43 protein-coding genes (1 of these 43 running past the window's edge) are annotated in these 57671 nt (G+C 49.3%); 30 read left to right on the top strand and 13 right to left on the bottom strand.

Annotated elements, in window-relative coordinates; translation table 11 throughout:
* The 9 genes from K7B07_RS26605 to K7B07_RS26565 all read left to right on the top strand — a co-directional run.
* A protein-coding gene (locus tag K7B07_RS26605; RefSeq protein ID WP_223713597.1) for a type I polyketide synthase crosses the window boundary here: on the top strand, positions 1–1886 show its 3' portion. It extends 5101 nt beyond the left edge of the window; only the last 1886 of its 6987 coding nucleotides appear in the window; its start codon lies beyond the left edge, outside the window; the stop codon is at positions 1884–1886.
* Positions 1887–1957: 71 nt separating this feature from the next.
* Positions 1958–6208: a type I polyketide synthase gene (locus tag K7B07_RS26600; protein ID WP_223713593.1), complete on the top strand. Its 4251-nt coding sequence runs from the start codon at positions 1958–1960 to the stop codon at positions 6206–6208.
* A complete protein-coding gene (locus K7B07_RS26595) occupies positions 6196–6498 on the top strand; it encodes an acyl carrier protein (protein ID WP_223713592.1) in 303 nt (100 codons plus the stop codon). Before K7B07_RS26600 ends, K7B07_RS26595 begins: the two co-directional genes overlap by 13 nt.
* A complete protein-coding gene (locus K7B07_RS26590) occupies positions 6489–7286 on the top strand; it encodes an alpha/beta fold hydrolase (protein ID WP_223713591.1) in 798 nt (265 codons plus the stop codon). The genes K7B07_RS26595 and K7B07_RS26590 overlap by 10 nt, the downstream gene beginning before the upstream one ends.
* Positions 7287–7298: 12 nt before the next feature.
* Positions 7299–8534, top strand: a complete 1236-nt coding sequence (locus K7B07_RS26585) for a glycosyltransferase (protein ID WP_223713590.1) — start codon at positions 7299–7301, stop codon at positions 8532–8534.
* Positions 8535–8542: 8 nt separating this feature from the next.
* A complete protein-coding gene (locus tag K7B07_RS26580; protein WP_223713589.1) occupies positions 8543–9742 on the top strand; it encodes a glycosyltransferase in 1200 nt (399 codons plus the stop codon).
* Positions 9743–9745: 3 nt separating this feature from the next.
* Positions 9746–11038: a condensation domain-containing protein gene (locus K7B07_RS26575; protein ID WP_223713588.1), complete on the top strand. Its 1293-nt coding sequence runs from the start codon at positions 9746–9748 to the stop codon at positions 11036–11038.
* A 1-nt stretch (position 11039) separates the two neighbouring features.
* On the top strand, positions 11040–12311 hold the full coding sequence (locus tag K7B07_RS26570; RefSeq protein ID WP_223713587.1) for a hypothetical protein: 1272 nt from the start codon (positions 11040–11042) through the stop codon (positions 12309–12311).
* A 13-nt stretch (positions 12312–12324) separates the two neighbouring features.
* Positions 12325–12882, top strand: a complete 558-nt coding sequence (locus K7B07_RS26565) for a hypothetical protein (RefSeq protein ID WP_223713586.1) — start codon at positions 12325–12327, stop codon at positions 12880–12882.
* On the opposite strand, the gene K7B07_RS26560 is transcribed toward K7B07_RS26565, so the two are convergent.
* Positions 12874–13512, bottom strand: a complete 639-nt coding sequence (locus tag K7B07_RS26560; protein WP_223713585.1) for a class I SAM-dependent methyltransferase — start codon at positions 13510–13512, stop codon at positions 12874–12876. The genes K7B07_RS26565 and K7B07_RS26560 overlap by 9 nt on opposite strands.
* A 196-nt stretch (positions 13513–13708) precedes the next feature.
* Positions 13709–14416: a Crp/Fnr family transcriptional regulator gene (locus K7B07_RS26555; protein ID WP_223713584.1), complete on the bottom strand. Its 708-nt coding sequence runs from the start codon at positions 14414–14416 to the stop codon at positions 13709–13711.
* Between the two features lie 104 nt (positions 14417–14520).
* Here K7B07_RS26555 and K7B07_RS26550 point away from each other — a divergent pair, with 104 nt between their 5' ends.
* The 15 genes from K7B07_RS26550 (at position 14521) to K7B07_RS26470 (ending at position 35700) form a co-directional block, all read left to right on the top strand.
* Positions 14521–14916 carry a glycine cleavage system protein H gene (locus K7B07_RS26550; RefSeq protein ID WP_223713583.1) on the top strand — a complete coding sequence of 132 codons (396 nt, stop codon included), beginning with the start codon at positions 14521–14523 and terminating at the stop codon, positions 14914–14916.
* Positions 14913–15560: a methyltransferase domain-containing protein gene (locus K7B07_RS26545; protein ID WP_223713582.1), complete on the top strand. Its 648-nt coding sequence runs from the start codon at positions 14913–14915 to the stop codon at positions 15558–15560. Before K7B07_RS26550 ends, K7B07_RS26545 begins: the two co-directional genes overlap by 4 nt.
* Before the next feature lie 13 nt (positions 15561–15573).
* Positions 15574–16137, top strand: coding sequence for a PhnA domain-containing protein (locus tag K7B07_RS26540; protein ID WP_223713579.1), 564 nt, complete (start codon positions 15574–15576; stop codon positions 16135–16137).
* Entirely contained in the window at positions 16137–17801 is a 1665-nt protein-coding gene (locus tag K7B07_RS26535) for a SulP family inorganic anion transporter (protein WP_223713578.1), read from the top strand. The genes K7B07_RS26540 and K7B07_RS26535 overlap by 1 nt, the downstream gene beginning before the upstream one ends.
* 225 nt (positions 17802–18026) lie before the next feature.
* Positions 18027–18434 (top strand): hypothetical protein, encoded by a 408-nt coding sequence (locus K7B07_RS26530; protein ID WP_223713577.1) that lies wholly within the window; start codon positions 18027–18029, stop codon positions 18432–18434.
* Positions 18431–20359, top strand: coding sequence for a TonB-dependent receptor (locus K7B07_RS26515; protein WP_338041415.1), 1929 nt, complete (start codon positions 18431–18433; stop codon positions 20357–20359). Before K7B07_RS26530 ends, K7B07_RS26515 begins: the two co-directional genes overlap by 4 nt.
* Positions 20360–21523 (top strand): PepSY-associated TM helix domain-containing protein, encoded by a 1164-nt coding sequence (locus K7B07_RS26510; protein ID WP_223713576.1) that lies wholly within the window; start codon positions 20360–20362, stop codon positions 21521–21523.
* Between the two features lie 223 nt (positions 21524–21746).
* Complete coding sequence (locus tag K7B07_RS26505; protein WP_223713575.1) at positions 21747–22331, top strand: RNA polymerase sigma factor; 585 nt, start codon at positions 21747–21749, stop codon at positions 22329–22331.
* Positions 22332–22421: 90 nt separating this feature from the next.
* Positions 22422–23465, top strand: a complete 1044-nt coding sequence (locus K7B07_RS26500) for a FecR family protein (protein ID WP_223713572.1) — start codon at positions 22422–22424, stop codon at positions 23463–23465.
* Positions 23466–23607: 142 nt separating this feature from the next.
* A complete protein-coding gene (locus tag K7B07_RS26495; protein ID WP_223713570.1) occupies positions 23608–26925 on the top strand; it encodes a SusC/RagA family TonB-linked outer membrane protein in 3318 nt (1105 codons plus the stop codon).
* Positions 26926–27031: 106 nt separating this feature from the next.
* On the top strand, positions 27032–28477 hold the full coding sequence (locus K7B07_RS26490) for a RagB/SusD family nutrient uptake outer membrane protein (RefSeq protein ID WP_223713568.1): 1446 nt from the start codon (positions 27032–27034) through the stop codon (positions 28475–28477).
* Positions 28478–28590: 113 nt separating this feature from the next.
* Positions 28591–30204 (top strand): FAD-dependent oxidoreductase, encoded by a 1614-nt coding sequence (locus K7B07_RS26485; RefSeq protein ID WP_223713566.1) that lies wholly within the window; start codon positions 28591–28593, stop codon positions 30202–30204.
* 65 nt (positions 30205–30269) lie between these two features.
* Positions 30270–31940 carry an FAD-dependent oxidoreductase gene (locus tag K7B07_RS26480; RefSeq protein ID WP_223713565.1) on the top strand — a complete coding sequence of 557 codons (1671 nt, stop codon included), beginning with the start codon at positions 30270–30272 and terminating at the stop codon, positions 31938–31940.
* 20 nt (positions 31941–31960) lie between these two features.
* The gene (locus tag K7B07_RS26475; RefSeq protein ID WP_223713564.1) at positions 31961–33685 is read left to right on the top strand and encodes an FAD-dependent oxidoreductase; all 1725 of its coding nucleotides are present in this window, start codon (positions 31961–31963) and stop codon (positions 33683–33685) included.
* A 173-nt stretch (positions 33686–33858) separates the two neighbouring features.
* Positions 33859–35700 (top strand): carbon starvation CstA family protein, encoded by a 1842-nt coding sequence (locus K7B07_RS26470; protein WP_223713563.1) that lies wholly within the window; start codon positions 33859–33861, stop codon positions 35698–35700.
* Positions 35701–35748: 48 nt separating this feature from the next.
* Here the strand turns inward: K7B07_RS26470 and K7B07_RS26465 are convergent, their stop codons facing one another.
* From K7B07_RS26465 to K7B07_RS26440, 6 genes are all read right to left on the bottom strand, one after another.
* Positions 35749–38148, bottom strand: coding sequence for an outer membrane beta-barrel protein (locus tag K7B07_RS26465; RefSeq protein ID WP_223713562.1), 2400 nt, complete (start codon positions 38146–38148; stop codon positions 35749–35751).
* 138 nt (positions 38149–38286) lie between these two features.
* Positions 38287–39003: a DUF4625 domain-containing protein gene (locus K7B07_RS26460; RefSeq protein ID WP_223713561.1), complete on the bottom strand. Its 717-nt coding sequence runs from the start codon at positions 39001–39003 to the stop codon at positions 38287–38289.
* 100 nt (positions 39004–39103) lie between these two features.
* On the bottom strand, positions 39104–39799 hold the full coding sequence (locus K7B07_RS26455; protein WP_223713560.1) for a hypothetical protein: 696 nt from the start codon (positions 39797–39799) through the stop codon (positions 39104–39106).
* 58 nt (positions 39800–39857) lie between these two features.
* Positions 39858–40343, bottom strand: coding sequence for a DUF4625 domain-containing protein (locus K7B07_RS26450; RefSeq protein ID WP_223713559.1), 486 nt, complete (start codon positions 40341–40343; stop codon positions 39858–39860).
* A complete protein-coding gene (locus K7B07_RS26445; RefSeq protein ID WP_223713558.1) occupies positions 40340–42751 on the bottom strand; it encodes a TonB-dependent receptor in 2412 nt (803 codons plus the stop codon). Before K7B07_RS26445 ends, K7B07_RS26450 begins: the two co-directional genes overlap by 4 nt.
* Positions 42752–42859: 108 nt before the next feature.
* Positions 42860–43189, bottom strand: a complete 330-nt coding sequence (locus K7B07_RS26440) for a hypothetical protein (RefSeq protein ID WP_223713557.1) — start codon at positions 43187–43189, stop codon at positions 42860–42862.
* A 533-nt stretch (positions 43190–43722) separates the two neighbouring features.
* Between K7B07_RS26440 and K7B07_RS26435 the strand changes: the two genes are divergently transcribed.
* A complete protein-coding gene (locus tag K7B07_RS26435; protein WP_223713556.1) occupies positions 43723–45780 on the top strand; it encodes a hypothetical protein in 2058 nt (685 codons plus the stop codon).
* A gap of 251 nt (positions 45781–46031) precedes the next feature.
* On the opposite strand, the gene K7B07_RS26430 is transcribed toward K7B07_RS26435, so the two are convergent.
* The 4 genes from K7B07_RS26430 to K7B07_RS26415 form a co-directional block, all read right to left on the bottom strand.
* Positions 46032–46802 carry a helix-turn-helix transcriptional regulator gene (locus K7B07_RS26430; protein WP_223713555.1) on the bottom strand — a complete coding sequence of 257 codons (771 nt, stop codon included), beginning with the start codon at positions 46800–46802 and terminating at the stop codon, positions 46032–46034.
* A gap of 118 nt (positions 46803–46920) precedes the next feature.
* Entirely contained in the window at positions 46921–47460 is a 540-nt protein-coding gene (locus K7B07_RS26425) for a hypothetical protein (RefSeq protein WP_223713554.1), read from the bottom strand.
* Positions 47461–48027: 567 nt separating this feature from the next.
* The gene (locus tag K7B07_RS27840; RefSeq protein WP_338041413.1) at positions 48028–48381 is read right to left on the bottom strand and encodes a flavin reductase family protein; all 354 of its coding nucleotides are present in this window, start codon (positions 48379–48381) and stop codon (positions 48028–48030) included.
* A gap of 143 nt (positions 48382–48524) precedes the next feature.
* Complete coding sequence (locus tag K7B07_RS26415) at positions 48525–48971, bottom strand: SWIB/MDM2 domain-containing protein (RefSeq protein ID WP_223713553.1); 447 nt, start codon at positions 48969–48971, stop codon at positions 48525–48527.
* A gap of 441 nt (positions 48972–49412) precedes the next feature.
* Between K7B07_RS26415 and K7B07_RS26410 the strand changes: the two genes are divergently transcribed.
* Positions 49413–50270, top strand: coding sequence for a hypothetical protein (locus K7B07_RS26410; RefSeq protein WP_223713552.1), 858 nt, complete (start codon positions 49413–49415; stop codon positions 50268–50270).
* 79 nt (positions 50271–50349) lie between these two features.
* On the top strand, positions 50350–51474 hold the full coding sequence (locus tag K7B07_RS26405; protein ID WP_223713551.1) for a glycoside hydrolase family 130 protein: 1125 nt from the start codon (positions 50350–50352) through the stop codon (positions 51472–51474).
* Positions 51475–51829: 355 nt separating this feature from the next.
* On the opposite strand, the gene K7B07_RS26400 is transcribed toward K7B07_RS26405, so the two are convergent.
* The gene (locus tag K7B07_RS26400; RefSeq protein WP_223713550.1) at positions 51830–54553 is read right to left on the bottom strand and encodes a carboxypeptidase-like regulatory domain-containing protein; all 2724 of its coding nucleotides are present in this window, start codon (positions 54551–54553) and stop codon (positions 51830–51832) included.
* A 164-nt stretch (positions 54554–54717) separates the two neighbouring features.
* On the opposite strand from K7B07_RS26400, the gene K7B07_RS26395 reads away from it, so the two are divergent.
* Genes K7B07_RS26395 through K7B07_RS26385 form a run of 3 tightly spaced genes read left to right on the top strand, consistent with a single transcriptional unit; the run spans position 54718 to position 57531 of the window.
* Positions 54718–55260, top strand: coding sequence for a hypothetical protein (locus K7B07_RS26395; protein ID WP_223713549.1), 543 nt, complete (start codon positions 54718–54720; stop codon positions 55258–55260).
* 20 nt (positions 55261–55280) lie between these two features.
* Positions 55281–56150 (top strand): COG1470 family protein, encoded by an 870-nt coding sequence (locus tag K7B07_RS26390; protein ID WP_223713548.1) that lies wholly within the window; start codon positions 55281–55283, stop codon positions 56148–56150.
* Positions 56143–57531 (top strand): hypothetical protein, encoded by a 1389-nt coding sequence (locus K7B07_RS26385; protein ID WP_223713547.1) that lies wholly within the window; start codon positions 56143–56145, stop codon positions 57529–57531. The genes K7B07_RS26390 and K7B07_RS26385 overlap by 8 nt, the downstream gene beginning before the upstream one ends.
* The last annotated feature ends 140 nt before the right edge of the window (positions 57532–57671 follow it).

Genomic DNA, 57671 nt, shown 5'->3' with positions numbered 1-57671 from the left:
TTAATACCGGTGGTGATGCCGGAGAAGAGATGATGGAACAGCTGGCGGCCATCAAAACCCTGAGCGGTCTGATCAGCTGGATCAATGCCAATACCGGTCAGCCGGAACCGGAATCATCTGTGCCGGCAGCGCGGGCGTTGAACCGGCCGGTGCCGGATCTGCGTGCTGTATTGTTGCAGACCGTAAGTGATAAAACCGGTTACCCGGTAGAGATGCTCGGGCTCGATCTTGATCTTGAGGCAGACCTGAGCATTGATTCGATCAAACGGATGGAGATCATCGGCGCCCTGCAAGGTGCATTGGGCGGGGATAAAGCGGCGGGTGATGATCTGATGGAACAGTTGGCGGCCATCAAAACCCTGAATGGCCTGCTGGGCTGGCTGAGTAAACCCGGTACTACTGCAACCCCGGTTGAGGAAGCGCAGCAGATCATCAATGAAGGGCTTACCTCCGGCCGGAAAGATTCAGACAACCTGATCTCCCGGCTGCGTTTTGAAATTGCCGCTGCGCAAACAGCTGCCGGAGATCCTGAACTGATCCGTGGAAAGCTCTTTGCTGTTACCGAGGACAACGGGCATATGGCGGCAGCTGTAAAGCAACGGCTGGAAGAACAGGGTGCGGTAGCCCGTGTGATCACAATGGAGGATCCGCTGGATCTGTACGACGGTCTTATCATCATCAATGCCCATGAATCGGAACGATGTTACAGCATTATGGATGCCTTTGCCCTTATTAAAAAACTAAACCCGGAAAAAGTATCGTGGATCTTTACGCTCAGCGATCTTACCGGGCATATGAAACAAAGCGGCGATATAACCCTGCTGCGCCGTTACCAGGGATTTTCTGGTCTGATGAAGAGCCTCGACCGCGAACTGGAACAGACCTGTTGCCGTATGATCAGCCTGCAATCGGTACTGGATCCTGCGGCCTTTTCAACCATTGTGCTGAACGAACTGCTGTACGCGGACCGGCCGCCGGAGGTCCTTTACCAGGGAACAGAGCGGTTCCGTTACAACCTCGTGTCGTCTCATCTGACTGCAAAGGAAGGGCAAACCACCCTGCATCTCGGCAAGGAAGCTGTAGTGTTGGTGTTTGGAGGCGCACAGGGAATAACCGCTGAACTTACGGCCGGATTTGCCCGGGAATATCCCTGTCATTATATCCTGGTAGGACGTTCTCCGCACCCGGTTGGCAACAATCCCTACGCGGCATTGAAAACAAAAGATGCGATCCGGAAACAGTTGATTGAAGAAGGTCTGTTAAAGGCTCCTTCCGAAATAGAGAAAAGCGTACAGGAACTGTTTAAAAATAACCAGATCCTGCATGCAATAAAGACACTTGAAAATAACGGTGCAACGGCAAGCTATTATTCGCTGGACCTCCGGGATGAAGAAGGATTGCGCGCTTTTATCCAGAGCGTATACCGGGAGCAGGGCCGCATCGACGGTGTGATTCATGGTGCCGGTCTCCTGGAGGATAAACTGTTCCTTCATAAAACGGCAGAATCGTTTGAAAGGGTCTTTACCACCAAGGTTACCCCCCTGCGGGTACTGGTTGAAGAACTGAAGGAAGAGGTACAGTTTGTGATCTTCTTCAGCAGTATCGCATCGGTGTACGGCAATCGCGGGCAAACCGATTATGCGGCGGCCAACAGTGTGATGGACCGCTATACCTGGGCGCTGAAGGAAAGGATCAAAGGCCGGGTCACCTCCATCAATTGGGGCCCGTGGAAGGGTGCCGGTATGGTTTCACCTTCGCTGGAAAAAGAATACATAAAAAGAGGCATCGCAATGATACCCCTGGAGGACGGCCTGGAAAGTTTTGTGAACGAACTGAAATATGGTACGGAAAGCCAGGTGCTGATCATGGCCGGGGATGTCTGGTAAGCCCGGTCTGCAGGAAAGATAATGATCAGGATCCCCCGGCAGCTGCTGTACAAAAATGTCTGAAAGTTCAAATGAAAGAAACCGATATCGCCATAACAGGAATGTCCTGCATCTTTCCCGGTGCAGCCGATCTTCCTGCCTTCTGGCAGAACATACTGGATAAAAAAGATGCGGTGCAAACCGTTCCGGCCGACCGGCTGGACGCATTGTATTTTGATGCTGCTGCTGAAGGTGCCGACCGGTTCTATTGCAGCAGGGGTGGTTTTATCCCGGAGGTTACTTTTGATCCGGTGCGTTTCGGGGTCCTGCCCCTGGCAGTAGAAGGCATGGAGCCCGACCAGCTGCTGACGCTCGATCTGGTTTGTAAAGCCCTTGAAGATGCCGGCATGCTTGGTGATAAGGAAGTGCTTGAACGGACCGGTATCATCATCGGAAAAGGTAATTATGCAGGGCCTGGCGCTACAAGGGCGATCGAGATCGTAAGAACAGGTGAACAGATCGCAGAAATAATGCGGCAGGTATCGCCCCATTTGTCTGAAACAGAAATAGAAAAAATAAAGAAGGGTTACCAGGAACGTAAAGGCCGCTTTAGCGCTGATACGGCAATGGGACTGATCCCTAACCTGGTGGCATCGCTGGTGGCCAACCGCCTCAACCTGGGCGGTGCCGCTTATACTGTGGATGCGGCCTGTGCCAGTTCGTTGCTGGCAGTAGACCAGGCCATCCGGGAGCTCCACAGCGGCCGCTGCGACCGGATGATCGCCGGCGGAGTGCATGTGGCGCAGAACGCAGCCTTCTGGAGCATCTTCAGTCAGCTCGGCGCTTTATCAAGGAAACAACAGATCCGTCCTTTTGACCAGGATGCCGATGGGTTGCTGATCGGTGAAGGCTGTGGCTTTGTGGTATTAAAGAAACGAAGCGAAGCAGTAAAGGACGGCGACCGGATCTATGCAGTTATAAAAGCAGTAGGGGTCAGCAGCGACGGCAGTGGTACCAGTGTAATGAGCCCGGCTGTAAAAGGCCAGGTAAAGGCGATACAGCAGGCATGGGATATGGCTGGCATCGGTCCGGATGAAGTGGGATATATTGAAGCCCATGGAACCGGTACACCGCTTGGTGATAAGACGGAGCTGGAAACGCTCAGAAAAGTTTTTGGTACCGGTGATACACGGCCCAGGGCCGGTATCGGTTCCGTGAAGTCGAACATCGGGCATGCCATGCCGGCTGCAGGTATTGCAGGATTGATCAAGACGGCAATGGCCCTGTATCACGACATATTGCCCCCTACGTTATATTGTACGCAACCGTTGCCGCAAATGGCACAGACCCGCTTTCGTGCAGTAGCGGAGCCGGTGGGCTGGAGCAGCAGCGGACTGAAACGATTTGCCGGTGTGAATGCTTTTGGATTTGGCGGTATCAATGCACATGTGGTGCTGGAAGGTTTGGAGCAACAACAAAAGGCTGCGCCGGAACCGGTGTCCGGCGACCGGCTGTTACTGCTGGCGCGGAATAGTAAGGCAGCGCTGATCAGCGCGCTTACGGAAGGAGCCACCCGGCCGGGTGAGGGAAATTACAGGATCGCTCTTTTTGATCCCACACCGGAGCGGATCGCCAAAGCGATCAAGATCGTGAGTAAGGATAAACCCTGGAGGAACCGGCAGGATATCTGGTTTACCAATGAACCGTTATTGCTGCGGGGTGCGAAGCTGGCCTTTGTATTTCCGGGACTGGATGGACTGGCGGGCGGCGAGGTGGAAAGCGTGGCGGAATATTTTGGATTAGACCAGCGCCCGGTTGCGCGGGAAAAAGGCCTGCTGGATCAGGCACTCGACGTGCTGGACAGGAGCCGTGTGCTGGATACGGCAATGAAACGCCTTGGGATTATACCGGATATGAATGCCGGGCACAGCCTTGGTGAATGGCTGGCCGCACGCTCTGCAGAACTGGCAGAAGAAGCTTCGGTGGCACAGCTGCTCAATATGCTTGATCCGCGGACCTTTGAGCTGAAAGACTCCCGCTTTATTGCGATCGGCTGCGGACTGGACACCATTGGCCCGGTGATGGAACGCATCCCTGATCTTTACCTTTCCAATGATAACTGTCCCAGCCAGGTGATCCTTTGCGGAACCCATACAGCCATCGCACAGCTTACCGAACTGTTAAAAGAACGGCAGCTTTTCTACCAGGTATTGCCCTTTCAATCCGGTTTTCATTCGCCCTTTGTGGCAGACAAGCTGGATGTATTGCTACAGGGCATGGAAGCTATGTGTTTTCAGAAAACAAAAATCCCGCTTTGGTCTGCGACAACATTGCAAACCTATCCGGAAAATTTTGAAGCCATTCGCAAACTAAGCGTGGAGCACCTGGTCCGGCCGGTCCGGTTCCGCGAGCTGATGCTGAAATTATATGAAGAAGGCGCAAGAGTTTTTGTACAGATCGGTTCAGGCGGCCTGACCGGTTTTATCGACGATACGTTCAAAGGCCGGTCATACAGCGTCATCGCTTCCAACCTGCCGGTGCGCACGGGCATGGCCCAGTTGAAAAGAGTACTGGCGGCGCTGTTCACCGAAGGTAAGGAAGTGGACCTCGCCTTCCTGGGCATCAGCAATGAACCGGAACCGGGTACCACCAGAAGAATAAAACTCCAACTGGGCGCGCCGCTGGTCAAAGGCTGGCCGCACCCGGATATGATCGCACCGGGTATGACCCGCACAATACCGGTTAACGAACAGCCGGTGGCAGCCGCGGCGCATCCGGTGATACGTGCGATGAAAGAGAATGTGGATGAGATGATCCGGATGCAGGAGGAATTGCTGACACTGTTCCGGACAACAGAACAGCCCTATAGTGGCGATGGCACCCCGGCGGTACAGGCATTACAACCTTTTACCCGGGAACTGGATATCACATTAGAGAACACGCCTTATCTTATCGATCACGCATTGCTGCGCCAGCCCAAGGGCTGGGCCTGTGTGGAGGATATGGACCCCGTCATTCCCATGACCCTGATCTTTGAATTGTTCGGAGAGACAGCACTGGCGCAGGCTCCGGGCCGGAGGGTGCAGCAGATCTTAAATACAAGAGTGCTCCAGTGGATGAATGTGGCACAGCCGTTCCGCGAAACAATAAGGGGCCGCTGGAAAACTCCGGACCTCGCCCTGCTGGATCTGGAAAAATACGCAACAGCAGAAGTGGTGCTGGCAGCTGTATTGCCGGCACCGCCCAAAACAGATAAGAACATCGGTGAGGATCTTGGTATTTCCATCATACCGCAAAAGATCTATGAGGAGCATATGTTCCACGGCCCGGCTTACCAGGGTATCGTATCGGTTACCACGGTGGGGGAGAAGGGGATCAGCGGCCGGATCCGGGGTGTGGGTGGTAAAGGCTCCCTGCTAGACAATGCCGGACAGCTGTTTGGCCTGTGGCTGCAGCTTACGCTTGCCAAAGACCGCATTGCATTCCCGGTGAAGATACAGGAGATCGCTTTCTACGGTGATATGGAAGACCAGCAGGGGATCTTTGAATGTACCTGTGTACTTACTGCAATGAACGATGAATTTGCTACAGCCGATATCATCATGGAACGGGAGGGCAGTACCTGGGCGGTCATTACCGGCTGGCAGAACCGCCGGCTGGAAATTGATGAAGCCTTGTGGAAGGTATCCATGTCGCCGTTGCATAACCGGTTGTCTGAAGAAGTAGCACCGGGCATATTCCTGTTTAATAACGCATATACCCGGATGGTTAGCTGGGACTTTATCCTGAAACGTTACTTCAACCAGGATGAAAAAAAATATTATCAGCAGTTGCCTCCGGCGAGAAAAAAAGAATGGATGATCAGCCGTGTGGCGGTAAAGGACGCTGTACGGGCGCTGTTGCAGCGGGAACGGGGTTATTCCTGTTTCCCCATCACCTTCACTACCGGCAGCAATGCAGTACAGCAACCCTTTGTTACCGGCAGTAAGGTTGACGGCATCAGCATCTCACTCGCACATAAGGGTACCGATGCGGTAGCCGTGGCCGCTTCCGGCAAGCCGGTAGGGATCGATATGGAAACGGTGGCATCCCGCACAGCTGGTTTTATGGAATTGTCGTTTACAGCGACTGAACGGGATCTGATAAAAGACAGGGATCCTGCAGAATGGAGCACCCGGTTTTGGGTAGCGAAGGAAGCATATGGCAAAATGCTGGGACAGGGACTGAAAGGGAATCCGAGGGCTTATGAAATAAAGCAGATCAATGGTGATGCGCTGCTGATCAATGATACCGTGATCAAAACAATTCAATACAAAAATTACATTATAGGATGGACACAGTAACAACAACCCCGGATCAACCTGCTGCGGCAGCGATCTTTGATCAGTTAAAACAAATGATCACCGAAGTGATCGGCGAAGAATTTGCAGAAGAAATGGACATCCGGCCTACAAGCTCTTTTACAAAAGATCTGGAAATGGACAGTATCGAGATCGTTGCCTTCTCCGAGAAAGTAAAAGCACATTTTGGCACCCGGATCGATTTTACCGGCTGGTTGTCGGGTATGGACCTCGACCAGCTGATCCGGCTGAACCTGAACGATATCATCAATTATATACAGGAATGCCGATAATCCCGATCAACGGAAAAAAGGTTCATGTCCAGGAACTGAACAAGGGCGCTGCTGAAACAGTAGTAATGGTGCATGGTATGTTCAGTAACCTCTCCGTTTATTATTTTAATATCGCCCCGCTGCTGGCGCTGCGTTTTCATGTGGTATTGTACGATCTTAAGAGTCATGGCATGAGCGAACGGACGAGGGATGGTTATGACCTGGACAGTATGTCGGATGACCTCAGGGCGCTGATGGATGCCCTCGGGCTGGAGAAAGTGCACCTGGTGGGATATAGTTTTGGTGCACTGATCAGCCTTAAAGCGGCCCTGCGTTTTCCCGGGCGTATTGACCGGCTTATCATGATTGAGGGACCTGATCCGGCGGATGATAAAACGCGGGGCATTATGGATGAGTACAGCAGGGAATTCCTGGAACATTACATCAGAAATTTTACCGATGCCACAAAGGTACAAATGGGAAAGCGGCAGCTGGAACGGAACCACCGCATGTATGAATATCTTTTTTATCAGACTACAATTAAACAGGATATGCTGGCAGAGAAGGATTTTTTTTCAAGCGATGCGATTGCCGGGCTGGAGCATCATCCGCTGTTGATTTATGGCAGCCGCTCGAATTGCCTGCGTGCCGGCTATTTCTTAAAAGAACGCATACCGGGTGCTGAACTGGAAGAAATAGAAGGCGATCATAATGTACCGGTCCAGGCTCCGGAAGCAGTGGCCGGGGTCCTGCTGCACTTTTTGACTGAAGCGGTACCGGTGATGGAACCGGACGGAAATGTATTTTAAGAAAAACGGAATATGGCACAATTTGCTTTTATAGTACCCCCGCTTACCGGACATGTAAACCCGACGCTCAGTCTCGGCAGCGCATTGCTGGGCAGAGGGCATGAAGTGGGCTGGATCAGTCTGGACCCGGCATTGCAGGACAAACTGCCGGAGGGCGGAACCCCGCTGCTGATCGGCTATGACCGCAGCGACGCAGAAAAAAAGGAAAGCAAGGCTTACCTCGATATCATTACCCGGAAAAATGTTTATGGCATCGACAGCATTAAATTCTTATATGAAGAAGTGCTGATCCCTTTAAACCGCTATATGTATGATGGCATCCGGGATGCATTGCTGCGCTTTGCACCGGATGTGGTTATTACGGATCATCAGCTGTTTGCCGGTGCAGTTGCTGCCCGGCAGTTGCGACTACCTTATGCTACTTCCGTAACGGCCCCTGCTGCAATAAAAGTAATGGAGGAGCTGCCCAAAGTACATGAATGGGAGGAAAAGCAGATCGTGGCCCTGCAACAGGAACTGGGCTGGCCGGGTGACCAGGCGCTGGATTGTTCAGAGGCACTGACACTGGTGTTTACTTCACCGTTGTTTTTCGGGGAAATGGAATTGCCGGAACAGTTCCGTTTCGTAGGCCCGGTGATACAGAGCCGTAAGTCCATTGAGGCCTTTGATTGGGAACGCTTTCACAATACACCGCACCCAAGGATACTGGTGAGCATCGGCACCACTTTTGATCATACGCATAAGCAACTGTTCTTTGATAAAGTGCTGGAAGCTTTTGGTGGCAGGGCACTTACGGTGGTGGTGGTATCCGACCCGGCGCTCTTTGAAGCAATACCGGATAATTTTATCATTCAGAAAACGGTGCCGCAACTGGAGTTGCTCCCGCATTTGCAGGCGGTGGTTTGTCATGGCGGACACAATACCGTCTGTGAAACCTTGAGCCACGGACTACCCATGGTGGTGATACCGATCGCTTACGACCAGTCGCATGTTGCAGGCAGGGTGGTGCGTACCGGTGCAGGACTGCGGCTTAATTTCAACCGGTTCAGGGCGCAGCACCTGCGGGATGCGGTAATGGAAATATTGCAGGAGCAGCGCTTCCGGGAAGCGGCAGGCCTTGTCCGCACTTCATTTGAAGCAACCGGGGGAGTAGCTGCAGCTGCCGGTTATCTGGAAATATTAGTAACAGCAAAACAAGATCTTCCTGCGGACCGGGCGCAATTGCAGCCGGCGGACAGCGGAGCATAAAAGATAATATGTCGAAATTTTTATTTGTGGTACCTCCTTTTTTCGGGCACTTAAGTCCAACGCTCAGTGTGGGTGCCGGACTGATCGCAAAAGGACATGAAGTAGCCTGGCTGGGTATGGTGCCGGTTCATGAAACACATATACCGGAAGGGGGGCTGTTCATAGTGCCGGAAGCGGAGCTGGAGCCGCATCGCGGAGCGATTGAAGTGTTGCTGAAACGCCAGGACGATGGTCCTTCGCTATCCGGTCCGGAAGTGATGAAGCTGGCATTGGAAGAAACATATGTCCCCCTCGCAACAATGATGATGCCGGGACTGGAACGGGTGATCGATGAGTGGAAGCCGGATGTGATCGTTAATGATTGTATTGCTTTTGCGGGCGCTCTTGCCGCTTATAAAAAAGGAATCCCCTGTGTTACCACCACGCCGGTACCGCCCGATGTAATGGGCGATACCGCCCTTCATGCACCTAAAATATTTGAGTGGCAGCAACAACTGATAAAGGAATTGCAACGCAGTGTCGGCGTTGAAACGGATGGGATCTTTATTCACTCCCACGAGATGAATATTGTTTTTACCTCTGCTGCATTTGCAGGGATTGAAGAGCCTGAATCGCATATGCAGTTTGTAGGCCCGGTACAGGGCCGGCCCAATCATAGTCCGTTCGACTGGGAGCGTCTGTCAAAGGCCAATACTCCGAGGGTCTTTGTATCGCTGGGCACCTTGCTGGTGGACATACGCAAGGAATTTTTTACCCGGCTGATCGAAGCCTTCCGTGATGAGCCGCTGACGATCATTGCTGCCACAGATCCTTCTGTTATTGAGCAATGGCCGGATAATTTTATCGTACAGGGCTTTGTGCCGCAATCGGAGCTGATGCCCTATATGGACGCGGTGATCTGCCACGGCGGCTTTAATACGGTGAACGATACGTTTATGAACGGACTGCCCATGCTGGTTACGCCGATCGCATACGATCATTTTCATACGGCCTCGCTGATCGAAAAAGCCGGATGCGGTCTTAAGATCCGCTACAGGCGGATGCGGGTGGACGATGTACGCAATGCTGTATGGAGGCTGCTGAAAGAGCCGCAGTTCCGGCAGGCAGCGGCCCGGGTGCGCGCCACTTTTATAGCAGCAGGCGGCAGCTCCAGAGCGGTTACACTGCTGGAAAATTTTGTAATGGAAACCACGCCCAATGTGATCTGATACATGACAGAGCCAAGAATAAAAAGAAAGATGCTGTTTGCAGAGCGGATGATGTACAATGACGGCGTAACTCCTTTTAACGGGTTGTTCCCGCTAAGGATTCGGGGTGTACTGACGCGTGAGCAACTGCAACACGCACTGAAGCGGCTGCAGGAAAAACACCCGGTACTTGCGGCGGCGGTAACAGTCGACGGGAAAGGAATGCCCTGGTTTGAGAGCACGGTGCCGGAAGCAGCCATACCCATACGCATTGCGGAACGCTGTTCGGATGAAATGTGGAAGGAGGAGACGGTGAAAGAATGGAATACCGGTTTTAATGCACAGAACGGGCCGCTGATCCGGCTGGTATGGATCCGTGGTACTGCTCTTTCGGAACTGCTGCTGGTATTTCATCATTGTATGTGTGATGGTGGCTCGGCATTGGCACTTGTAAAAGAGTTCCTGTTGCTGATGGATCAGCCCGACGCGGATATCGGCAGGGAACGGGTATTTACAGGGCTGGCGGATGTGGTACCGGCTTCCGTACTGCACAACCGCAAAAAAATACTCCGTGCCCGGTTCCTGGGTAAGGCCGGTTACCTGTTGCTGCATGCACTCCCGTTGCGGAAAAGAACGATTGACCGCGGGCCGGATTACCTGCTGAACTGGAAGCTCTCCGAAGAGGAAACCCGGCAGCTGCTTCGGAACTGTAAGGCGATCGGAGCGACCGTTAATACGGTCATCAGCCTTGCACTGCTTAGCGCTTTTGCATCCGTACGGGGAAAAAAGGCATTCAATAAAATTACCTGCCCGGTGGAGATCCGTAAATATGCGCCTGAGATCAGGGAAGACGCCATGTTTGCTTTTGGCCTGATGCTGGTGTTATCGATGGACAAGGCAGCAGGACTGGATTTCGCAACCAGGGCACAGCGGATGCAGGCGCTGGCTTCAAAGCGGCTGGCCCGTTTGAACGCCTACGATTCGCTGATGATGTTTGAATATGCGCACCCGGTTTTGCCACGGATGATCGATTTCCTGAAGTATGGAAAATCGACGAATGACTGTATGTTCTCGAATCTGGGACTGCTCAATATTCCGGCGGGATACCGCCACTTCACAGTGGATACCATCTTCAGTCCTTCGGTGATCGGCCCGCTGGGAAATCCGACCACATTGATCAGCTCGACATTTAAAAAACAACTCGACTTCAGCTTCGTATCCAGCGAGGGGTATATTCCTTATACCGAAGCTGTGGCCATAAAAAAAACGCTTATGGGTCTGTTGCTGCGCCTGCAGCCGGACCGCGATCCAGATTGATATGAAAAGAAGACTTATTGTTGGAGAACGCCTGATGTATGCCAATGGCTCAAGGACGGTTAATTGTGTTTTTTCTGTAACCATCGCAGGAGAGTTGCAGCAGGGCCGTATCGATTCAGCTTTTGCAAAACTGCAGGCCAAACATCCGTTGCTGCGTGCCGTAATAAAGGAAGACCGGAAGTGCGCGCCTTATTTTGATATACGGACCGATATGGTGCCGGCGGTTGTGGAAGTATTGCCGCGAAACACCGAAGAAGACTGGATAAAAGTGGCGCAGGTGGAATGGCACCGGCCGTTTAATTACAACAGGGCCCCCCTGATGCGGGTGCTCTGGTTGAATGGCGGTGCCGTGTCAGACCTGGTAATCGTGCTGCCGCATTGTGTCTGCGACGGCGGAACGATCGTAAACCTGATGCGGGAACTGTTGTCGTACACCGGCGACCCGTCGCTGGAAGCCATTCCTTACGATACGTTTTCCGGAACCACAGATCTTATTACTGCAAACGAAATGCCGGGAAAGGGCGCGCAGATCAGGGCCCGGCTGTTATCTCATGTGGCCCGTGGGGTGTTGTCGATATTGATCCGCAATAAACAGGAAGCCACTGGAATGAACTATTATATGATCCGCTGGTCGCTGGACCGCAACCTGTCGCAGCAGGTAATAAATGCCTGCAAAGCCGGTGGAACCTCGGTGCAGGCGGCCCTTGGTATTGCTTTTTTGACGGCTTTTGGAAAGGTAATGGGCAAGGATGCCAAAAACAAACTGATCTGCCCGGTGGATATCCGAAAATCCGTACCGGGTATCAAAGAAGACATGATGTTTGCTTTTGCGCCGGTGGTGGAGCTTTCGGGAACATATAAAGAAGGCACTGCATACTGGGAGCAGGCCCGCCGGATGAAGGCCGACCTGCAGGAAAAGATCAGCCGGCTGCGGCCCGCTCACCTGCTGGTGCTGACAGAATATTTTCACCGGGCAGCAGATAAAATGCTGAAACATTTACGGACGGTTAACGGCAGTCATGATATCACACTTTCCAATATGGGAAAACTGGAGCTCCCGGATGCATACAACGGGTTTAAAATAAAACGGGTCTATTCACCCAGCACGGCCCTCCCCTGGAAGAACCCGAACACGCTTGTAGTGACGAGTTTTGGAGGACAGCTTGATTTTTCCCTGATATCAGAAGAATCGTTCCTGGCCCGGGAAAAAGCACAGGCGGTCCGGGAAGCATTTATGGATCTGTTAAAAGAAGCGGTCACCGTTACCGCATGATCACCTGAACGCCATGAAACAACCGAATGAAACGGGAACGGCTGCCATGGGGTATGCCGCAGATAAAACGGCTGTAACCGTTGCCCCCCGCGCATGGAAACGGTTCCTCGTCAGGAATGTGCTGATCTATGCGGGTACCAACGTATTCTTTAATTCCGTTATTCCCTATCTTAGTTTTGAAGACCCGGGCGCCGTGTATCTTTTTAAAGGTACTTATTGTGTCGCCCGTTTCTTATTACCCCTGGCATTCTTTATCCCGCTTCTTGTTACCATCGATACCATGAATAAAATGCGGATCCTTTTTCAAAAACACGCCGCTGGTTTTTCCTTTCCTCCCGGATTCCGGTACAACAGCTTTCTGCTGAAACATGCGCTGATCAACGGTTGTATCACACTTGTACTTACATTGGCCGTGATGGTCGTGCTGCAGTTGGGCATGCCGGAGGGGCAGACCTACAACGGGCTGACGGTAAGTATACTCATGGGCATCTATGCCGGCACTGTTGCCCTGTATTTTATGAAACGCTCAATAAACCGCTTTGCAAAGATCAGGCAGGTTGTTTTAGTGTAGTATCGCTGCTTTTTTTGCTGCAATGAAATACTGGTTTTTGGTCCCGGGCAGCAGGCTGCTTTCGATGATCGTAAATGATGCGGCTGTTATGAGCCGTTCCAGACCAGCCGGTTTAAGCGGCTGCATTTCAGGTGCCATTCCCAGTTTGCCCAGGAGCGAGAAAACGCGGGCGAGGAACGGCTTTTCACCCATACAGGGCGTAACAGACAGAAACAGGCCGCCGGGTTTTAAACGTTCGTATATTTTTGATACTGCGGGCTGCGGATCTTCCAGCAAATGCAATATATAAAACCCCAGCACGGCATCATAGAAATCTGTTTTCAACCGGTTGTCAAAAATTGTTGAATGGATATAAGTGACCCTTTTTTTTGGTGTTTTTGACCGGGCGATCTCAATCATTCGTGATGAAGTATCAAATGCATGAATCTCCTTTACCACTGCCGACAGTTCATTGGAGGCAGTTCCTGTTCCGCAGCCAAAGTCCAGTATGGTGTCCGCTGACGTCAAAAAGTCTTTCGTTCTTTCAATGATCCCGCGATAGATCTTTTCATCTTTTTGTTCTTCTTTGTCGTAATGGCCTGCGGTCCTGTCCCAGAATTTTTCGGCTTTGTTGCGGCGGGCTGCTGTCATTTTATTTGGTTTAATGCGGCCTGATGCCCGGCACCACGAGCCGGTGGCAGGTAACGGGTGTTTTCAATATAGCACCGCGTCAGAAAACGATTGTAAATATAATAAAAAGACCGGAGCCGGGGAGGAAAACGGGCACTGTGGCTGTTTTCAGATAAATCCGGAGTCGGAAAGCGGCCGGGAAACAGGGCCGTATTATCTACCTGTAATTGGCGATTTTGATCAGCCGGTTTATATCAAGTATAATGATCTTTCTGCCTTTTGTTTCAAGAATACCGTCCTCCTTGAATTCGGTCAGTATCCGTATGGCATTTTCGGTTGCGGTACCCACAAGATTGGCAAGATCCTCGCGGCTCATATTGATCGAGACCGGCATGCCTGGTTTGAAATCCACTTTGTATTTTTCCCGGAGTACGATCAGCTGAAGTGCCAGCCGTTCCTTTACCGATCGTTGTGCGATCAAACTCAGGCCATTGATCAGGACCGCGAATTCCCGGCTAAGGGTCTTTAACAACCGGCTGTTTAAAACGGGGGAGCGCTGCAGTGTTTCTAAAAAATCTTCTTTGGGTATAAAAGCAATCCGGCTGTTCTCGAGTGCGGCAGCAGAATCCGGATAGCGGTCTTCGGAAAGCACCGCATGGTAACCGATCAGCTCACCGGTATTGGCCACATAAAAGAGTTGTTCCCTGCCTGAGTCATTTACCTTGTATTTTTTGACCATTCCTTCCATGATGTAGAAGATCCCCTGCGGAAAGCCACCTTCCCTGAAGATGACCTCGCCTTTTTTATATACCTGCTCCAAACGGTGTGTCATCAAAGGTTCCAGGTCCTCCATGGATAACCCCGAAAGAATCGAATCGCTGCTGAAATCCCATTTTTCTATTGGAAAAAGTCCGTTAATGCTCATGGAAAACAAAGGTACTTAATTTAAAGACTGAGAAATTGCAGCTTTTGAACTGATCCAGTGCATTTGTTATCCGGAGTAGAATCCCGAATTTTGCCGCCCATAATATGAAGCAGTTTATTGTAAGGGAACGGCGTTATACAAGAGACCATGAATGGGTTGATTTTTACGGGGATCATGCGATGACCGGTATCAGCTGGTTCAAGCTGATCGGATTCCGGCAGATACAGAAGGTATTGTTTGTACAGCCCGTTACCGGTTTCAGGCGGGAAGGGGATGTGCTGGCGGTGATCGTTGGTAATGATTATCAGATAACGGCGCATATGCCGGTGGATGGTAATGTGATCAGGATCAATGAAACGCTGCTGTCGGAACCTGTACTTCTGCTTGATGATCCCGGAGGGGAGGGATGGATCGCGGAGATCGCGCCCTGGGAAATCAATCACAACACAAGGTTGCTGTGCGAGGAGGAATATGATCAAAAGTATAAACGGCCGGCATGATGCAGAATAACGAGATCGGGACAGGAAAAGAATTAGAGTTGCAGGGCGAAGCGCTGTTGACGGAACGGGCCGGATTTTTTGAATCCGACGAGCGGTTTCATGAGCTTTATCCGTTGCCCATAGCGGCACTTGCCCGGCGGCACTGGACCCCGATTGAAGTGGCAAGAAGTGCTGCGGCATTCCTTTCCACCCATAAAGATGTCCGGATACTGGACATCGGTTGTGGTGTCGGTAAGTTCTGTTTGTCTGCAGCCTATTTTGCAGCGGATGCCCGGTTTTACGGTGTGGAGCAACGGGCTTCATTATTGCACCAGGCAGAAGAGGCGAAGAAGGTACTGCAGCTGGGAAATGTCCATTTTATACATGCCAATTTTACACAGCTTGATTTCAGCAACTACGATCATTTCTATTTTTTCAATGCATTCTATGAGAACCTGGACGGAACGGAAAAGATCGATGACAGTATCGCTTATTCCAATGAATTGTTTGACTACTATAACCGCTATCTCTACCGGTTGCTGGATCAGAAACCTGCAGGTACAAGGATGGTGACCTATCACAGTATGGAGGATGAAATGCCTGCGGACTATTATGTAGTGGATGAACTTTCCAATAACCTGCTTAAATTCTGGATAAAGGCTTAAATTAAAATTTTCAATGAGTACAGTAATTACCCCGGCGTTACGGGAACGGTGTGAAGGCACTTGCGAACTTTGCGCGGCGGACACCGCGGTTGCGGCATTTGCGGTGAGTCCGAAAAATAATGATGCCATCGAACATGAAGTAGCGTTATGCCAGACCTGTCTGGAAGCGCTTGATAACGGGGATGCGGCCCGCCACTGGCAGTGTCTGGCAGGCAGTATCTGGCATTCGGAACCTGCTGTACAGGCATTGAGCTATCGTATCTTATACAAGAATAAAGAGCAATCCTGGGCGGAGGATATTTTGAATTCAGTGGAGCTGGATGAAGCGGTCGTTCACTGGGCGATGACGGTATTTGAAGAAAAGGCGGTGCACCGCGACAGCAACGGAAATGAATTGCAGAACGGCGATACAGTAGTTCTGACACAGAATCTGAATGTTAAGGGTACCAGTTTTACCGCACCCAAAGGAACGGTTGTCCGCAAGATCCGGCTGGTGGCCGGTGACACCGGGCAGATCGAGGGCAAGATCAATGAACAGGTAATTGTGATCCTTACACAATTTGTACGTAAATCCTGATGTCCGCTATATTCAGGCCAAAGCTGTTTACCACTTTAAAGGGCTACACCCGGGAGCAGTTTGGCAAAGACGCTATGGCGGGCCTTATCGTTGGCATTGTTGCCCTCCCGCTGGCGATCGCTTTTGCAATCGCTTCAGGTGTATCTCCTGAAAAAGGGTTGTATACCGCCGTGATCGCGGGTTTTATCATCTCTGCCCTTGGCGGCAGCCGGGTGCAGATCGGCGGACCCACCGGTGCATTTATTGTGATCGTTTACGGAATTGTGCAAACCTACGGAGTGAACGGGTTGATCATCGCTACTTTTATGGCAGGAATCCTGCTCATTCTTATGGGAGTGCTCCGGCTCGGATCCGTTATCCGGTTTATTCCTTTTTCGCTTATTACCGGCTTCACCAGCGGAATCGCGCTCATTATCTTTGCCTCCCAGATAAAGGAGCTTTTAGGATTGAAGATGGGAGCCATACCTGCGGATTTTGTGGACAAATGGATTGCCTATGCCAGCAACTTCGGATCTGTGAATCCCTATGCAGTTCTGGTTGCTGTGATAACGGTACTGGTCATGCAGTTCTCCCAAAAAATAACCCGGAGGATTCCCGGCTCGCTGATTGCATTGTTTATTACAACCGGCCTCGTTCATTGGCTGCATTTGCCGGTAGGCACGATCGGCGACCGGTTTGGGGCGATCCCGTCTTCCCTCCCCGGACCCCATATGCCGTCCCTGGATCTTGCAACCATCAGGCAGATGCTGCTTCCTGCCTTTACGATCGCATTGCTCGGGGGAATCGAATCACTGCTTTCGGCAGTTGTGGCGGATGGGATGATAGGAGGGCGTCACCGGTCCAATACGGAACTGGTGGCCCAGGGTACCGCAACTATTTTTTCTGCAATATTCGGCGGCATACCGGCAACGGGAGCCATTGCCCGAACTGCTACCAATGTGAAAAGCGGGGGACGCACCCCCGTGGCCGGAATAATCCATGCGCTGACATTACTGCTGATCATGTATGTTGCTGGGAAATGGGCAACGCTGATCCCCATGGCCACGCTGGCCGGTGTGCTTGTGGTGGTAGCGTATAACATGAGCGAATGGGAAAGTTTTCGCTCGGTGCTCCGCGGCCCTAAAAACGATCGCGTCATATTGCTGGTGACATTTCTGCTTACCGTTTTTGTTGATCTGACGGTGGCTATTGAACTGGGAATGATCGTAGCGGCATTCCTGTTTATGCGCAACATGATACGCAGCAGCGGGGTGACGCGTTTGCCGGTGAACGCAGCGGAAGAAGATGCGTTGGAAAATTATACAGCGGTTCCAGCAGGAGCCGAGGTGTTTGAAATTACGGGTCCCCTGTTCTTTGGTGTAGTATATAAATTTCGCGATGCCATGAAATTTATCGACCATGATCCCCGGGTGCTGATCATCCGGATGCGGAAGGTGCCGATCATCGATGCTACCGGTATCAAAACACTACGAGACATGCACGCGGATGCCGTAAAACGTGATATTAAGCTCATCCTTTCTGAAATTGAAAGCGAACAGGTAATGACCGAGCTGAGAACCTCAAGGCTGTTGTTTGCGATCGGAAAGGCAAACGTGACCTCCAGCTTTGCAGAAGCTATTGAACGCAGCCGTCTGTTCTGCAGCGGCAGCGCGCAACACCGTTAAAACTCCAGGACCCTGTACACAAAATAACACTGCTGCCGGCACATCCCGCAAGGCGCTGAAAGCTTGATTGGCCGTTGTGGCTTTTCTGTACAGTTTTTTGACTATACCCTGATAAGGTCTTATGTCTCCTTGTGACTTTGGTGATGATAAATTCCCGATTTCGTAACAGGCAGCGCCGTAAGCTCCTGTACATTTGCGATCTTAAAATCAGCATCACAAATCATTATGAGCCGTAGTTCCTTTCTGTTAAAGCATTTGCTGTTTATCAGCCTCGCTTTATGCCTGACCCTGGTATCCAATGCACAACAATTACAACTGTCTGTAAGCGACAAGAACCATACTCCTGTTTCACTGGCTTCTGTTTATATTGATGATAAGCTGGCGGGGTTTACGGATAAAACGGGTCTTTTTTCAGGGAAGGAACGGATGCGGGAGCGCTTTATTCTTCGTATCGAATCGCTGGGGTTCGAACCTTTTGCAAAAGAGCTGCTCCGCGATACCTTACCTCCCGTGCTGAACATTGCTTTGGCAGATGGAGGGATGATGGATAATATTGTTGTTACAGCGGGCCGGCGGGCAGAGAACATAGCAACGGTTCCTTCCTCTGTGACCATACTAACGGGAAAGATATAGAAACACAAAGCCAGATCACCACGAATCTTTCGGCGATACTTGGCAACGCTGTTCCCGGTTTGGCGCCTGCCAATAATAAAGCAACCAATTCGGGGCAAACCCTGCGCGGCCGGTCGGTGCTGGTACTGATCGATGGTATTCCGCAATCGACACCGCTGATGAACGGCCAGCGGGATATCCGAACGATCGACCCGGCGGTTATTGAGCGGATAGAAGTAATAAAAGGTGCTACTTCCATTTATGGTAACGGGTCTGCGGGAGGTATCATCAATTATATTACAAAAAAGACAAAGACCGGAGATCCTGCTTTTGGAGGCGCTTCGCTTTTAAGAGGTACGGTTCAGCCGTTTAATACGTCCGGGACCGCTGGCTACAGGGCCTCACAAAGCGTTTACGGGCGTGTTAAAAAATGGGATTATGTTGCCAGCGGCACCATCGAGTATACCGGTGTGCAGCGGGATGGGGAAGGTCAGGTGCTGGGGCAGACAGACGGACTATCCAACAGTTATCAATACAATGCATTTGCAAAGCTGGGATACCAGATCAACGAAAATTCTTCTCTGACGGCCTTCTATAATTTTTATTCCAGCACCTCACACGCAAAATATATCACAGAGAACGGAGTATACGGAGAAAAGCCTGCGATCGGCATCAGAGGCGAAGACCCCGGCGAACCGGCAGGAACGCCATTCAATCATAATGCTAGGATCACCTATTCCCGGAAGGAGCTCTTTGCTTCCACACAACTGGATGTTACGGCCTATATCAATTCCTTCCGCTCCATGAATCGTTATGTGGCAAGCGCTACCGCGTGGTACGGTCCGGGACAGACAAAGATCAATTCCCGGAAGAAAGGCCTTCGCATCAACTTAAGCACACCTTTTGCTGTCGGTGGCCGACTGGCAGAAGTAACCTATGGCCTGGATGTGCTGAACGATATCACTGATCAGGACCTGGTAGACGGCCGGGTGTATATTCCTAATATGAACATGGTGAACATTGCACCGTATGCCCAGCTGAAGCTGGATCTGTTGCAGCAGCTGATCTTTAAAGGTGGGGTGCGCTATGAGAATGCAAAAGTTACAATAAAGGATTTTAACACCATTGCTACCGGCCCCGGCAACGAAGGCAGCATCTTTGTTACCGGTGGCGAAATCCCCTACAGGGGCGCTACATTCAACGCGGGGCTGAGATACAATAAGTATGAAGCATTCAATCCTTTTGTCAGCTTTTCGCAGGGCTTTGCGATCAATGAACTGGGGCGTATCGTTCGCCGGGCCACAGACAGCGATCTGGATAGCCTGAAAACGGATCCCATCATTACCAATAACTATGAAGCAGGTTTTTCCAGCACCTTCAGCATCTTTAACCTGACGGCCGCTTATTTTATCAGCACGTCGAAACTGGGAGTGGAGCTTGTTGATGTGGGTGGATATTTTATGCCGCAACGGCTTCCTGAAACCATCCGGGGATATGAGATCGCATTGAGCGTTACTCCTTCGTCTGTGTGGAAATTCGGCGGCTCCTATGCTTATGTGGAAGGAACATCAAAGAACGATGATGGATCCGAAAATTATCTGAACGGCTCGCGGATCGCACCACCAATGGCTACCGGTTTTGTACACTTTACACCTGTTCCTGCTTTCAGCCTGCAGCTGTTCTGGCTGAATACCGGCAAACGGGACCGGTTTGTAAAAAATGCAAAAGGGTTGTATAACGGGAATGAAGGCCCTGTGAAACCGGTTGACCTGTTTAATTTCGCTGCTGCCTATAACTTCAGCAAAAAAGCCAGGCTGGGACTGGGAATTGAAAATATATTCAATAAGACCTATTATACGGTGCTGAGCCAGTATAATGCCAATAATACCACCTATTTCCGGGGACCGGGAACAACGGCTTCTCTAAATATCAGCTACACATTCTAAATGGACCGGAAACTTTTTTTTCAGATACATAAATGGCTGGGCCTTGTTACAGGCCTGATCGTTTTTATTATCTGCATTACCGGATGTATTTATATATTTTATGATGAGCTGAAACTGAAGATCTATCCGGATCGCTTCCTGTTGTCTGAAAACTACCGGGACCAACAGCCGTTACCCCTGAGCAAGCTGATTGCCTCCGCAGAAGCGGCTTTGAAAAACGGGGAAAAATTATCCAGGGTGGATCTGTATCCGGCCAAGAACCGCAGCTGGGTGTTCCGCTTTACCGGGATCAATAAAAAGGGATTCGGGTTTAACCGTTATTATAAGTACTACTGGCGGGTATATGTAAATCCCTACACCGGCAGTGTGGTGAAAGTAGAAGATGCAAAGAAAGAATTCTTCCAGTTGGTATTGCACCTGCACAGAGGCCTGTTGCTGGGGGATACTTATGGTACTCCTGTTACCGGCACTGCGGTAGCGCTGTTTTCAGTTTTGCTGATAACAGGACTTGTGCTCTGGTTCCCCCGGCGATGGACAAAAAAGAACCTGAAAAAGCGGGTGTGGCTCGATACAACAGTAAAATGGAAGCGGCTTGTTTACGACATTCATCATGTTGCGGGCTTTTATGGTTTTCTGCTGGCCTTTGTTGTGTGTATCACCGGATTGGTATTTGCGTTTGACGGGGTAAAGAAAAGTTATACCGGTTTTTTTAATTTGTTCTGCGGAACCCAAAACATACCACATCAGCCGGTCCCGCCGGTGGCTGCCCGTTATGAAGATCCTTTGGACAATGCGCTGTATCACACGCTGTCCAATAACCCCGGTGCAGATATGATGTCTGTCCGCATGCGGGGGGCCACATCAAAAGAGATCGATATACAGGTGCGGCTGACGAAGGACCGGACGGGTGATTTTAAATGGTATTATTTCGACAGCACCGGTCAGCAGGTAGCCCGGATCAGAACAGGTGCTTCACTGCCCCTGGGCGAACGGTTGGTTTCGCTCAATTACGACATTCATACCGGTAATCTTTTAGGTATGTCTTCAAAGCTCATCCAGTTTATTCTTATCTTGTTTTGTGCTTCATTGCCCGTTACCGGCTATATAATGTGGTGGAATAAATCAACGAAAATAAAAAAACGGCGTACCGGGTCACATCTATAAAACTATTGCCGCCGGTCTTTAACGAGCGGTAATTTTATATTTGTAACGCATTGCTGTCTTCCCTGGTGCATCGATTTTGTGCTTTTTTACGGATGTTTTCTGCTGCTCCCCGGGCAAAAAAACAACATGAGATTGTTTAAATTGCCAAAACACTGTAAATTCGGTACCTGATACTGGTACATAAGCGTGTGCGTTCATTCATCATTAACGAAATGCCTGTAAATTGAAAACGATTGAAAAGCTGGTTGTTCTTGTTGCGGAAAAGGATGACCAGGCGGCCTTTAATGACTTGTTCAGACATTTTTTTCCCGGTCTTTTCCCTTTTGTATTGGCTATTGTAAAAGATAAACAAAGGGCGGAAGAGCTGATTCATGATGTGTTCCTGAAGCTATGGGAAAACCGGAAGATGCTTACAGCGATACAAAATATCTCCAGCTATATCTTTATTGCATCCAGGCACGCCTGTATCAGTTTTACCCGGAAAAGGAAACAGGTCTTCACGGATGAAATAGCCGATGAACTGGTCTATACAATGGTTACACCCGAGACGGACCTGGTCTCAACTGAAAATATGACGCTGATCGAAGAGGCGATCCGCTCCCTTCCGCCTAAATGCCTGCTGATTTTCCGATTGATAAAAGAAGAACAGCTGAAATACACCGAAGTTGCCAGACTGCTGGATATCTCCGTTAAAACGGTGGAGACCCAGATGATGATCGCTAACAAAAGAGTGGCGGCCGCACTGCTTGAATCCCTGCCGGAATACAGCTCCAATATACCTTCCAGGGCCCAAACAGCAGGTAAATAAGCTCCAGGAAAAAAATAATTCAAAAAAAAACGGAACCGCTTTCAGGGTTCCGGTAGCTGAAAAGCGTCTTTATAACAGAACGGTAATCAAATGGAACAAACCAGATTGTTCGAGCTACTATTAAAAAGAAAAGAAGGGATCATTAACCTGGATGAACAGCTAGAGTTAAAAAGACTGATGAGCGCGTATACTTCAACGGAAGTAATCGAAGAATATCTGAATGTACTGTTTGATCATCGTTTGGTGGCGGAAGGAGTTACGGACCCGGACTCAGTTGAACGATCGCTTGAAGTGCTCAATAAAAAGCTGGAACATACGAACCGGGCAAAGCGGTTGAACCGGTGGCGACCGGTAGGGATCGCCGCTGCAGCGATTTTCCTGGTTGGTATCGGCTTGTTCGGGTTGTTTCACTATATGGGCAGCCCGGGCGCGATGCAAGTGGTGTCTACAAAGGGGCAGTCAAAAACCTCACTGGTACTGCCCGACGGAAGCAAAGTCTGGATCAACGAGAAAACGGTGCTGCGGTTCAGCAATGACCTGGGAAGGGAGCAACGGGAGGTTTACCTCGAAGGGGAGGCCTATTTTGATATCGTCAAAAATAAGAACAAACCCTTTGTGGTGCATACCAGGAATATGGATGTCAGGGTGCTGGGGACCGAATTTAATGTAAGGGCTTATGGAAATGAATACAGCTCTGAAACGACACTGATAAGAGGACGGGTGGAAGTGTTATTAAATCAGAAAAAAGAAGAGAAGGTGGTCCTGCACCCCAATGAGAAACTGGTGATTCAAAATAAGGATGGCAGTAACCGGAAAAGAGCTGCGGAAAGCGGAGATACGGCGAGGCCGGTAATAGCGATCAGTAAGGTATTTCCTAACGGGGCCGATTCCGGTTTTCTGGAGACGCAGTGGTTGAAAGACAATATCCGTTTTGATCAGCAACCATTGAAGACCATTATCCCGATGCTGGAAAAATGGTATGGGATCACTATTGTGCTGCATGACCCATCGTTAGGAGAAATGCGCTTCAGCGGAAAAATAGATAAAGAAACCCTGCCGGAAGTGCTGGAGTCGTTCAAACTGTCGGGCGGTATACAGTATCGGATGGATAAGGATACCGTGATCATCAGATAAACATTGTCTAAACCAATATAAAAGGCCTATGGGTATATAAAGAAAAAAAGTGGAAATGCTGTCACATTTCCACCAAATTAAACAATTGAAAAATTGCTGAAAGCAATTTGCTGGTATCAATTATTAATTCAAACTCAAATGTATGAAAAAAAATGATTGCCCTGCTGTAGGTGGGTTAGGGTCGTTATGTGTGAAATTTTTCCTGATAATGAATGGTGCTGTTTTATTAATTCTGTTTAGCTCCCTGCAGGTGTTCGCCCTGGAGGGGCGTTCCCAGCAGAAAATAGATCTTGACCTCAAGGGCAAGACCATCGTTTCCGTGATAAAATATATTGAGAACCGGTACCAATACAGGTTCTTCTATAATGATAACGATGAATTGAACAGCCGGAAAGTGGATATTTATGCCAGCAAGGCGAGCATTGACGATGTAATGGACAATCTGCTTAAGAATTCCTCGCTCTCTTATAAAAAGATGAACAGCGGTATGGTGGTGATCGTCGGGTATCCGAGTGAAACCGTTTCTTTGAATGTAAAAGGCGTTGTCACCGATGAGGCAGGGGCGCCTTTATCCGGAGTAAATATTGTGGAGAAAGGAACCACGAACGGCACCACAACCGATGAGAACGGCTCATTTTCCATTAAGGTTGCAGACAGCAACGCCATCCTGATCATTTCGATAGTCGGGTATCTGAGTCGTGAGATCCCGGTAAACAACGGGGAGGCAAAGCAGATCACCTTGCAGAAAGAGGAGAACCGGCTGGATGAGGTGGTAGTGGTAGGATACGGTACCCAGCGAAAAAAGGATTTGACGGGTTCGGTTGCGCAGGTTTCCAATAAAGACCTGCAGGCCGTTCCGGTTTACAATGTGGGGGAGGCGCTCCAGGGGAGGGCCAGCGGTGTGTCTGTAGCGCATAATTCGGGGGCACCGGGTTCGCGGGTCCAGGTCAGGGTTCGGGGGGGCAACTCCATGATCGGCAGTAATGATCCGTTATACGTTGTGGACGGGTTTCCGATAGCAGGCGGGATCAATTTCCTGAACCCTGCCGATATCGAATCCATTGATATCTTAAAGGATGCATCAGCAACCGCAATTTATGGGGCCCGGGGCGCCAACGGCGTGGTAATGGTAACCACCAAGCGGGGAAAGGGCGGCGCCAGAAATGAGATCGCCGTCAACAGCTATTACGGGGTGCAACAAACGGCAAAACGTTTCGACATGCTGGATGCCCGGCAGTACGCGACCGTAGTAAATGAGTTTTTAAAAAATGACGGGAAAGCGCCCTATTTTAATTTGGATGATATACAGGGGCCGGGAACAGATTGGCAGGATGCGATCTTCCGGGATGCCCCGGTGCAAAACCATACACTGAGTTTTTCGGGGATGAACGAAAGGACCAACTATTCGATGTCCGGTAATTATTATGAACAGCAGGGTATCATTATTAACTCCGGTGCTAAGAAGGGGTCATTCCGGCTGAACCTGGATCATGAGATCAAAGACTGGCTGAAAGTTGCCGTGAATCTTAATTTATCCAGACGGCAACAATATACGGTGCCGGTAGATAACGGCCGGAGAGGTAACAATATGTTTTCGGGAGCGTTGTCTGCACCGCCAACCAGTCCCATTTATGACAACAACGGATTGCCGGTGCGTATCGGAGAAGCCTATCCGTTTACGGATCCCGGTGATATGAGGAACCCGATGTTGTGGGCAGCGCCCTATAAGAACCAGACCCTTGCAAATACCGTGTTGCTCAACAATGCGTTTACATTTAAATTAACAAAAGAACTTTCCTTTGTATCCCGGATCGGACTTGAATATGAGAACTCGATCAGTGACGGATTTACGCCGATCATCTATCCCAACGACCGTGGCAGTGCTTCCAACAGCAGCACCTACTGGAACTCAGTTTTGAATGAAGAAGTACTGACCTATGAAAAGGCATTCACCGGCGGGCATAAGCTGACGGCTACCGGTGGGTTCACCTATCAGACCTATATGACGAGAAACTCCGGGATCTCTGTTTCCGGGTTTCCCAATAATAATACCGAGAACTATAACCTGGGATCGGCAGAGACCATCAACCCGCCCACCTCCGGTATTTCCAGGTGGAGCCTGGTCTCCGGCCTGGGGCGCGTGAACTATTCGTTTCTGGACCGGTATTTCGTGACAGGAAGTATCCGCGCTGACGGATCTTCCCGGTTTGGAAAAGACAATAAATGGGGGATCTTTCCTTCGGGAGCACTGGCGTGGAGACTCTCGGAAGAACGGTTCATAAGAGACAACCTGACCTTTATCAATAATCTTAAGCTCAGGGCCAGTTATGGTATCACCGGTAACACGGCGCTTTCACCTTATCAGTCCCTGGACCGGCTTTCACCGGTGAAATATATTTATAACGGCAATACAGAAAATGTGGGCTATGCCCCATCGGGGATCGCAAACAGCCAGCTGAAATGGGAGACCAGTAGTGAGCTGGACCTGGGGCTGGACCTGGCAATACTGACCAACCGGCTGGGTTTTACATTTGATTACTACAAGAAAAATACCAAGGATCTTTTGGCATCGGTACCCCTTCCGCCTTCTGCCGGTTTTGGCTATATGTTGCGCAATGTCGGGGAAATTCAGAACCAGGGTCTGGAATTCAGTGTGAACGCAGATGTGTTGACCGGCGCCTTTAAATGGAATGCAGCGGCGCAGTTATCGACAAACAGGAACAAGGTATTAAAGATCGCAGGAGAAAGTGATATTGTTACTGCAGGACAAACCTCCGGTTTGCCCGGGTATAATCTGGCACGGGTAGGACAACCGCTGGGCGTTTTTTACGGCTACCTGGAAGACGGGCTGGATGAGAACGGATTTATAAAATTTGTGGATGTGAATAAAGACGGCAGCATTACCCCGCTGGACCGGGTGATCCTGGGAAATCCCTATCCGAAATTTGAATATGGATTCAATTCCAGCTTCTCCTATAAGGATGTTAGCCTGACGGTATTTTTACAGGGAGTAAAAGGCAATGACATCTTTTTTGCCACTGCTTTCACAAACCTGAATTCCTTTCAGCGGACACAAAATCAGTTTGCAGATCTCTTCGGCAATTACTGGACGGCGGATAATCCCGACCCGCATGCAAAGTATCCCAAATTAAGCTCCCTGACCCAGATGCGGCCATCCGACCGGTTTATAGAGGACGGCAGCTACCTGCGGGTGAAGTCGGTGCAGCTCTCCTATAGCCTGCCGGTGAAAAAAATGAAACTGGATTGGCTGAGCTATGCCAGTATTTATGTGAAAGCGACCAATCTGTTCACGTTTACCAAATACCCGGGGCTGGATCCTGAAGTGAATACAAGGGGAAGCGACTCACAGTCGATAGAAGACCGGCTGTTCATAGGTACGGATGAAAGCGGGTATCCCAATGCCCGGGTATTCGGAGCCGGGATCGAACTGCGTTTTTAACTGAAATGATTTCAGTAAGCGAATGAAGCCGGATGCCTCTTCTCACACCGGGCGATGATTGTGGAGGCGTGTCATCAGGTCTTTTTAAACTTAAAAAAACAAACGGATGAAAAAGATTATTTTATATATCGGATTTATTGCTTTATGGACTTCCTGTAAAAAACAATTGACAGAGGTCCCAGAAAGTTTTATTTCAAAAGCAAACTATTATAAGAACGCCTCCGATGCGCAAACCGCTATTACCGGGGCCTATTCGGCCCTGGCGGACAATTATGGCATCAATTACTGGCTGTTTTTGGTAAATCATTCGGATTACGAAGAGGGGCGCGGATCGCAGGCGCCGATATCGGTGTTCAGCCAGATCCTGGATGTGGCTAATATCGGCCGTGCCGGCGATATCTGGTCTACGTTTTACAGTACCATCAACCGGGCCAATTCGGTCCTGGAAAATGTTCCTGCAATCGAAATGGATGAGACCCTGAAGAACAAGATCCTGGCAGAGGCGCACTTTTTAAGAGGGATGTCCTATTTTAACCTGGTCAGGGGATTCGGTCCCGTACCGTTAAAAACAAAGGAAAGCGTGGATGCCAGTCAGGTTGATGTGCCGCGGTCGTCAGAAGATGAAGTGTATGCACTGATCATTGAAGATGCAAAAGCGGCGGTGGACGGGCTGCCGGAATCGGTGGGTGCCGAGACCGGAAGAGCTTCAAAAGGAGCGGCAAAAATGCTGCTGGCAAATGTATACCTGACGCGGGAAAAATGGGCGGAAGCGGCAAAAGAAGCAGATGATATCATCAAAAGCGGAATATACACATTGGTGAATGTGCAAAAATCTGATGACTTTTATAAGATCTTTGCTGTAACAACCAGTACGGAGGACGTGTTATCCATCCATCATTCCGATTCACGGCAATCGACCCTGCCCAATTACCTGCACCGCCCCAATACGCCGCCGTATAACTACAGCAGCGGCGGGGTGTATGCATGGCTGCCCAATATGAAATCATTTCTTGCTGCCTGGGATGATAAGGATCTCCGCAAGAATTTTAACTTATATAAGAAATATCTCGGACCGAACGGTGATTCAGTACTGCTGCCTTCCGCCACACCGGTGCTGTTCAAAAAGTTCATCACCGGAAATGACGGCCTGGCAACCTATAGCGACCCCGTATACCGTTATGCAGAAGCCTTCCTGGTATTTGCAGAGGCCGATTGTATGGCAAACGGAGGCCCCACGGCGCAGGCACTGGAACGCCTGAACTGGATCCGGAGGCGGGCATATGGATACAGTCCTGCCACACCATCGGCAGCGGATTTTGCACCCGGAATGAACCAGGAGCAATTCCGGGATACGGTGCTGAAGGAACGGGCGCTGGAATTTATTGCCGAGGGACAACGGTGGCACGATCTGAAAAGAACAGGAACAGTAAAGAAGGCAATGGGCCTGGTGGGGCGCACCGTTATTGATGCCCGGCTGTTGTGGCCCATTCCGCAGGAGGAAATCGATAATAACGGCGCACTCTCGCAGGCAGACCAGAACCCCGGCTACTGATGATCCGGAGTAGAACGGACGGTCTCCGGTAATTGCGGACCTGCAGGAATGCGACCCCGCAGACCGGCGGACAGAACAGTTAAATCCTATTCAATAATAAAAATTCTTAAGTAATGAACTATAAATCGATCCTGTTACTGATGGTAATGGTGGGGCATTTTCTAACCGGTCATGCAAGCGCGGGAGGAGAAGCTCCCAAAACGTATACGGCCGATATCTGTGTTTATGGCGGCACCGCAGCAGGTGTGATCGCTGCCTACACCGCTGCGAAGTGTGGCGACACGGTGCTGTTGATCGAACCCGGAAACTGGATCGGGGGGCTGACCACGGGGGGACTCGGACAAACGGATGCGGGCATAAAAGATGCCATTACCGGGTTTTCCCGGCAATTTTACCAGCGGGTGGCACAAAAATACCGGCAATCCGGAGAGCAATGGACATTCGAGCCGCGGGTGGCTTCAGCTGTAATGAATGATTTTCTGAAAGAAGGGAAAATACAATTACTGACGCAGACACAGCTTGCAGCGGTAACAAAGAACGGTACATCAATAACAGAAGCACATTTCTCCCGTCAGGCAGCAGGCACCGCTATTGTGGTACGTTCAAAACAATTTATTGACTGTACTTATGAGGGAGATCTGATGGCCAGGGCCGGTGTATCCTATTTTATTGGACGGGAGGATAATACCGTGTATAAGGAAACTTTAAATGGATTTCAGCTTCCGGAGTATCATAAACAATCCGGTTATCACCAGTTTCCCGACGGGATCAGTCCCTATAAAACACCCGGGGACCCCCAAAGCGGGCTGCTGTGGGGCATTTCCGCCAATCAGGCAGTCGCACCCGGAACGGGTGATAAAAAAGTACAGGCTTATAATTTCAGGATATGTCTTACCGACAGTGCTTCCAACCGCATCCCTATTACACGTCCCGCTGGTTATGATCCTTCAAAATATGAATTGCTGATCCGCCTTATTGAAGCGCAGCCGGAAATGAGAGGCATTAACCATTACTTTATCTGGAGCAAGATGCCCAACCGCAAAACGGATATCAACAACCGGGGCGGTTTTTCTACGGATATGATCGGGATGAACCAGGACTGGGCGGAAGCGGGCTATGCCGAACGGGAAGGCATGATCCGGGAAAGTATCGCCTATACAAAAGGGCTGCTTTATTTCATGTCCACGGATAAAAGAGTTCCGGATACCCTGAGGAATTTTATCCGCAACTGGGGATACCCCAAAGATGAGTACAGGGACTTTGATCATTTTACACCACAGCTTTATGTGCGCGAAGCCCGGCGGATGGTGGGGACTTATGTGATGACGGAACATAACTGTACCGGGGAGGTAACGGTTGAAGATGGTATCGGTCTTGCTTCCTATGGCATGGACAGTCATAATTGCGACCGGATTGTGGCGAACGGGATGGTAAAAAATGAAGGGAATGTGGAAGTGCATGTAAAGCAGCCTTATCCGATCGCTTACCGCTCGATCACGCCAAAGGAAACAGAGTGCACCAATCTTCTGGTGCCCGTTTGTTTGTCTTCCAGTCATATTGCTTATGGCTCCATACGCATGGAGCCGGTATTTATGGTGTTGAGCCAATCCGCTGCCATGGCGGCATCCATGGCTATAAAAGAGGAAAAACCGGTTCAGAAAATTGACGTGCAGGGGCTGAAGCAATGGTTGCAGGATGATCCGTTTTTGGAAAAGGGCAAAAAATAAGTTTATCTGTAAAGACAGTTACGAATTATTTAAAGAAACGGGGAGGATCCCCCAAAAAAAATAGTATGAAAAGAAGGAAATTCATTCAATCACTGGCGATCGGCAGTGGTGCAATCGTCTCCGGAGGTGTTACGGGAACGCAACTGTTTGGTCCGGCCGGTGAAGCAAGAAATGCCGATATCATTATTTATGGAGGCACAGCAGCAGCGGTTACTGCAGCCGTAAAAGCAAAACAGCTGGGAAAGTCGGTGCTAATCGTATGCCCTGAATTGCATCTGGGAGGCATGACCTCCGGCGGACTGGGGTTTACGGACACAGGAAATAAATCAGTGATCGGAGGACTGGCCCGGGAGTTTTATCACCGGATCTGGTCACACTATGACGATCCCGGTTCCTGGCGCTGGCAGAAAAAAGAACAGTACGGCAATAAGGGACAGGGCACCCCAGCGATGGATGGAGCCAACCGGACCATGTGGATCTTTGAGCCGCATGCAGCGGAGCAGGTGTTTGAAGCATTTATTAAAGAACATAACATCAGTGTATTCCGGGATGAGTGGCTGGATCGTTCCTCAGGGGTACAGGTTAAAAATAATCAGATCGTTTCCATTAAAACATTGAAGGGGAACCAGTATACGGGCAAGGTATTTATCGACGCCACTTACGAAGGGGATCTGATGGCTGCTGCCGGTGTGGGCTTTACCGTTGGAAGAGAGGCGGCTGCGGTCTATAATGAAAAATGGGCGGGCGTGCTCACCGGCGTATTCCATCACGGGCACTATTTCAAGTCCAGGATTGATCCCTACAAGGTCCCCGGAAATCCCTCAAGCGGGCTGCTGCCGGGCATTTCCGGCGAAGCTCCCGGGGCGTATGGAACGGGTGATAAAAAAGTGCAGGCCTATTGTTACCGGATGTGTTTTTCATCGCATCCGGAAAACAGGATCGCGTTTTCGCAGCCTGCCGGATATGATCCGAAGGAGTATGAGCTGCTGGTGCGGGTCTTTAACAGCGGCTGGCGCGAGCTTTTTCAAAAGTTTGACCCGATCCCTAACCTGAAAACAGATACCAATAACCACGGTCCGTTCAGTACGGATTATATCGGCATGAACTATCACTATCCTGAGGCCTCCTATACACTGCGGAAAAAGATCACGGAGGATCACAAAAAGTATCAGCAGGGCCTGTTTTACTTTTTAGCTACCGACAAACGTATCCCCCGGGATGTGCAGCAGGAATTTAATAAATGGGGACTGGCCAAAGATGAGTTTGCAGATAACGGCAACTGGCCGTATCAGTTATATATACGGGAAGCACGGCGGATGGTCAGCGATGTTGTAATGACCGAGCAGGAGATCCTCGGGCAACGGTCGGTTCCGGATCCTGTCGGAATGGGCTCCTATACATTGGATTCGCATAACATTCAGCGATATGTGACCAGCGATGGTTTTGTTCAGAATGAGGGGGATTTTGGCGTGCATGTTCCCAAACCTTATCAGATCTCCTATAAAGCGATTGTACCAAAGGCCGCTGAATGTGAGAACCTGCTGGTGCCGGTATGCCTTTCCAGTTCCCATGTGGCCTATGGCTCCATCCGGATGGAACCGGTATTTATGATCCTTGCGGAATCGGCTGCCACCGCAGCGGTTATGGCCATCGAGAATAAAACAACGGTACAACAGGTGAATTATCAGGAATTAAAAAACAATCTGGTAAAGCAACAACAGAAAATAGAAGGATAAACGGGTATCCGTATTTAACAATGAAAAGAAAACATTTTATAAAATCATTCGGAGTTGGGGCAGGGGCGCTGATGACCTTTAATGGCCTGGCCTCCGGTCCTGTATCTTCAATACCTTCACCGCTCAGGGGTTCCCGGGAGATCAGCTCCGACCTGGTGATAGCGGGTAGTGGTATGGGTGCCTGTGCTGCGGCACTGGCAGCATTAAGGAATGGCTGCTCCGTTACCATGACGGAAGAGACGGCCTGGATTGGCGGCCAGCTGACGCAACAGGGCGTGAGCTGCCCGGATGAACATCGCTGGATCGAATCATTTGGCGCCACAAAATCTTACCTGGAACTGCGGAAACAGATCCGGGAATTCTACAATCGCTTTTATCCTTTAAGCGCACCGGCGAAAGCGGCTGCTTTCTTCAATCCTGGTAATGGTGCGGTATCTAAATTATGTCATGAGCCCCGTGTGGCACTGTCGGTATTGAACAGCCTCCTATTGCCGTATGCCCTTGCAGGAAAGCTGAACCTCCTGTTGCGGACAAAAGTAGTGGCGGCGGATCCGGATGGAGACCTGGTACATTTTGTAAAATGCCGGAACCTGGAAACGGGAACGGAGCATGTGCTCAAAGGCAGCTACTTTGTGGATGCCACAGAATTGGGCGACCTGTTGCCACTGGCCGGTGTTGAGTATGTTTCCGGGGCCGAATCAAAAAGCCAGACAAACGAGTTACATGCCGCAGCAATGGCAGACCCGGCAAACAATCAGGCATTGACCAGCTGCTTTGTACTGGAATACCGGAAAGGCGAGGATCATCGCATCGATAAGCCGGAGAATTACAGCTTCTGGCGGGATTTTGTTCCCCCGTTAAAACCCTCCTGGTCGGGGAAATTGTTGTCCCTGTATTATTCCAGTCCTGCTACATTGCAACCGAAGAAGCTGGGTTTTGATCCCACAGGAAAACCAACGGGTGGTACGCTGAATCTCTGGAATTACCGGCGCATTATTGACGACAGGAATTTTAGCGAGGGATTTTATAAAGGGAACCTGAGTCTGATCAACTGGCCGCAGAATGATTATTTTCTGACCAATATTATTGATGTGGACCAGCAGGCTTTTGACAAGGGCGTGAAAAAAGCAAAGGAGCTGAGCAGGTCCCTGCTTTACTGGCTTCAAACGGAAGTGGAACGGCCTGACGGAGGACAGGGATGGCCGGGACTGCTGCTCCGCACGGATATGCTGGGTACGGATGATGGGATGGCCCAGTATCCCTATATCCGCGAGTCGCGCCGCATCAAACCGGTATTCCGGATACTGGAAGAGCATGTGGGACGCGAGAACCGGAAGCTGGTCGCTTCAGGAGCGGCGGCGGCAAGATCGGCTGCTTTTTTTGACAGCGTCGGTATCGGGTACTATCATATCGACCTGCATCCCTGTACCGGCGGAACCAATTATATCGATTTTGATTCCCTGCCTTTCCAGATCCCTCTGGGCGCGCTATTGCCGCAACGGGTGCGGAATCTGTTGGCGGCCAATAAAAATATAGGCACCACACATATAACAAACGGCTGTTACCGGCTGCACCCGGTAGAATGGGGGATAGGGGAAGCCGCCGGCATGGTGATCGCTTTTTCGCTTCGGAAAAAGACCGAGCCACATGCCATACGCGGGAATAAAAAAATGCTGGAGGAATTTCAGCAGTACCTCGAAGCGCAGGGCGTGTCCCTTCAATGGCCGGAGGAGATCTATAAGTAAAAGGAATCTGTTATGATCAATAAATTACCGGCAGGTTGCACAGTGGGATGCGGTAGACCTTGAAGTAAAAATTGTTTTGTATTATTGACTGCAATAAAACTATTTATCGGATTTGCGTGATACGATTGCTGTTCAATAACGACTGTGATGAATGCTTTTAAAATTAAAACGATATGGATTTTCTGAACGGAGTAAATGCCCTCACCTTAATTTTTTCCGGATTGCTCCTTTTTGCCATTGCTTACCGGTTCTACGGGATCTTTATGGCGAACAAAGTGCTCCGGATCAATGCAAAGAATACAACGCCTGCACATGAGTTCTCCAATGGAAAGGACTATGTGCCCACCAACAAAAACGTACTTTTCGGGCATCATTTTGCCGCCATAGCAGCAGCAGGGCCGCTGGTTGGGCCGGTATTGGCCGCGCAGTTCGGCTACCTGCCGGGCACGCTGTGGATCCTGATCGGATGTGTGCTGGCCGGCGGTGTGCACGATATGGTGGTTCTTTTCGCTTCCGTGAGGCATAAAGGAGAGAGTCTGGCTTCCATTGCAGGCAAGGAGATCGGAAAAACCACCGGGTTTATTGCGGGGATCGCCATTCTCTTTATTCTTATCTTAACATTGGCAGGCCTTTCCCTAGCCTGTATCAGTGCCATGTATGAGGCCCCCTGGTCGCTGTTCACCGTTATTTCCACATTACCCATTGCCCTCATCATGGGCCTTATCATGCGGTATAAAAAAAACAGTATCACGTTTGCCAGTATCCTGGGTGGTGTGTTGCTTATTGTTGCGATCGTAGGCGGGCACCGGCTGATGGAATTTAAAGGGATCGGGGAACTGTTTCACTGGAAAATGAGTACGATTGCAGTGGCCATTACGATCTACGGATTCCTGGCTTCCGTGCTGCCGGTGTGGCTGTTGCTGGTTCCCAGGGATTATTTGTCTACTTATTTAAAGATCGGCACGATTATCATGCTCACCATCGGCGTGGTGATCATCCACCCGGATCTGCAAATGCCCGCGCTGACAAAGTTTGTGAATGGCGGCGGCCCGATCATCGGAGGACCGGTACTGCCCTTTATATTTATTGTGATCGCCTGCGGGGCTATTTCCGGCTTTCATGCGGTGATCGCTACCGGAACCACTCCCAAGATGCTGGGCAATGAAAAGGAGATCCTCTTTGTGGGATACGGAGCAATGCTGGTGGAAGGATTTGTGGCATTAATGGCATTGATCGCTGCCTGTACGCTGATGCCCGGCGATTATTTTGGTATCAACACCCCGAAGGAACTGTATCCCGATTTTCTGCTGCAGAATCCCGGTCTGGTTACTGTGGATCTGGATCATATCAGCTCAAAGATCGGGGTCGACCTGATGGGGAGAACGGGTGGCGCGGTATCGCTGGCCGTAGGCATGGCGCATATTTTTGACAAGATCCCTTTTATGAATGATGTGATGGCCTACTGGTACAATTTTGCGATCATGTTTGAAGCCGTTTTTATTTTAACGGCGATCGATGCAGGGACAAGAGTAGGCCGGTTCTTTTTACAGGAAATGATCGGTACCGTTTTCCCAAAATTCAACGACCGGAACTGGCTGCCGGGGATTGTGATCACCAGTCTTATTTTTACACTATCCTGGGGCTACCTGGTCTATACAGGAAATATCAGTTCCATCTGGCCGTTATTCGGGATCAGCAATCAGCTGCTGGCCGCCTGCGGGCTGATCGTTTGTACGACAATGCTGATCCGTCTTAACCGGAAAAAATATGCATTGTGCGCAGCCATTCCCGGGGTCTTTATGGCTATTATCACCTTCTGGGCGGGCTACGAACAGATCATGAAGATCTACCTGCCTAAAGAGCAGTATCTGCTGGCCTTTCTGGCATTCACTGCTATGCTGCTGATGCTGATCGTTTTCCTGAATACCTTCCGGAGATGGCGGTCCTTACTGCGAAAACGGGCGCTGGAGCTGGATTATTATGGCGACTACGTAAAAGAGATCGTTGAGCGGTAGCTGAATGAAAATAAAACAGCATTAACGGGTTGCCGGATTGATCAATGGTTATAACCGTTCCTGTTCTTCCGTTTTCTTTTTGTTGCCTTTTACAGGCCCGCTGCCAAAATGATAATGTACTGAGATGCCGGCCTTCCGGGTATCGGGTTTGTCGTTGTACCAGTAGTTGACAATATTGCTTTGTGATACGCCCTGATAACGGATGGTATTGAAAGCATCATTTAAGGTGAACTGCAGGTCCAGCTTGCCGGCAAAAAATGATCGTTTGAAACCAATGTCGGTATAGAAATACTGTTTGGTTGTATAAATGCCCCGCAGCGCCGCAGATACATACTGTGTAAAGAGGTCCATTTTTATACCAGCCGGCAACCGGATCTGCTGTTGTGCTGTTAAGGTTCCGTACCATTTCGCGAGCCGGTATTCTCCTTCAAGCTGTGAAACAGGATAGGTCATATAATTCAGATCTGCTGTCAGCTGCAGTTCCCAGAATGAAAAAAGCTGCAGTGGTGCGGCAATGATCAGCCCGGCCTGCTGCATGCTCCCCAGATTGGCGGACCGGCTGCTGACTGCAGCGCTATTGTCATCCCTGAATAGTTTTCTGTTGATATAATTGCTGCTGCGATTGTAGCTGAATGTAAAAATATACCGGTGTTTAAGGGTGTAGGCGGCTGAGAAGACCCAGGCCATTTCAGGCAGCAAATCGGGATTGCCGGCATAATAATAGTAGGGGTCCGTATACCAGCGTACCGGGTTCAGGTCGCTGTAGGATGGACGGTTGATCCTTCTGCTCGCAGCAATATTGACCCTGTCGCCGTTTTTCAAATCCTCCCCGAGCGAAAGGGTGGGGAACAGCTGCAGGTACGACCGCCGGTTGTTGATGTCCTGTTTGACAGTATACCCGTCCGCGTTCGTATATTCTGCGCGCAGGCCCGCATCGATGCTGATGTTTTTTATTTTTCCCGCTGCCGAGAGATAAGCTGCGGCAATCCTTTCGCGGTAAACAAAATGATTGCTCATTGCTTCCGCTGGGATGATACGGCCGTCTGTCAGGGAGTCGAACTGATAGGCATTGTCATTGGTTATTACCGCATATTTGACCCCTGTCCTGAGCGAAAACTTTGGAAAGGGGAGCGTGGCATCAGACTGAACCGATCTGATCCGGATGAATCCCGGCTGGTGCGATAAAAGACTGTATGTACCGGTGATATTGCCATCCGCGTTCGCGCTTTGAGTGGTCATTCTCCCGTCGGAATAATTCCGGTAGGAGGTGTAATGTGCATCTGCAGTGATGTTTTTTCCGGTGGAATCAATATCGAAACGATAATTCAGGTTAACTGCATCATAGTGATAAGGTTCTTTGATATCATTGACCGAATGTATGGAAGAACGCAGGAGGCCCGCCTCATTATACGTGGCGACTGTCGGGCGGTTACTGCTTTTATAGTCATCCAGGTATCCCATGTAATCGATGCCCAGCAGATGTTTGGGCAGGAACTGCCATTCTGTTCCCCCATGCCAGGTATAATAGTTGATTTTGTAATCGGACCGGTTTATCCGCCGGAGTTGTAATGCAGCCCCGTCCTGATAGATCGTGTTGCCACTGGAGCTTTCCCAATGACTGTCGGGCGTTTTATAATCGAAAGAACCAAACAGATTTATTTTTTTACTGTTGCGGCTAAAGGAAATGTTCGCCGCAGGCATCCAGAAGTATCCCCTGGTGATGCCGGTCCTTAAATCCATTGCATAGCCTTTTTGCCGGTTCTTTTTCGGGATGATATTGATAATGCCCGCATTTCCGGCCGCATCCGATTCGGCTGAAGGTGCCATGTCCAGTTCAAGTTTATTCAGGTCTTCCGCGCTGATCCCTTTCAGGTAAGTGGTAAGCTGCTTGCCGGACAGGTAGGTCGTTTTACCATCAATCTGCACATTAATACCCGATGAGCCTCGCATCTGAATAGTTTCATTTTGATCGACGGTGATGCCCGGCATCTTTTTCAGCAGGTCAAAACCGGTAAGCCCTGTTGTAACGGCCATCTGCTGTACGTTAATTATCATTTTCCCTTTTTCCATCCGGATCAGGTGCCTGCTGTTTTGTACCACTACACCCGTCAATGTGGTACTGTCCTCCGGCAGGATGAAATGATGGGTATGCCTGGACGGAACTGTTGCTACAAAAATGGTATCGCAGGATGATTTCAGATAGCCCGTGTGGGAAGCCGTTATAATGTATTTTCCGGGAGAAAGCTTGTCGAACCGGTAATGACCGGAACTGTCACAGCTTTTACTGATAGCCGGCGCACTGTTGCCCGGCTGCTGCAGTGAAACCGTAGCCCCGGGCAGGGCCTTACGGTGACTGTTTTGCACGGTGCCGTCAATGCCTGCTGTTTGTGCTGACCCGCTGGCGTGAACCAGCCATTGGAGTAGTATAAATAAAAGAAGCTTTTTCATTATTTATCATAGGTACGGGAAGGAGGGGCTTTTGAAACCCCTGCCATCACCCGGTACTGTTTATAAAACCCGGGGCTATGTCAAAAGCCTTTTTAGTACTGCGTTAATACCGCTTTTTGAAACAGCCCCGGGCTGACCTTATTTGTCAAAGTGACCTTCAAATTCCATTTCTTTTCCGGCCTGGTCTTTTACCGCCACATGTACATGGTAATGACCGGAGGGCGCATCAGCAATATCTATATGCTGGTGCAAATGATAGGTGGTCTTGCCCGCATAGTCACCGGTTACCGGAAACTCTTTTTCATAACTGCCTCCGTGCACTTCTATGGTGATCGCTGCAATTTTGTTGACTGCAGTAACGGCTCCTTCCACATGTAATTCGCCATTGCCCTCATACGCCACTTCCAGGTCCTTTATGGAAGGAAGTGAAGGGTCTGTCACGATGTTCAGTTCTGCGGCCAGTTCGGTGACGTTCCCCGTCTTATCGGCGATCCTGATCAGCACCTGGTAACGCCCTGTTGCCGCGTCTTCCGGTATATCAATGTGCTCGTGCAATGTGGCGTTCCTTGTTCCGGTATAGCCTTCTGTAAACGTTTCATTGAATTTCCATCCGTTCCCGCTTTCCGGCCGGATCTCTACTGCAATGTTTTCGATCGTTCCGGGAGCGGTGATATCGCCTTCGATATGAATATCGGCTCCCGGATAACCGGTCTTGCTGTTGTTGGCCCCGATCTCCAGGTTGGTGATCGTTGGTTTGGCGATTAATTCCTTGTCGTCTTTTTTACAGGATGCGACCCCTGCCAGAAGTACAATAATAGCGATCGCCCATTTGCTGAAAGGTTGTTGGAATACCATAATAATTGTTTTATTGTTTATGTAGTTAAAAAAATAAAGGGTCATTTGTCCGGATGAAATAGCAGCGACAGGATCTTCCGTCCGGATCAGTGATGCAGAATTAATCAGTAACGGATGGTTGCATTTTATAATTTCCGAAATAATAGAGCCCGCTGTAACGGAATACGGTGAGAGAGTCGCCGCTGATAAAGCCTAACTCCGTTGTTGCCTCCTTTTTGAATTTAAAAGCGCTGTTATTGATGATTTCAATAGCAGTTGCCGGTGTTATGAATGAAGTGTTTTCGCCGGAACCATATTTTGTACCCGTTGCATCAAATTTATAATACCAGTGCTCTTTATTAACGGCCGGCCCCATCCTGTACTCCCTGCCTCCGAAGGTTTTGCCGGCAAACTGGTTAGTGCTTTCAATTTTCAGTAATGTACCGGTGGTGTTGTATTCCATGGCAAGGGCCTTGTACTGCGCAGCTGTGAGTTGATGTTTGCTGTTGACGGCAAACCGGGCTTCGCGGTAATTGTCAGGATCGCTCACTATTACAACCAGCGAATCATCTGTTAAAGTGTAGTTGCCGGTAAAATCTTTTCCGGAGCTTATGAAAACAGCTTTGTTATTTTCTAAAAGTTGTATCAGGTAGATGCTTTTATAAGAATTGCCGGAAGGGGAGATCGTTCCTGCCACAAAATATTCGGTGATCGTGAATGGCTTTTCCTGCTCCTGTTTGATTTTTTCCTTGCTGCATCCGCCAAGTGCCAGTAACCCGGCGGTGATGATATATGGTAATTTGATAAATGATTTCATTCTTATTGTTTAAATGCGTTTTTGTTGGTTTTGACCCGGGTTGCTGTGTAACAGGATCTTATTTTATTTTAATACTCAATCCTTTTATGGTTTGCCATCCTTCCCTGTCGGTGGCGCGTATCATAAAATGATAATCGCCGGGATCGATGGTTGCAGGAACCTGGATCTCTTCCGATACCATATGGTTCTTATTACCTGCCGGTATGGGAAAACTTTTTATCAATGTAAAGGGGTTGACGGGCGTTTTTAGAGCATCCAGCCCACAGTCATCCAGTTCGGTGCTGTGCGTGTGATGATCAAAATTGTGGTGAATGTCGATACTCACCGAACCCAGCTCCGCATTGTCGGATACGATGATCTTAGCAGAGAATGCGGTTCCTCTTCTGAGTTCCGAACACTGTTTGGGAAAAGCATCGGATGTGGTAACGTCAATGACCGGGTATTCCGTATCTGTTTTTGTGTCGTTGTCTTTGGAACAACCTGTGATCAGGCTTCCGCAGAGTGCAACGGCCAGCGTCATTTTTAAAAATTGATTGTACTTCATTGTTCTTTATGATTTAAAAAATTGAAAGGTATTTTTAGGGAAAGGATCAGGTTACGGCCGGGCTCTGGAAGACCTATCAGCCGGTAAAAGCTGGTGTGCACCATATACCTCGTGTTAAATGCATTTTGTAACTGAAGGCTGAGCCGGGCCTGCTGTTTTCCTATGATAAAACGGGTACCGGCCTGTATGTTCAATACAGTGAATCCTTTTGTTTTCTTTTCGGGCGGCACGATATTGTTTTGCGGCGCCGACAATCGGTAATCCACAGAAAAATAGGTCTGATGAAACGGTGCGGTTTTTATGGGTTGGAAGGTCAGGTTCATCAATGCTGTCGGGGCGGGCGAAAAGGGTAAGGTGTAACCTTTTTTATTACCGGAAAGCTGTCTGGAATAAAGATATTCCCCCAGAAATTCAGCACTTAGATTTTTCAGCAGCCGGTAGGTTATCTGTAATTCGGCGCCATATCTCATTACCCTGCTTTGCCGGTATTCAAAGACCTGGTTGCCGGCTCCATACAGGTAATCATGATCAGGGGTAGGGTTTAAATAGATGTAGTTGGGGAAATAATTGAAGAACGGGCTCAGTTGCACCTGCCACCTGTTTTGATCCAGAACGGCCGAAGCATCGATCTGATAGGACGCTTCTGGATCGAGGGCCGCATTCCCTTTCTCATAGCTGAAGTAGTGATAGTTGACTCCGTTGGCTGCAAGCTCTTTGGCAATGGGTACACGGTAGCTTTTGCCTATGTTCGCTTTCAGGCTCAGGTGCTTCCGGTTATGATTAATGCCGATGGATCCGGTGATACTGTTGAAATCCCGGTTGGTATTGCCGGCTCTTGAGATGTGAATGGCGCTGGTGTCGCCATTTTCAGCAACCGGCGATGGAAACCAGTCCGTATAATCATGAATGCGGATACCGGTATGATCATACCGGAGGGCGCCATGCAGCAGTGTCCGGTCCGTCAAATGGATCTTATCGTATATAAAGACCCCGATGCTTTTCTGATCAAATGCGGGCACTAAAAAACTCCAGCCGTTTATGGTGTTTTTCTGGATCTCACTGTTAAAACCAAATTCAAGTTCATGGTTGCCGAATGCTATCATGTCCTTTGCGTTTAAAGAATAAGTATTTTTTCTGAACGCTCGTTCCAGGTTGACCGGGATGGTCATCGTATCCGGGTATACTGCGGGCATGTAACCGTGGGTAACATAGTGATTGTATTCGCGGCGGTGATTGTTTTGATATCCGGCCGCCATCGTAATAACATGATGATGTATCATGAAATGACTCCTGTTGATCAGTTTGAAATGGTTGACCTGCTGATACGGCATTAAGATATCCCTGCTGTCCGCATCGTGTATTGCTGTATTTACGTTGCGGGGTTCCAGACCATGCGCATTGGCAAAAAAACCACTCTTATTATAGATGTTGGTTATGTCGAATACCGACTTAAACCGGCCGCTTATATAACCCGTGGTGAGATGCCCGTTCAATTCCCTGCCGGCGGTGTTCCTGAGGTGATGACGGTAAAGCTGAACCGGATAGTCGTAAACGTACAGGCTGTCGGCAGGCACCCGGTAATCGGCATAATCCTGAAATGTAATCCTGCCCGTTCCGAACCATTTTTGAGTTCTTCCATGCAGCTCCAGCGAACCCCCGTAAAGGGCATTGTTGGTTTTGCCGATCAGATTAACATTCCCTCCTAGGCTGCGGGGCGCCGGCGGCACCGGGTGTTTTATATTAATAGCGCCGGCTATAGCGTCGGAGCCATAGGCAAAGGATGCGGCCCCCTTTAGTATTTCCAGTTCTTCGACGGCGAACTGATCGATTTCAAGTCCGTGATCAGCGCCCCATTGCTGCCCTTCGTGTTTGATGTAGCCGTCAATCACCGCCACCCGGTTAAACCCCAGTCCCCGCAGCAGCGGTTTGGATTGCCCTGAACCGATACTGATCGTTTTGACACCGGGAAGCCGTTCAAGACTTTGCAGCAGGCTGCCTCCCAGGTTTTTTTGAATAAAATCGCTTTTTATGATCTCCAGGTTCAGCTGCTCCTGGTTTTTACGCTGGCGGGCCGTTGTGTTGTTGACCTGTACTTCCTGAAGCAGCCCTGCTTCCGGTTGTAGTGTTACAACTATTGAGCGATCATGTGTTGTAATAGCTATCTTTTTAGTAAAAGGCTGATATCCTTCCCTAAAAACGTGCAGGTAATAAGTGCCGGGCAGCAGTTCCTTAAACAGACCGGTGCCACCGGCGTCTGTAACAACATGGGTCTTATGATCTGCGATCCGGAGCTGTGCGTCCGGAACGGGGTTGTGACGAGGATCGGTAACGTTCACTGCAAGTTGGTACAGCTGGGCATTGCCCATACAGTATACCATACTGCAGCAAAGCAGGAATAACAGCTTCATGCCGGAGTGGAATGATTCAACAGGATTTGCAGTACAATACCTGTTTTCAGGGCCTGGTAAGACCCGTTAAATAATAGGATTTGAAAACCGCTGATTCATCAAGCGGATCTAAACGGAAGGAACGGATGGAGGAGGGCCCCTGTTGGCAGCATGTGGTAAGGCGATGGCATAAAGCTCCGGAACATACCGCCCGTCATGCCTGATCGGAACCGGTAAAAGCCGGGTCAGTTGAACGGCAGACAGAACCGGAACGATAAAACCGGTTCGGTAATGAAAATGATCGCAGGACAGGCAATGCGGATGATAGTCTGCAAAGTGATCCTGGTGGTTGCGACCCTGAAGCGCTGCTTTTGAATGATGGCGGTGAACCGACTGGACTGCCAGGGTTGCTGCCATCAGCAGTAAAAAGAACCCGGCCAGGATCCGCTGAACTATCACGCTTTTATGAAAAACAGGTTTTTTCAAAACTGCAACAAAGTTGCAATATTATCTGATTAAATCAAAAAGAAATTTTAATTTTTTTTCCGGCAGGGCCTGTGCTTTTCTAATTGAAGCAATTGCCCGCATCTGTGGCATGGTTGTGATAATTATCAGGTATCTCTTCAGAAGGTAATGCTCATCCCATCCCGAAGAAAGCGATCATTTATAGGATTCCGTAAAAGACTTGTGGAAATTATAACTAAATAAGGACAGCGCCTTTCCTGAATAGCTGTGCATCCTACATTTGCGCAGGATAAAAAAACAGGAACTTCTTTGCCTTGTTTTGGCAATATCAGATAACCCCGGCAATAGTAGCCGAAGGAAGCAGTCCAGGGTTTTAAAGTATAAGTACATGCGTTATTGATTAATTCCTGAACCGGAGATTTTAATCCGGCGCAGCATCATGATGACATTCCTGAATGCAATGGTAGCAGCATTGTTCTTGGGAAGGAGGGAAGTTCTTGTCCAAAATAAACACTAAAAACCAATATATGAATCTGAAATTAACTCGATGGCCGTTGCTATCCCTGCTTGCCATCTTTTTTGCCGGCCCGGCATTTTCCCAGCGTTCGCTGAAATATGAAAACGGGGGCGGGCCCTCCGGCAGTGGTGCATCCACTACGGATAAAACGGTGACCATCTATAACGGCGATGCCGGAGTATACAGTCCCACTACCACTGTAACGTATTCGTTAAGTAACCAGCAGTACACTTCTGTTGAAGGCAATGCCAATATTCCCGGCCTGGTATTCGGAGCGGCTGTCAACGGTAACGGAAATACTCCTTTGACAGCTCCGAACTATGGATTAATGAACCGGCTGGGCGGGTCAGGCAATACGCACTATTCCACCAACGGTGCTACACCGGCGATCAATGTGACCAATGATTACACGGTATCATTGATGACCATTGGCGATGCGTTGATCAATGCAAACGGCAGTAATAAAATCGCCACCAATACGAAAAATGTCTATTTCGGTGATCTGACCTTGACCTTTAACCGGCCGGTAAACAATCCCATCCTTCATTTTACAGGAATGGGTGGATTTTATAACGGCTCTAACGGTGCTTTAGGATTTGCAGCAGGTTTTGAACTGACGAATTCCGGGTACACACTTTCCCGCCTGGCAGGTAATTTTGCTTTCAGCCTGGTCAATAACAACAAAATATACAACTCTTCTGCACAGTTCACTACCGGCACCAATAACAGCAGTCCTTCTGCGGCCTCCGGCAGTGTTCTGGTGAATGGCAGCAATATCACTTCGCTTACCTTTAAGGTGCTGATGGACGGAGACAGGGCTGGCCGCAACTGGAGTGCCACGAATGTGGTGAATGGCGACGAGTTTTTGGTAGCTGTAACCCTCACCACCTACAATATCAGCGGTAATGTACTCAACGATGCCAATGGTATGAGTGATAATACCGTGAATGGTCCGGGAACCAACGCCGGCGGACTGAATGCCGTGCTGATCGATCCGGCAACGGGCAACGTTGTAGCAACGGTGCCTGTGAACGCAGATGGTACGTATAACTTTACCAACATACTGGGTGCCGATTATTCCATTGCAATTACCAAAGATAATGTTACGGTGGGCCAGGCATTTCCGGGGGTAGTACTTCCCGACGGGTGGGCGGCAACCGGAGAGAACCTGGGAACGGGTGCCGGAAGCGATGGTACCGCAGACGGCATCCTGACCGGGGTGAGCGTGAACGGTAATATTACAAATGCCAATTTTGGTGTGCAGCAAACACCTGTTACGGATAACAAGGAACAAACGATCCCCACACCAACCAGCGGCTCTATTCCCCAGGGCTCCATCACCACGCCGGTATCCGGAAATGATGCAGAAGACGGGGCGCTCGATAACGGCAATACTATTGTTATTACGGAACTGCCTTCAAACGGAACCATGTACTATAACGGCAACCCTGTAACGGCCGGGCAGCAGATCGGCAATTTTGATCCGGCGCTGCTTTCTTTTACGGATCTTCAGGATGGAACAAATGAAACGTCTTTCAAATACAGTTTCCTGGACGCAGCAGGACAGCAGAGCCAGCCCCCGGGCACATATACCATAAAATGGGACGGATACCTTCCGGTTACATTCGGACCGGTCACTGCTAAATTTTCCAATGGTCAGCTTCTGGTAAACTGGTCAACCGAAATGGAGCGCGACAACGATCATTTTGAAGTACAGGTGTCCAGAGACGGTACACATTTCGAAACGATCGCTACGGTGAAGTCCAAGGCAGCAAACGGGAATTCAGATCGCTCTATAAATTATGAACTGGCCCATTCGATGACCTCCGCCATGGGACTGGCCGGTATCCCGCTGATCCTCGCTGCATTGGTTGCGGTATCCATGAGAAGAAAGAAACAGCTCCTGTTACCGTTTATCGCCTTGTATGTTCTGTTTGGAGTGACCTCTTGCACCAAGAACGGAATGAATGAAACAAAACAGGACCGGACCTTGTTTGTGAAGATCCTGCAGGTGGATAAATCCGGGAATACCCGATCCTCCAAAATCGTAAAAGTAGTTGAAGAATAACCAGCACAAAAAGGGAGAACAAATTTGTTCTCCCTTTTTGATAATATGGTTAATGCTTTTGCCATACTATCCGCCATTTTTAAATGAGCAGCCTGTTATATTGTAAGGTACCTGCCGGGTTCTGAAAAGGTAAAGGCAATCGCGCTTATACGGGGTTTAACGAACCGGGGTTATCTGTCTTACCGGTTCCGGATTACAGGCTGGCATCATAAAACACGATCTGTTTACGGGGCCTTTTACGGATGTATGACTTACAGGTAACCGCTCTCAATACATTTTTTAATCAGCTCGGCCGTTTTCCTGCAGTCCAGTTTTCGCAGGATATTTTTATGATGCGTGCGAACTGTATGGTGCGAAAGATGTATGCTGCCGGCGATTTCCTTATCCGTAAGCCCTTTGTATAAGAGCACCAGGATCTCTTTTTCTTTTTTAGTCAGCAGAGGTGCCGTATGGCCATTTGACCGGGGATGAAGTGCGGCCTGGTGGCAGATCTTCAGATCGCCCAGGCCGGAAACGGTGACAATAAAATTATTTCGCCTGGTGATATGGTGTATGTTTGTATGGATGTTAATAGAATGCAGCAGCAGCCCGTTCTCATCTGTTGCCGCATGTATGGCCTGGTGATGAAATAGTTCGTATCTGTCTTCTGAGGTCTTCATCCTGAAACAATACGAAGATTTTAGATCGGGCTGATGTTCATAACCGATCTGGCCTATTTTTTCCAGGCTCCAGTTTTCAGCATTGCGCACAAATCCGATATCGTCCGGGTGGATCAGGTCAATGATCTCTTTCAGGTGAATGGGGTAGGCGTCCAGGGAATGAATGCGGAGCACGCTTTCGTTAAAATCGGAGACAGTGCCATTGGCCACGTCAATAACGTAGTGATAAAAGTCGCCGATTGCAAACATCTGGGCAACAATTTTTTCAATGTCTGGCAGCTTGTCCGCCGGGCGGGAATGTTTTGCAATAGCCAGGGGATAGCTGTCCCAGATATCTATTAGCGCATGTTGTTTTGGTCCCATTATAACTACAGTTGGTCTTCTTCAAAGTTATAATAGTTTCACCGGATTTCCGACCTGACAGATTATATCATATTTCCGACTTTATTGAACAGGGGCGGGGATGATTACAGGCAAGCTGTTAATAGCTGGCCAGGTAAACAGCGTGTTTTAGCCCCCTGTAAAATGATTTTGAGCTTATACCGGTCCTGAGATAGACCAGCGATTCCTCTTTGGGGATTTCTTTTGTAAATAGTTTCAAGGTGTACCTGCCGGGAACAACAAGGATATTCAGGTCATCCTGGCCCTGGAACACCATGTATGTTTTGTTTTTTGAATGCATGGAGGCGAAGGATTTACAAATGCCCTTATTGTTTTTATCATAGATCATCCATGCCACATCGCTGCCTCCTTCGGGTATGTGTTTAAAAAACCAGAATGTTTTTTGAGAAGCAGCATATTCACGAACAATAAACGGAATAACGGTTTCAAATTTGTCCATTTCTTTATTGAAAGAATATCTGAGCTTCGAAAGATCAACAACATCGCGCTCAAAGAGGGTACTGTCGTTAGGTTCCGTTATATAAAAAGTGAGCTCCGGGTTGTCGTAGTTTATTTTATTCTGAGCAGACAAACTGCAGAGGACAAAGCAAAGTACAGTTGTTAGTGTTAGTTGTTTCATTTTTTTGCTTTTAGGGAATATGCGTTAGTTGTAGCAGGATAAGGGGAGGCAGGTTTTATTGGCAGTAAGATGAAAAAGGATCCTTCTTTTGGGGATCAATACACCGCATGTCCGGTTTGTTGATCCCTGTTTGTTCAGTATAAAGAATTAAACCCTGATGGAGCAGACCAATGCAGGACACAGCTAATGCGGCGCCAGCTATTGGCTTATACTTTTCTTCCGGGAACTGTTGTTTAAAATACCCTGCACCCCCCGTGGGGTTAATGGATGCTGTTTTATCTATGCAAATAACACCAATATTAAGTGGTGAAACAATACCTCAAAAGCGGTATTTATGCCGGGATCGCGGCGGTGGGCCGGGAAAAATCAGTGCTTATTTTGCGGAGGGTATTTTTATCTCTTTTCCCGAACGCATAAAAATGCCGTTTCCTCTGTAGTGAACCGTTTCGGGATATTTTGGAGATCGGGCCACATACGCCCGCACTATTTCAAAGATAAAAAAATTATAACCGGTCACCAGCTTTTTGTCATACAGCCTGCATTCAAAGTTCGCATAACATTCTTTTATCAGGGGGCTTTTACCTTAACTGCTTTTTGCGGTGTTAATCCGAATTTTTCAAACTTATCCAGGTTGTAGCCACTGCAATTCCCGATTGCAACCAGTGTTTCCGCTAATCCGAAAGTGGGTATATTGATCACACATTCCCGGCTGTTTCTGACCAGTTCAAAACTGTAATTACCCGAGGAGATCATACAGCCGACCAGGGAGGGTGTAAACTCCAGTATGGTATACCATCCCATAGCCATAATATTATTCCTGTCTTTATAAAAAGAACTCAACAATACAGCAGGAGCGGGCTCCAGGTAGATCCGGGCCTCCGAAACCGGAAAGTCCTTTTTATGATAGTTCCGTGATTTCATTTTTGCAATGCTTTTCCCTGCAGGAGGCAGCCAAAAAAAGAGGCTGTATCAAAGGCCTGCATTGATGTGCCATACTGGCGGCAGCCAGAGCGGAATGACACGGTTAAGCCGACTTTTGAAACAGCCTCTTTATAAGAAAGCCGTTATTTTACATTAGCGCTGATAATCTTGGCCAGGTCGAACATGGAGATCTGGGATTTTCCCCCAAATAATGTTTTTAATTTGTCGTCTGCGTTGATCATTCTTTTGTTGGTGGTATCCTGCAGCCCTTCTTTTTTAATATATACCCAAACTTTTTTGATAATGTCCGGGCGGGATGCAGGCTTGTTGCCAATAACAGCCGCGAGTGCGGGACTGGGAGCAAGGGGCTGCAACAGGGCAGGATTTATTTTTCTTTTCTTTTTGGGTGCTGCTTTCTTTGGTGCTGCCTTTTTAGCCGCTGCTTTTTTGGGAGCCGCTTTTTTAGCCGCTACTTTTTTTGGTGCTGCTTTTTTTACGGGAGCTTTTGTGGCTTTTTTTGGTGCTGCCTTCTTAGCCGCTGCCTTTTTTGGTGCTGCTTTTTTTGCAGCAGATTTTTTAGCTGTTGCCATGATAATGGGTTAAAGTTTGAAATTTGGATAACGTTATAAAGTTAGCTAAAACATCGGTTAAAAATAAAATATATAAAACGGATCTCTTTTTTTCTTTCAGGAGGAAGCGGCGGAGGGACCCGGGCGGGGAAGGAGGATCCGGCCCCCCGGGTATTTATAATCAGCATTTTGCCGTTCCGGGAGGTGTAACCGGAGCTCCCCGGGGATAAATCGGGTATTATCCTGCTCCGGCCGGAGCCTTGAAAACGGGCTCCCAAGGCCCGGTCTGTCCAATGCTGCTGAAGAGCCGGTGTACGCCAGAAGGACCTTTACAGGGCAAACCGGCTCCCGGCGGGGAAGGATGGGGCGCACAGGGCGGTAAAATTATTTCGAACAGCATAATTTTTATATCTTGTACGGGTCTGAGAATAATAAGGAGCTGTACATATAAGATCAGCGGAAATGAAGGGGTCATTTGGTCATACCACGCCTTTGACGGAAAGCGATAAACGGTTGGTTGCCGGCATGGGCCGCCATCTTTTAGATCAACGGCAAAAAGAGCAGTTGTTAAGCAGGGATAAGGTTGTGTACTCGGGGCGGCTCGACAGGGTGGGGTACCTGGAGTCCGGCACACTGGAATATGTTATCGAAGGGCATCCTGTCAGCGTGGTGTTTCCCTTGGATCAGCTTGTCCGGTTTTCCAGGGAGCGCCTGGAATCCCTGGCCGGCGTACCCGTACGGCTGGAGGGCATTTCCCTGCAGGGAGATGATTGTATACTGCTCTTGCAGATGACCTATCCCGGGCAGATGCCGGAAGACCGGTGCACCGAAGATCAGCTGATGGAAATGCCGGATGCTACAAAGAACGGGATCCTGTTGTTCACCGAAGGGCTGAAGTTCTGCGCGTTTATATTTTTGCTTCTTTTTTTAGGACAGCTGTTCGATAAAAACGAACCGGAGCGGTACCGGGCGGCAACCTATTTCACAGGAGGAATCCTGCTTGTCTTTGCTGCCGGGTATTATTATATCGCCTCTAAGAAAAGTTCATGGCTCCGGCCGGTACCGGTCATGCATTTCAGAGGAATCGTCTGCCAGGTATTGTACATTGTAAATAGCAGCGGAGATACATCGAGCGATGAGGTACTTTATATAACCGGCAGCCAAACGTTCCGTACCTGGAAGCGGGACAAACATATTTGCCCGGGTGATGAAATTTATATTATCTATAAACCGTTTACGAAGACCGGGCTCAGAACGGTGAAGGCACCGGATGTACAGGAACTTGGAAAAATTGACCGGGTAGTTCTGTCTGATAATTAGTGATCATCCGTAACAAAGACTCCGGGTGCTCTCATTGATAAGGACCGTGTATTTTGGGTATGCATTTAATAAGTCGGCTATGAAACCAATCTGTTTTTCTTTTTTACTGTTGTTGTCCTTTTGCCTGGGCTGTAGGGCACAGCAACCGCCTGTTCTTCCCTCCTGGGCACTGGGCCCGTTTACACGCCCCCAGCCGGTCCGGCCGGTTATAACACCGGATCCGCAGCAACAATTTCCGGATCCGATGTCCGGGAAAAACGTTGCCTGGATGGGGCACGCTGCCTTTAACCCTGCGGCTATTGTAAAAGACGGGAAAATACAGGTCTTGTTCCGCGCAGAAGATAATTCCGGTGTTGATAAGATCGGAGCGCACACTTCAAGGATCGGACGGGCGGAAAGCACAGATGGCATTAACATGAAGATCTATCCGGCACCCGTGTGCTACCCCGGCAATGATGACCAGCGGGAATACGACTGGCCGGGAGGATGTGAAGACCCCCGTGTGGCCGTAACAGAAAAGGGGCTTTATGTGATGCTTTACACTTCCTGGAACCAGAAAACACCCCGGCTCAGTGTGGCAACCTCAACAGACCTGGTGCACTGGGTAAAGCATGGTCCGGCCTTCAAAACCGCATGGGGTGGCCGTTTCAGGGATGTTTCCAGTAAATCGGCTTCTATTGTCACGCAACCTGCAAACGGCCAGCTGGTCATTGCTAAAGTAAACGGAAAATACCTGATGTATTGGGGCGAGTATTTCGTGAACCCCGCGGTTTCCGACGATCTGATCAACTGGACGCCGGTGCTGGATGATAAAAAGGAGCTGTTGAAATTAATCGCACCCCGAAAAGGATATTTTGACAGCGACCTTACGGAATGCGGTCCCCCGGCGTTAGTTACCGGCAACGGCATCCTCCTGTTATATAATGGGAAAAATGCTCCCGGTGCCGGGGGGGATACCCGGTACCCTTCCAACAGCTATTGTGCCGGGCAGGTGCTGTTTGATAAAAAAGATCCCACCCGGGTTATCGGAAGACTGGACCAGCCATTCCTCTATCCGACGGAGCCCTTTGAGCGGTCTGGTCAGTATGCTGCCGGCACCGTATTCCTGGAGGGGCTGGTCTTTTACAAAGAAAAATGGTTTTTGTACTATGGCTGTGCCGATTCACGGGTGGGTGTTGCACTTTATGATCCCAAGAAGCGTTAGTGAACCGGTCCGCCCGTTGATCATCCTGCATTAATGTTTGTTCCGTTGACCGGGTGCATACGGTTTTGCCGATTTACTACCGGTCATTTTTTTTGCCTGACCAGGAGGAACTTTTCCGCTTCTGCCGGCTGTTCGCGGAGCAGAACAGGATAGCGCCATCGCTGCAATTATTACCAGGGGAATAATCCGTTTCATAAGATTTTATTAGGGGTACAGGAGTTTATATACCTTTCAAAGGTACACCATTTCATTTATAAAGGAGGCAGGGCGAAATGAACCGCCAAAAAATAGTTGCGGGTTGTTCGCGGTATTCTCTGCCGGTAGCGGGCGTGTTTCACCGGTTGGATTTATGCGCTTAGAATTGCTTTATATCGACCTTTCTGGTATGATCGGTCAGATTGAAAATGATCAGCGGATTATCTTTTTCCCGGATTGTTATGGTTTGTTGTTGATTGGTGATGGTCTGATTTCCCTCCCTGGTCTCCGCTGAGAAGGTAAAGGGCTTTGCCGGCAGGTTAAAGGAGAACCCTCCGGCGGCATCCGTAATAGCAGTAAACTGTTCGCCCTGTTTACTTGCTGCAATGATGGTGATGCCTTCAAGCAGCGGTGCGTCCTGCAGGAAGGCATTCTTTTCACTGACGATTTTTCCGGATATGGTGGCCGTTTTCACCAGTGCCACCTGCAGTTTTTGATTACGGGTTAATGATACGTCCACAGGATTTATCAGCCACCATCCGTTCCCGTCCTGGATCTGTAATTTGTAAACCGAAGGTTTCAGGTTGGTAAAGGCTATCTTCCCTTTATGATTGCTTTGTGCCAGGGATTGCCCCAATGCCGCAATTACATTTTCCACGGGATATTCATCGGGGTCCCAGCTGCCATTGGCATTTTTATCCCCGAAAAATACAACAGAAAGGCTTTTGTAGCCCGGTGCATTTTTCTGCATAAATGATTTTGTGATACTGACCTGGGTCTGCAGAAAATTATAGCCGGGATATTGCTGATAGGTATTGTACATGACCTGTGCAGAGACCTGCCAGGTTTTTTTAAAGCGGAAACTGACCTTGCCCTGTGCGGTATTGGACCAGCCCTGAAAATAATATCCATAATAATTCAGGTTGTCGGAGGCCTCCAGCTCCAACCGGTTATTTAAGGCTGCAAAACGCAGATAAGGCCCCAGGGTATACTGCCGGAATGTTCCCTGCTGCCAGGGCAATGGTTCCTGGATGAGATAAAACGGGTTGTATTGGAGCATTGCGTTAAAACCAATCAGTTTATAACTATAACTGAACCTTCCCTGCCATACATTGTAGTTTTTATTGGCCAGGTAGGGGTTGGAGCTCCTTACATTTCCATAGTCACCGGAAAACATCATTGTATGTCCGTTGATCGTGTAGGAAAGATCTGCTGCCAGGTGCCAGGAGGTGGAACGCAGTGCCAGTGCTGTACTGAGGATTTTTTGATCCAGTGCCTGGGTGTAAAAATAAGAGCGCAGGTTGATCAGCCAGCCCCGTGTCGTTGTTGCAAACCCCAGCTGGTATTCTGCCGTTTTGGTATGGAACAATGCGGGATAATAACTGCTCAGGTACCGGGGCGTATTGTTAACGACCTCGTAGTGTATAAAAACATGCTGTCGCGGATTAAAGTGATAATCGATATGCTCCTGTAATAATAAAGCGCCCCGTCTTAACCCGCTGTAATAGGGACTGCTGTAATAATTGTCCGACAGCAGGCTCCACCGTTTTTTATTATACCGGTACCGGAAACCGGCCGCATAACCGGTTTCGTTAGCCCTCCTGGCACCAGACAGTTTTTCATGGCTATAGCCCGCCTCAAGTTCCAGAAACTGGTCGCCTTTGAGCTGCCACCCCGACCGGGCATTGATAAGGTTTGTTTGCACACCGGTAAAAGGATCATTGCTGTTGATATAATTGAGACCGCTGTTATTGTTTTTTCCTGAATGCGTATAAGTCCCTGCCCAGATCGTTGCTTCTTCCCGCTGCCGGGTGATATCTGAAAAAAGCAGGTAATTATTCTTGACGTAGTAACCGCTTACTGCATTGGATGAATCCGGAAAGACCGAAAGTTTAACACCTTTACCAAACAATGAGTAGTCAAGGTTCTCAGCAATATTTCCCACCTGTGCCCCTAAGTGTTTGCCTTTGTAGGCGATCCATGAATCATACATTTCTGCCCCGGAAAAAGGTCTTGTATAGTAGTTGAGGTTTAGGTTATAGCGCAACTCGCTCCGGGTGGAAGGCTGCGCCACCCCTCTTGAGCCTAATTGATAGTAGCTTAAGCCATTGGTGGTGTTCCAGTAGCTCAGCTGTGCACTGTTGTTTATCAGCGAGGCGTCGGTAGAGCCGGCAATGGCAAATCGTTTTTCATTGGCCAGTACCAATACCTTTGCATAAGTGGCTCCCAGCTCCCTGCCAGACACCGCCTCCACCGCCTGTACAGACAGGCTGAAGTCTGAAATAAGATTTTGCGCCAGCCGGTTACGGAAATTAAAGGTCAGCACTTGCTGGCTTCCCGGTTGCAGGGTAATGGTTCTGTTATTATCGGTGATCTCCAGCCCTTCCGGATAGGGTTTTAGCCGCAGTGTAGTGGTCAGATCAGTATAACCGTTATTGATACACTTTACCTGTACCGTTCCCGTGTTTGTTTGGGTGTTTAAATAATTCACCGGGTTGATTACCGACAGTATGAATTGCTGTACATCGGGGGTATGGATAAAAAAAGAAGTCACCAGCGCGCCTGTTTTCCCGGTGATGCGATATCCGGCAGTTATTTTATTTCGCACGGTGCTGATCAGCGACGCACTTGTAAGGTACCGGACAGGAAACTGTTTCTTTTCGCGGGGATTAAGCCGTACCGTATCCGGCAGGCCGATCAGGGCAAAGGAATCGGAGACGGTCTTTTTTAAAAGAACGGATTCGTTCAAATTGTTTGCAACCCGTAATGTATTGGAAAAGGTTTCGCCATAAATGGCAGACACACTGTCTTCTGAAAAGGAGAGGGATACAGGCTGCTGTTGCCCGTTGGAAAAAAGGCATAATCCGGAGAAAGAGCATGTCAACAAGCATCTTCTTAACCCTGGAAAAGGTACATATAAAAATAATAGGTTCAGCAAGTGTTAAGAGGATATAGCGGTTTTACACTACAAAATAAAAAATAAAATTTATCTTTTAATTGTTTTTTATTGTAAATTTATATCAGCAAAACCTCTGAACAATGACTCATATGAAATTTTATAAACTTTTGGTGGCGACCACTTTTGTTCTGGGAGCTTCCGTTACAGCAACAAACGCCCAGACTACCGGTACCACAAATCTTCATGTAGTGATCAATCCGCTGCTTAGTATTACTGTTCAGCAGCCGGATGTTACACTTTCCTTTACAACATTGGCCGACTACCAGAACGGTGTTACCACGCCCATGACAGGACATCTTTTAATTACAAGTATTCTTCCGTATACGGTGAGTCTTGCTGCAAACGCAGCCACCCTGGCCGGTACAGGAGGCAATACCGAGACGGTGAATGCAGCGGCGGTTTCGGTTACGGCTCCGGCCACGGCCAACAATACCACGCTGCCGGGTAATAATCTTCAAACGATCACATCGCTTTCTACCACGGCAGCGCCGCTGATAGGGGGATCTTATGCACTGGCCGCACCTGCTGATGTTACGTATTCGATCCCCCAGGGAAATGTAGCTACGGAGATCCTTGGGAAAGCGCCGGACACTTATACAGTAGCGCTTACTTATTCGATTACTAACCCCTGATCATAATACAGAAGAAAACGGTGCTGTCTAAAAAAAGAACATTCCGGGATATCCCAAAGGACCGGAGCATCCAGTGCTGCTCCGGTTTTATTTTGTTGTTTTACCTGTTGCAGGCCATCTTCGCTTTTAACCAGGTTGCTGCGCAGGGTGTGGCCGTTACACCTTCCCGTATTTTTTTTAACAGTACAGCAGGGCAGCTGGCAACAGAACGTATCCGTGTTTCAAATACCGACAGCGGGATCCTTGTTTTGAACGCGACTCTGAAAGACTGGTACCGGGATAGCCTGGGAAATAAGATCTATTCGGACCCGGGCAGCCTCCCTGCGTCCAATGCCGGCTGGATGCGGGTGGATCCGCTGCAGCTGGTACTGCAGCCCGGTGAGTCAAAGGAAGTGACGGTTTCCATGAAAGTGCCCGCCGCGGCAAAGCCGGTGACCAACAGCATGCTCTTCCTGACACAGGTCAACGAGCGGAAGCCTGTTATGGGAATTGATAAGTCGGGCAAAAAAGTAGCGATACTCATTAAAGTGGAAATTGGGATACAGCTTTACAACATACTGCCGGCTCTGGGCAAAAAGAACCTTGAGTTTACAGCGCTTCAGGACAGAGGTGTAATGGCGGACTCTGCGCGGTGCCTGGCCGCCACGATTCAAAATAGCGGCGAGGTGCCTGCAGATGCTATCCTGCGTGGGGAACTGACCCAAAAGAGTTCCGGAAATAACATCAAACTGCAGCCCCGGACCCTATCAATGCTACCAGGTGCTTCACAGCTGGTTCTTATCAGGATTCCGGCAAATTTAGCTCCCGGGCAGTACCAGGCAACCCTGATACTGGACGGGGGAGACGGAACCGATCTCAAAGTAGCGCAAAAGGAAATAGTCTATGAATAGAAGCTATTTCTCCCTGTTGTTTTTAGGTTGCTTTACCACACTGTTAAGTAAAGCGCAGAACCCTTCTCTTACGATTACCAGCAGTAATATAGCCAGTGAAGTAGCCGTCAGCGACAACTCGTTTACGGCCAACAGCTGTCTGCTGGCCCTGGGGGCCTATATACGGGCAAGGGCCGCCGCTGATTTTACCCCTGTATTGACGCCCTCGATACTGTCGAAAATAAGGTTGCTTGTTACGGCTATCGGCCCTAATATAAGTCTGGGCGGCTCCTCAACCGAGCGTGCACTCTCTACCGCTGATCAAACCCTTTATTCCGCGCTGCTGTCGCTGGCAAGCGGCGGGGCTGTTACGATCCGCTACCGGATCCCTCAGACAGAAATGACCAGTTACGCGTGGAAGGCGGGAACCTACAGCACCAATCTGATCTTTACAACACCCGGGGGCACACTGTGTTTAGGGGCCAGTACTTATCCCGGAACCCTAAGGGTTATTGTCAATCCTTTTATCGTTGTTCCTGCACCGGCAGGCATAACCGCTACCGTGGATAATCTTGATTATTTCAGGAGCACTGCGCTAAGCAGCAGCCATACACTGCCGTTCACTTATACGGTTCCGCTGGGATTGCGTGTTAAAACAGCAACATCCACTTTTGCATACAGCAATGGATATCCGGGTGCTCCCAATCCGGGTACCGGCACCGGTAACCTGTCGGCCAGTGTATCAGCTCCCGTTCCGGGGGCAGGCATTGCGCTGAGCAGCACCTATCAGAATCTTTCCCCGGCAGGTGGTTATACAGTTCCCGCAGGTAATAAGCAGACGAATACCGTCAGTTATACGATCACCCCGGCGAATCTCAAAGCGGGGTTTATACAAAAAGGAACGTATATTGCCACGCTTAACTATGAGGCTTTTGATGCCGGCACCACGCCACAGGCCGCCACTGTTTCACCATCCTCCCTGTTTACGGTTAACGTAGCAGATCTCGGCGAGCTGCGTGTAAACAACAGTGATGTGACGCTGTCGTTTAATAACCTGAACGATTATCAGGAGGGTGTATCAGCCAGTTTGAACAATGCGCTTACGATCAGTAAAACCACCGCTTATGATGTGTATGTAAAAGCTTCCTCTTCCAGCCTTGTAAATGGCAGCAATACAATTCCGGTGGGCTGTGTTTCCATATCCTCAAGCACAGGGGACCCGTCAGTGACGCCCGTTACACTTTCGTCAACTGCGCAGAAGATCCTATCCGCTTCCGCTCCGGTCATCGACCGGCAGGTAGGATTGCAATACAGCATTGCTGCTGACAAGGTACCCCAGGTACTTGGTAAGCCCCCGGGCACTTATAACACCACAATTACTTACAGTTTTGTGGCACCATGAAAAGTAAAGACGGTTGCTTTACTGGTGATACGGGGGCGGCTGAAGCAACAGCAGGCAACCGGATCCGGGGAGACCGCTGCGATACAAAAACCCTCCTGTAACGGCTTCCACATATCCCGTACTTTTATATTACTATCCGC

The organism is Niabella beijingensis (genome assembly GCF_020034665.1).
GTDB classification, from domain to species: Bacteria; Bacteroidota; Bacteroidia; order Chitinophagales; family Chitinophagaceae; genus Niabella; species Niabella beijingensis.
The sequence above is the reverse complement of the archived record's forward strand: the minus strand, read 5'-3'. Positions and strand labels throughout refer to the sequence as shown.

Coding starts and splice junctions, on each gene's coding strand:
- K7B07_RS26600 (WP_223713593.1), top strand. CDS start 1,958: ATGAAAGAAACCGATATCGCCATAACAGGAATGTCCTGCATCTTTCCC.
- K7B07_RS26595 (WP_223713592.1), top strand. CDS start 6,196: ATGGACACAGTAACAACAACCCCGGATCAACCTGCTGCGGCAGCGATC.
- K7B07_RS26590 (WP_223713591.1), top strand. CDS start 6,489: ATGCCGATAATCCCGATCAACGGAAAAAAGGTTCATGTCCAGGAACTG.
- K7B07_RS26585 (WP_223713590.1), top strand. CDS start 7,299: ATGGCACAATTTGCTTTTATAGTACCCCCGCTTACCGGACATGTAAAC.
- K7B07_RS26580 (WP_223713589.1), top strand. CDS start 8,543: ATGTCGAAATTTTTATTTGTGGTACCTCCTTTTTTCGGGCACTTAAGT.
- K7B07_RS26575 (WP_223713588.1), top strand. CDS start 9,746: ATGACAGAGCCAAGAATAAAAAGAAAGATGCTGTTTGCAGAGCGGATG.
- K7B07_RS26570 (WP_223713587.1), top strand. CDS start 11,040: ATGAAAAGAAGACTTATTGTTGGAGAACGCCTGATGTATGCCAATGGC.
- K7B07_RS26565 (WP_223713586.1), top strand. CDS start 12,325: ATGAAACAACCGAATGAAACGGGAACGGCTGCCATGGGGTATGCCGCA.
- K7B07_RS26560 (WP_223713585.1), bottom strand. CDS start 13,512: ATGACAGCAGCCCGCCGCAACAAAGCCGAAAAATTCTGGGACAGGACC.
- K7B07_RS26555 (WP_223713584.1), bottom strand. CDS start 14,416: ATGAGCATTAACGGACTTTTTCCAATAGAAAAATGGGATTTCAGCAGC.
- K7B07_RS26550 (WP_223713583.1), top strand. CDS start 14,521: ATGAAGCAGTTTATTGTAAGGGAACGGCGTTATACAAGAGACCATGAA.
- K7B07_RS26545 (WP_223713582.1), top strand. CDS start 14,913: ATGATGCAGAATAACGAGATCGGGACAGGAAAAGAATTAGAGTTGCAG.
- K7B07_RS26540 (WP_223713579.1), top strand. CDS start 15,574: ATGAGTACAGTAATTACCCCGGCGTTACGGGAACGGTGTGAAGGCACT.
- K7B07_RS26535 (WP_223713578.1), top strand. CDS start 16,137: ATGTCCGCTATATTCAGGCCAAAGCTGTTTACCACTTTAAAGGGCTAC.
- K7B07_RS26530 (WP_223713577.1), top strand. CDS start 18,027: ATGAGCCGTAGTTCCTTTCTGTTAAAGCATTTGCTGTTTATCAGCCTC.
- K7B07_RS26510 (WP_223713576.1), top strand. CDS start 20,360: ATGGACCGGAAACTTTTTTTTCAGATACATAAATGGCTGGGCCTTGTT.
- K7B07_RS26500 (WP_223713572.1), top strand. CDS start 22,422: ATGGAACAAACCAGATTGTTCGAGCTACTATTAAAAAGAAAAGAAGGG.
- K7B07_RS26495 (WP_223713570.1), top strand. CDS start 23,608: ATGAAAAAAAATGATTGCCCTGCTGTAGGTGGGTTAGGGTCGTTATGT.
- K7B07_RS26490 (WP_223713568.1), top strand. CDS start 27,032: ATGAAAAAGATTATTTTATATATCGGATTTATTGCTTTATGGACTTCC.
- K7B07_RS26485 (WP_223713566.1), top strand. CDS start 28,591: ATGAACTATAAATCGATCCTGTTACTGATGGTAATGGTGGGGCATTTT.
- K7B07_RS26480 (WP_223713565.1), top strand. CDS start 30,270: ATGAAAAGAAGGAAATTCATTCAATCACTGGCGATCGGCAGTGGTGCA.
- K7B07_RS26475 (WP_223713564.1), top strand. CDS start 31,961: ATGAAAAGAAAACATTTTATAAAATCATTCGGAGTTGGGGCAGGGGCG.
- K7B07_RS26470 (WP_223713563.1), top strand. CDS start 33,859: ATGGATTTTCTGAACGGAGTAAATGCCCTCACCTTAATTTTTTCCGGA.
- K7B07_RS26465 (WP_223713562.1), bottom strand. CDS start 38,148: ATGAAAAAGCTTCTTTTATTTATACTACTCCAATGGCTGGTTCACGCC.
- K7B07_RS26460 (WP_223713561.1), bottom strand. CDS start 39,003: ATGGTATTCCAACAACCTTTCAGCAAATGGGCGATCGCTATTATTGTA.
- K7B07_RS26455 (WP_223713560.1), bottom strand. CDS start 39,799: ATGAAATCATTTATCAAATTACCATATATCATCACCGCCGGGTTACTG.
- K7B07_RS26450 (WP_223713559.1), bottom strand. CDS start 40,343: ATGAAGTACAATCAATTTTTAAAAATGACGCTGGCCGTTGCACTCTGC.
- K7B07_RS26445 (WP_223713558.1), bottom strand. CDS start 42,751: ATGAAGCTGTTATTCCTGCTTTGCTGCAGTATGGTATACTGTATGGGC.
- K7B07_RS26435 (WP_223713556.1), top strand. CDS start 43,723: ATGAATCTGAAATTAACTCGATGGCCGTTGCTATCCCTGCTTGCCATC.
- K7B07_RS26430 (WP_223713555.1), bottom strand. CDS start 46,802: ATGGGACCAAAACAACATGCGCTAATAGATATCTGGGACAGCTATCCC.
- K7B07_RS26425 (WP_223713554.1), bottom strand. CDS start 47,460: ATGAAACAACTAACACTAACAACTGTACTTTGCTTTGTCCTCTGCAGT.
- K7B07_RS27840 (WP_338041413.1), bottom strand. CDS start 48,381: ATGAAATCACGGAACTATCATAAAAAGGACTTTCCGGTTTCGGAGGCC.
- K7B07_RS26415 (WP_223713553.1), bottom strand. CDS start 48,971: ATGGCAACAGCTAAAAAATCTGCTGCAAAAAAAGCAGCACCAAAAAAG.
- K7B07_RS26410 (WP_223713552.1), top strand. CDS start 49,413: ATGAAGGGGTCATTTGGTCATACCACGCCTTTGACGGAAAGCGATAAA.
- K7B07_RS26405 (WP_223713551.1), top strand. CDS start 50,350: ATGAAACCAATCTGTTTTTCTTTTTTACTGTTGTTGTCCTTTTGCCTG.
- K7B07_RS26395 (WP_223713549.1), top strand. CDS start 54,718: ATGAAATTTTATAAACTTTTGGTGGCGACCACTTTTGTTCTGGGAGCT.
- K7B07_RS26385 (WP_223713547.1), top strand. CDS start 56,143: ATGAATAGAAGCTATTTCTCCCTGTTGTTTTTAGGTTGCTTTACCACA.